Origin of the sequence: Micromonospora gifhornensis (assembly GCF_016863515.1) — a bacterium.
Classification (GTDB): Bacteria; Actinomycetota; Actinomycetes; order Mycobacteriales; family Micromonosporaceae; genus Micromonospora; species Micromonospora gifhornensis.
Genome location: NZ_BOPA01000036.1, coordinates 57,672 through 107,265, shown reverse-complemented (window position 1 = coordinate 107,265; position 49,594 = coordinate 57,672). Strand labels below are relative to the sequence as shown.

Here is a 49,594-nt window from a genome sequence, read left to right as displayed (position 1 = left end):
CGTGACCGCGGCGACGGCCGCGACGATCGGCACCGTCGCCTGACCGCCGCAGGTCACCATGTTGACGTTGCGCTCGCCCAGGTGGGCGTCGAGGTTCACCGGCGGCACCACGTACGGGCCGATCGCGGCCGGGGTCAGGTCCACCACCCGGCGACCGTGGGCGCGCAGCACCGCGTCGTTGTGCCGGTGCGCGCCCGCGCTCGTGGCGTCGAAGACGATCCCGACGTCGGCGAACTCCGGCATCGCGACGAGCCCGTCGACACCTGCGGCGGTGGTGGCCACACCGAGCCGACGGGCCCGGGCCAGACCGTCGGAGTCCGGGTCGATACCGACCATCGCCACCATCCGCAGCGACTCCGACAGCCGCAACACTTTGATCATCAGGTCGGTGCCGATGTTGCCCGATCCGATCACCGCCACGCCGGTGCTCATGACGAGCCACCTTTCGTTCTCGACTGCGGGGCTCGCAAAACCGGCTCACTCCTCGCGCTCACGGAGCCACCTTTCGTTCTCGACTGCGGGGCTCGCAAAACCGGCTCACTCCTCGCGCTCACGAGCCACCTTTCGAGAAGCAGGCCCGGACGCTGCCCAGGCCGGAGATGCGGGCTTCGTACGCCGCGCCCGGGGTCACCGCCACCATCGGGCCGAGCGCGCCGGACAACACGGTGTCCCCGGCCCGCAACGGTCGACCGTTCGCGGCCAGGGTCCCCGCCAGCCAGGCGACGGCGTGCAACGGATTGCCCAGGCACGCCGCCCCGGCCCCGACGGAGACGGGCTCGCCGCCCTGCTCCAGCACGGCACCGCAGAGCCGCAGGTCGACCTCGCCGAGCCGGCGCGGACTGGTGCCGAGCACGTACCTGCCGCTGGAGGCGTTGTCGGCCACGGTGTCCACGATGGAGATGTCCCAGTTCGCGATCCGCGAGTCGACGATCTCGATGGCGGGCAGCAGGTGGTCGGTGGCCCGCACCACGTCGGCGACGGTGACCTGGTCGTAGGGCAGGTCGCGGCCGAGGACGAAGGCGACCTCCGCCTCGACGCGCGGCTGCATCAGGGTCCGCGGGTCGATCTCGGCGCCGTCGGGGACGGCCATGTCGGCGAAGAGGACACCGAAGTCGGGCTGGAAGACGCCGAACGCCTCCTGCACCGCCCGCGAGGTCAGGCCCACCTTCGCCCCGACCAGCCGGCGACCCTCGGCCAGCCAGTCGCTGACCTGGGCCTGCTGCACGGCGTACGCGGCGGTCAGGTCGCCGGCCGGCAGCAGGTCGTCGCGCAGCGGCTGACAGGCCACCCCGGTGGCGTACGCCTGGCGCAGCGCCGCGGCCGCGCCCTTGATGTCGGCGCTCATCCGAGGTCCACGCAGACGTTAGTGAGTTCGGAGTAGAAGTGCAGCGAATGGGTGCCGCCCTCGCGTCCCACGCCGGACGCCTTCACCCCACCGAACGGGGTGCGCAGGTCCCGCAGGAACCACGTGTTCACCCAGACCAGGCCGGCGTCCAGCCGTGCCCCGGCCCGGTGCGCCCGACCCACGTCGCGGGTCCACACGGTGGCGGCCAGGCCGTACTCGCTGTCGTTGGCCTGCGCGAACGCCTCGTCCTCGTCGTCGAACGGCGCGATGTGGCAGACCGGCCCGAAGATCTCCTCCCGCATGGTGCGGGCGTGCCGCCCCAACCCGGTCAGAACGGTGGGCTGCACGTACGAGCCGCCGTCGCGGCCGTCGCCGAACACCGGCACGCCACCGCCGGCCAGCACGGTGGCCCCCTCGGTGCGGGCCAGGTCGTAGTGACCGAGCACCTTCTCCCGGTGCTTGGCCGAGATCAGCGGCATCGTCATCGTCGCCGGCTCGGACGGCCAACCGAACGCCAACTCCTCGGCCCGCTTCGCCAGCCGGGCCGCGAACTCCTCGAAGACCGGCCGCTGCACGTAGATCCGTTCCGTGCACAGGCAGACCTGACCACCGTTGGTGAAGCTGGACCGCACCGAACCTTCGACGGCCGCGTCCAGGTCGGCGTCGGCGAAGACCAACCCGGCGTTCTTGCCGCCCAGCTCGAACGACACCGCCTTCACCCCGTCGGCCGCGGCGCGCATGATGGCCGAGCCGGTGGCGGACTCGCCGGTGAAGGTGATCGCGTCCACCCCGGGATGGCGGGTGAGCGCCTCACCCGCCGAGCCGGGACCGAAACCGTGCACCAGGTTGAACACCCCGTCGGGCACACCGGCGGCGGCCATCACCTCGGCCAGCACGGTCGCCGACGACGGCGTCTCCTCGCTGGGCTTGACGACCACCGCGTTGCCGCACGCCAGGGCCGGTGCCACCTTCCAGGTCAGCAGCAGCAGCGGCAGGTTCCACGGCACGATGATCGCCACCACGCCGACCGGCTTGCGGACCGCGTAGTTCAGCGCCCGCCCACCGCTCGCGGTGACGGTGGTGAACGACTCCGTCGGGGTGGCCGTGATGATGTCGGCGAACGTCCGGAAGTTCGCCGCACCGCGCGGGATGTCCAGGGTGCGGGCCTGGGCCACCGACTTCCCGGTGTCGGCGACCTCGGCGGCGACGAGGTCGTCGAAACGGCGTTCCAACTCGTCGGCGACCCGGCGCAGCACAGCGGCCCGCTCGCCCTCGCCCATGGCACCCCACGGGCCGCGCAGCGCGGCCCGTGCGGCGGTCACCGCGGCGTCCACGGTGGCCTGGTCGGCCTCGGCGACGTGCAGCAGCGTCTCGCCGGTCACCGGCGACACCTTCGCGAACGAGGTGCCGCCGGTGACGAACTCACCGCCGACGTAGTTCGGTAGCAGCAGGTCGCCGCTGCGGCGCCCGTCGATCAGGCCGCTCGGCCAACGGGTGGTACGCCCGGATGTCATGGGCTTGGTTCCCTATCGTTCGGTGGTGGAGTCAGCGACGAGCGCCACGACGGCCGCGTCGGCCGTCGGCTCGCCCGTGGCCGCGGCGGCCGCCTCGTCGGTGGCGACCAGCACGACGGTGCCGACGCCGACGTTGAGCGGGTCGATCGCGACCAGGTCGGGCCCTTCGGTGCGCGGCCGGACCAGCACCAGCCGGCGACCCTGCAACGTCGGCAGGATCTTGTCCGGCCAGACCTTGGCGACGACCTCACCGAGAATCATCAGCCGTCTCCCCGCAGGCTTGCCATGACCTCCCGGATGCGGGCGGCCTCCGGGTCCTCAAGCAGCGCCGCCGTAGTGGGGTGCGGCTTGGGGTACACCTGCGAGCTGCGCAGCTCGCCGTGCTGCCGGATGGCGGCCTCGCCGGAGGCCACGGCCTGCCGGACGGCGGCGAGGGTGCCCTGCACGGCGGCGGCGAGGTAGCCGCTTGTCACCCGCTCCACGGCGATGCAGCGCACGTCCGCGGTCTTGATCATGGCTTCGATCCCGGCGGACAGGGCCACCACGCCCCGGGTCTCGACGATGCCGATGGCGATGTCAGAAGGCATGTGTTGTTCTCCTTACCGGGTCAGTTGCCGACGAGGCGGGGGTCGACGGCGAGCGCCGAGACCGCGTCACAGGGGCTGGCGAAGACGATGGAGCGCACCTTCCGGCTCTTGGCCTTGGCGGTCTCCTCGCCGATGTCGACGGCCTCCTCGACGGTGGCCAGGTCGCCGCGCAGGGCGACGGCGACGATGCCGCCGCCGAGGCGCACGACGCGGGTCACCTCGACCTCGGTGGCCTTCACCATCGCGTCGACCGCGTCGAAGATGGCGGTGTAGCCCTCGGCCTCGACGAAGCCGGCAGCCATGTTCCGCATGGGTTCTCCTTTTCCGATGTTCAGGGCAGGTTCCAGGACAGGACGGCGCCGCCGGTGCCCCAGAGCGGTCCGTATGCGTGCAGCTGCGCCGGACCGGCGGTCGCTCCGGCGCCGGCGGCGAACGCCAGTGCGCGGAACTGGCTGTCGGCCTGCGCCTGCCGGGCGAAGTCCTCGCGGATCTTCAGCACCTCGTCGACCTTGCCGGCGGTGAGCAGGTCCAGCACCCGCCGGTTCCAGCGGTCGTGCCCGGGGTCGCTGACGTGATCGGAGTGCGGCTCGATCCACTGCTGGATCAGGCCGGACGACAGACCGGTGACCACGACGACGGCGGCACGGACGCCGGCCTCGCGGGCCGCGGCGGCACCGGCCGCACCGACGTCGGCGAGGGTCTCCGCGTCGGCGTACAGGTTGCAGGACACCTGCGCCCAGCGCAGCTCGCGGTCCGGGTCGAGCAGCGCCGAGGTGACGATGGTGCCGGTGTCGATCGGGAAGCCGTCGTAGCGGGTACGCCGGGCCTGCATGCCGGCCTTGTTCACGTGATCGGTCCACCGCTCGGTGAACGGCACGTCGAAGCGCAGGTCGTAGCGGAGCTCGCCGTAGTCGTAGGCGTACCAGTTCTCGTCGACGTGCTCGCCGCGCGGGTTCGGGTCGCACTGGAACTGGTGGCCCAGGACGGTGAACCACTGGGTGGACAGCAGCAGCACCACGTCGGGCTTGAGGCGACGCAGCCGATCGCCCACCTCCCGGGCGGCGGCGGCCAGGTCGGCCCAGCACTGCGCGGGTTTCTCGGCCAGCAGGTGCGGCATGCCGGGCAGCAGCGCCCCGGCGACGATGCCGGTGTCAGCCACGGTGTCCTCCTTCGGGCGTCCACTCGACGACCGCGTTGCCGGTGCCGATGATCGTTCCGTAGCCCATGACGTCGCCGGGCACCTGCGGCCAGCCCATCGCGGCCAACATCCAGGTCAGGCTGCCCGCCTTGGTCTCCGACGCGGTCGCCTCGATGTGCTCGGTGATCAGCTCGCGCAGCGGCGCGGTCGGCCCCCGACGGATCGCCTCCAGCAGCTTCATGTCCCAGCGGTACTGGTGGTTGTTGTACGGGTGCTCGCGTTCCATGTCCTCCGGCAGCTCCGGCTCCTCGTGCCAGTGCAGGTGGGACAGGGAGTTCGAGGCCAGCAGCACGGCCCGACGACCGGTCCGCTCGACGGCCCGGCGGGTCGCCTCGCCCAGCACCTCCATCTCCTCAAGCGACGCCTCGGAGTAGAAGTACGGGTTGTTGTTTGCCGACAACGACACCACCGGGATGTCCCAGGCCGGGTTGACCAGGTGCAACGCGCCGATGGTGGCGTAGTCCACCCGTACCCGGGGGTCGTGCAGCTTGCGGGTGACCAGGCCCAGGTCGGTGGCCTCGTCGGCGATGGCCTCGCCCAGCTCCACATCGGTACGGAAGTCGTAGGAGTACCGGAACAGGTGCGGGAAGATCGGCTCGACGGAGACACCGCGCGGGTTGGGCACGCAGTTGACGTGGTGACCGACCATCGTGATCCAGTGCGGGGCGTGCACGATCAGCACGTCGGGGCGGTGCACCTCGCGGATGCGCTTGCGCAGCCGCTCGTACGCCCAGCGCAGCACCTCCCAGCCGCCGGTGGACCGCGGCTCGTTCTGCGGCGGGTTCTCCGCGTAGATCAGGTGCGGCGGGTGCGGGCTCAGCACCCCCGCGACGATGCCGGCGCGGGCGGGCGCCGACTCCGCCGAAGGTCGTTCGGTGGTGTCGTAGCGGCGGACACCACCCGAACGGGCGGGTGCCACGGGCACGCGGAAGACTCTGCTCATGCCGGTCCCTCCCCGGTCGTGCCCCGGTCGGCCAGCACCCGCACGAACGTGCGCTCGTCGGGTTCGGCGCCGAGGATCTGCAGCCCGTCGTCGTCGAGGGCCAGTTGGTCGTCGGTCAGGTCGGGGTCGTGTCGGACCCAGGCCCGCAGGGGCGCGGGGTGCGGGCCGTGGATCTCCACGAGGGCACCCTCGGCCAGGCCGGTGCCCGGGCCCACGTAGGCCAGCCGTCGCCGGCCACGCTCCCCGGTGTACGGCTGCCGGCCGGTGGTGCTGACCCGCAGCCAGGTGCGCTGGCGGCGTAGTTCCTGCCGGGCCGCCGCGGTGGCTGCGGCATCGACCCGGCCGTCGGCGTCGAACCGCAGGCCGTAGCGGTGCTGCGCGTCGTCGGCGTCCAGGTAGCCCTGCGTCACGTCGTCGGCGACGGCGGCGGGTTCACGGTCGAGCGGATCGCCCCAACCGCCGCCACCGGCGGACTCCATGACGAGCACGTCCCCGCTGCGCATCGCGAAGCCGGCCACCTTGCCGGGGGTGTCGAAGTCGACCCGTTCGCCGTCGGCGCGGCGCACGAACGTGACGGTGGGGGCGCCGGGGCCACCCCGGTGCAGACCGTACGGCGGCACGGTGGTGCGGTCGGTCTGCACGGAGTACGCCCCGTTGCTGGCGAGCAGCCGCGTCTCGCGTCGGCTACCCAGCCCGCCCCGGCGTGCCCCGTCGCCGCACGAACCGAGCCGCAGCTCGGAGGCGTCGACGACGATCGGGATCTCCGTCTCCAGCCGCTCGACGGACTGGATGGTGGAGATGTCGCCGAGGTCGACGGGGTTCATCGCGCTCGGACCGTCGGATTCCAGGAAGCCGCCGTTGCCACCTGCGGGGTAGTCGTAGTACAGGTAGGACCGGCCGGTGCGTTGGTCCACGCCGCCGATGAGGTTCTGGAAGGTGGTTCCGAATTGGTCGGCTGCGATGAGGTCGGGTGCGACCTGACTCAGCGTGGCCATGACCGCGGAGATGACCCGCTTGCGTACCTCGCTGTGCGCGTTGGCGGGCGCGGGGTAGGCGACGTGCACGACGGTGCCCGGCTCGGTGTGCACCCGCAGCGGCCGGAAGGCGCCGTGGTTGACCAGGCCGCCGGGGTCCAGCGCGCTCTTGACGGCGATGAAGACGCCGGCGACGGTCATCGCCCGCGAGGAGTTGACCACGGCGGCGACCTGTGTGGAGGAGCCCCGGAAGTCGGCGTCGATCTCGTCGCCGTCGATGGTGAGCACGCAGCGCACCAGCGCGGGGTCGTACCGCCCGTCGGTGTAGAGGTCGAGGTAGTCCTCGTAGCGGTAGACACCGTCGGGCAGTTGCCGGATGCGGTCGCGCAGCCGCTGCTCGGTGCGGTCCATGTTGGCGGCCACGCTGTCGAGCAGCAGTTGCGCGCCGTAGCGGCCGACGAGTTCGCGCAGTCGCCGCTCGGCGGTGAAGCAGGCGGCGATGCAGCTCTCCAGGTCGCCGCGACGCTCGTCGGCCATCCGCACGTTGGCGAAGAGGATGGCGTACGCGGCGGCGTTGGGGCGGCCCTGCTCGATCAGCTTGATCGGCGGGATCCGCAACCCCTCCTGAAGGATCTCGGTGGCCTGTCCGGAGACGCTGCCGGGAGTCATCCCGCCGATGTCGGCCCAGTGCATGCGTACGCAGGGGAAGAGGAACAACTCGCCGTCGACGAAGACCGGGGTGATCAGTGTGACGTCGTTGAGGTGACTGCCGCCCCGGTACGGATCGTTGACGATGTACAGGTCGCCGGGGCGCATCTCGTCGGCGAAGTCGGCGAAGATCTCGGCGACGGAAGCCGGCATGGCGATGACGTGCCCTGGCATGTCCCGGCCCTGGGCCACCATCTGACCCTGCGGGTCGAACAACGCGCAGGAGAAGTCCTGTGCGTCGGCGATGACGGGGGAGTGCGCGGTGCGGAAGATCGTCTGGCGCATCTCGCGCACGATCGAGATGAGACCTTCGGTCACGATCTCGAGGTCGATCGGGTTCAACGTCTTGGTCATGCGACGCCTCATGGGTTCCGACTCGTGATGACGAGTGGTTTGGCTTTGACCTCACACGGACCATGTGGTCCCGTGCATGGACCATAATGTGGTCCGTGGTTTATATTGTGAAACACTAGCAACCGAGAAGGTGGGAAGCAAGATGTCGCAGGTCGCAGGACCGTCCCCAGCTGCGGAGGGACCGGCCGCCCGGGAATCGGGCACCCAGGCGCTCGACCGCGCGCTCAGCGTGCTGCTGGCCTTCCGCAGTGGCGGCGTCGAACGCAAGGTCAGCGACGTCAGTCGCGAGCTGGGACTGCACAAGTCGACCGCCAGCCGGTTGTTCCGGGCGCTCGCCGACACCGGCTTCCTGCAACGCAACGAGGAGACCGGCGCGTACCGGCTCGGGGTCACCGTCTTCGAGCTGGGCGCCTGCTTCCTCGAAGGGCTCGACATGCACGCCCTGGCCCGGCCACTGCTGCACCAGCTCGCCCAGGACGAGGGCGAGTCGGTCAACCTGTCCATCCGCGACGAGCTGGATGCCCTGTCGATCTACATCGAGCGCGGCACCCGCAACGTGCAGCTCGTCTCCCGCCTCGGCCGGCGCATCCCGCTGTGGTGCAGCGCAGCCGGCAAGGCCCTGCTGCACGACCTCGACGACGAGCAGATCCGCGCCATGTTCGCCGACACCGAGTTCACGCCGCTGACCCCGAACACCATCACCGACCTGGACACCTTCGCCAAGCGGATGCACCAGGTCCGCGAGCAGGGATGGGCGCTCAACGACGAGGAGAGCGAAGAGGGCCTGCGGGTCGTCGCCGCGCCGGTACGCGACCGGCTCGGCCAGGTCACCGCCGCGATCAGCATCTCCGGGCCGATCTTCCGCCTCGACGAGACCCGCGTCGCCGAACTGGCCGCCGCCGCCGTACGCACGGCGAACGAGCTGTCGCGTCAGTTGGGTCATGGCGTGGGTGCGGTCTGGGGGGACTGACCGGCTCAGAAGTGTTCCTGCACGGCGTCCGGGTGCACCCGCACGTGCAGCAGGGCGGGGCCGGTGACCGGCAGCACCGCGTCGAACGCGGCGTCGGCACCGGCCTCGTCCGTCACCGTCCAGGCCGGCACACCCAGCGCCCGGGCCACCGCGGCGAGGTCACGTTCGGGGAAGCGGGCCAGCGACGGATCCACCCCACGCGGACGCAACTTGCGCACCTCCGCCCCGTACGCCGAGTCGTCCAGGACGATCAACAGCACCGCCGCGCGGGTACGGGCCAACGTGTCCAGCTCACCGAGCCCGGTCAACAGGCTGCCGTCACCCTCGAACGCGACCACCGGCCGGTCCGGGCGGCCCACCGCGGCACCCACCGCGAACGGCAACCCCACGCCGATGCTGCCGAACTCCCACGGCGCGATGAGCGCCCGGTCCGTCGCCGGTGAATCCAGCAGCAGGTTCGGCCAGCCGCCGAAGTGCCCCACCCCCACCACAGTGGTGCGCTGTGGCGGCAGTCTGCGGGCGCACACCCGGATGAACGCCCTCGGGTCGATCCGGTCCGCCGCCTGCAACGGTTCCAGCCCGGCGAACGCGTCGGCCGCCGCCACCTGCCGGGCCAGCTCCGCCGACCGCCACTGCGGCCGCGAGATCACCGGTAGCGCCGCCGACACCGCCGAAGCGACCATCTCCGCGTCGCCCACCACCGGCACATCCACCGGCCAACGGTCACCCAACGCCGCCGGGTCGATGTCGACGCACACCACCCTGGCCTGGCCGAACAGCCGGCCGTGGTCCGCGGTCCACCGGTTGAGCCCGGCACCGAACGCCACCACCAGGTCCGCCTCGCCCAACACCCGCCGGGTCAGCGGCCGGGCCAGACCGCCCGCCACCCCCAGACAGTACGGATGGCCGGCGAACAGACCCCCGGCCATCAGCGTGGTGGCCAGCACCGCCCCGCTGCGATCCGCCAACTCCCGTACCGCCGCCGCAGCCGTCTCCGCGCCCCGCCCGGCCAGCACCACCGGCCGTTCGGCCTGCTGGAGCAGCGCGGCGAGCATCGCCACGTCGTCCGGGTGCGCCGCCGCCGGCCCCGGCCGGCGGGTAGCCGCCACGGCGACCGGCACGGCGACCGGCGCTGGCACGTCGTCCGCGACGTCCTCGTCCTGCAGATCGATCGGCACGTTCAACACCACCGGCCCAGGAGCCGAGCGGGCCAGCCGGAACGCCGTGGCGACGTCGCGGGCCACGTTCGCCGCGGCCACCACCGGCACCATCTCACCCGCCGTGGCCAACGCGAACGGCTGCTGCGGGAAGCTCTGCACGTGCTGCGGATCGCCGGGCGGGGTGTCACCCGCCACCAGCACCAGCGGCGTACGCGCCTGACGGGCGATGGTCAGCGCGGCACCGGCCACGGCCAACCCCGGGCCCTGCGTCACGGTGGCCACCGGGCACCGACCGGTCGCGCGGGCGTACCCGTCGGCCATCATCACCGCGGCGTTCTCGTTGCGGGCCGCCACGAACCGCACGCCGTGCCGGGCCACCAGGTCGCTGACGAGGAACATGTTCGCGTCGCCGAGCAGACCGAACACCGTGTCGACGCCCTGGGCGACAAGCGCATCCGCCAGCAACTGGTACACCTTCACGGCTTCCCGCCCTTCGGATAGGCGCCCGCCGGCCGCAACGCGACGCTCAACGCCCCCAGATACGAATCGTTGGCGGCGGCCTCGAACCTCGGCCCGGCCAGCCGGGCGGCACGTTTCGTCATCGACCGACCCACCGGCGAGACGGCCAGCAGCCGTTCGATGACCGCGTCACACGCCGCGCCCAGCTCGTCCGCCGGCACCGCCGCGGTGACCAGGTCGTGCCGCAGCATCTCGGCCGGGGTGATCCGATCGCCCAGCAGCAGCCAGCGCTTCGCCCGGTCCGCGCCGACCAGGTCGGCCAGGATCGCCATGCCGCTCCAGGTCAGCGGGATGCCGAAGGTGACCTCGGGGAAGGTGAAGAAGCAGCTGTCGGCGGCCACCCGTAGGTCGGCGGCGAGGCCGAGCACCGCGCCGGAGCCGATCGCCGGGCCGTTGAACACGGTCACCGTGGTCTGCTCCATCCGGTACCAGCGCTCCACCAATTCGGCCGTACGGCGCTGCACGTGCATGGTGGTGGCCGCGTCCAGGGTGGCCAGCTCGTCGAGGTCGGTGCCGGCGCAGAACGCCGACCCGGCGCCGGTGAGCACCAGCACCTCCACCTCGGAGTCGCGGCCCACCTCGTGCAGCACGTCCTCGAACCGGGCCAGCATCGCCAGGTCGAAGCTGTTGCGCCGGTGTGGGCGGTTCAGCGTGATCCGGGCCAGCCGACCGGCCCGCTCCAGCAACACGGACGGTTCGTTCATCAGGGCGACTCCGAGGTGAGCAGGGCGCGGTCCACCAGGGCGGCGGCGTGACCGACGTACGACAGGGGATCGAGCAGTTCGGCGATGTCCCCGCCGGACAGGGCGGCGGCGACCTCCGGGTCGCCGCGCAGCACCTCGGCGAACGGGCGACCCTGTTCCAGGCTGTCGCGCACCACCCGCATCACCAGGTGGTGCGCCTGCTCACGACCCAACGGGCCGGCCAGCCGCAACATCACCGCCTCCGACAGCACCAGCCCGCCGGTGATGTCGAGGTTGGCGCGCATCCGGTCCGGATTCACACCCAGGTCACCGAAGACCTCCACCAGGCGTTCCAGGACACCGCCGATGAGGATGAAGCACTCCGGCAGCAGCTTCCACAGCGTCATGCCGACGCCCATGTCCCGGTCGTCCTGCGCGACCATCGTCTGCAGCGCCAGCGGCACCTGCGCGCGCAGCGTGCTGGCCGCCGCGATCACCGCCTCGCAGCGGATCGGGTTGCGTTTGTGCGGCATGGTGCTGCTGCCCACCTGGGTCGCCCGCTGCGGCTCGTACGCCTCACCGACCTCGGTACGACCCAGGAAGTAGACCTCCCGAGCCAGCTTCTCGCCGCTGGACGCCACCAGACCCAGCACCATCAGACACTCGGCGAACCGGTCGGAGGTGGCATGCCAGGGGGTGTCCGCCACCCCCAGCCCCAACTCCTCGGCGACGGCCCGCTCCAGCGCGAACGCCTGCGGCCCGTACCCGGCCATGGTGCCCGCCGCCCCACCCATGCTCGTCACCAACAGCCGGGCGCGCATCTCCCGCAGCCGGGCACGGTGACGCTGCAACTCGCTCTGCCACACCGCCAGACGCAGCCCGAACGTCGTCGGCAACGCCTGCTGACCGTGGGTGCGCGCCGGCATCGGGGTGCTGCGGTGCCGCAGCGCCAACCGCCGCAACAGCCGCACCAACTCGTCGAGCTGACGGCCGACGATGTCCAGGCCGGCCCGGGCCCGCAGCACGAAGCCGGTGTCCATCACGTCCTGCGTGGTGGCGCCCAGGTGCACGTAACGTCCCGCGTCGCCCGGACAGGCCGCGGTCAGGGCACGCACCAGCGGCACCAGCGGGTGCACGGTGTCCTCGGCATCGGAGGCCAGGGCCGCCGCGTCCAGCTTCTCCAGCCGGGCCGTCGCCGAGATGGCATCCGCGGCAGCCTGCGGGATGATCCCCAGCGACGCCTGCCCGCGCGCCAGCGCGGCCTCCACGTCCAGCCAGGACTGCATCAGCTGCCGGTCGTTGAACACCCCGCGCATCTCGGCGTTGCCGAAGAAGCTGGTGACCGTCAACGAATCGAGAAAACACGACCCCAGCTGCATCAGTTCTCCCCCTCGAACAACGTCAGCGCGGCGCGTCGGTCGACCTTGCCGGACGGCAGCAGCGGCAGGTCGGCGACCACGCGTACCCGGGTGGGCAGCTTGTGCCGGGCCAGTCGCCCGGCCACCGCGGCGAGCACGTCGTCGACGTCCAGCCGTGCGCCGGGCGCGGCGATCAGCAGCGCTCCGACCTCCTCACCCCAGCGCGCCGACGGCACACCGAGCACGCAGGCCTGACCGACGGCGTCGTGCTCGCAGAGCACGGCCTCCACCTCGGCCGGGCTGACGTTCTCGCCGCCACGGATGATGAGTTCCTTGACCCGGCCGGTGAGGGTGAACACCCGCTCGGCGCTGAGCGCGCCGAGGTCGCCGGTGCGCAGCCAACCGTCGGCGGTCAGGGCGGCGGAGGTGGCGGCGGGGTCGTCCAGGTAGCCGGAGGTGACCGACTCGCCGCGTACCAGCAGCTCCCCGGCCTTACCCGACGGCAGGGGCTGCCGGGTGCCGGGTTGCACCACGACCGCGTCGAGGTCGGGCACGATCCGCCCGACGGTCAGCCCGACCGGGGCACAACTGCCGTCGCCCGGGTCGACGCTGATCGTGGGACCTGCCTCGGTCTGGCCGTAGATGACGGCCGCCCGGTCCAGGCCCAGCACGCGTACGGTCCGCTCCCGCAGTGCGGGCGGGCACGGCGCGCCGCCGAGGAAACCGACCCGCAGCGAGGAGATGTCCCACCGCTGCGGCTCGGCCTGCACCCGATCGGCGATCATCGTGGCCATCGTCGGCACGGCCTGCAGCACCGTGCAGCGGTGCCGCTCGATCAGATCCAGCACCGTCTCGGAACGGAACCGGCGAGTCGACACCCACAGCGCCCCGGTGACAAGCGCGAGCACCGCACCGCTGCTCAGCCCGGCGGCGTGCGCCAACGGCAGCGGTGAGGCGAGCACGTCGCCGGAGTGCAGCCCGGCCGCCTGGGCCGTCCACTGCGCGTTGCGCACCAGGTTGCGGCCGCTCAACGTCACCATCTTCGCCGGGCCGGTGGAGCCCGAGGTGAACTGGATGTTCAGCACCGCGTCGGCGGCACCGACCGGTTCCGGCGTCGGGTCGGCCCAGCCGGGCAACGCCGCCAGCGCCTCCCGGCCGCCGTCGTCACCGAGCGGGTGGATGCCGTCCGGCGCGTACGGCGCTCCGGCCAGGGCGGCGACCGCCTCGGCGACGGAGTCCCGGTCGCGGATCCGGCCGGCCACGAACAGTCGGCGCGGACGGGCGCGGGCCACCGCCTCGGCCAGTTCTGCCCCGGTCAGACCGGGGTGCAGGGTGACAAGTGCCGCGCCGCGCCAGGCCGCCGCGGCGAGCAGCGTCAGCCAGGCGAGGCTGTTCTCCGACCACACCGCGATCCGGTCACCGCGACCGATGCCGTGGGCGGCCAGCACGGCGGCGCCCCGGCCGGCCAGCTCGGCGAACTCGGCGTACGTGACCGGGCGGTCCAGCTCCGCGAAGGCGTACAGCGGTCGGTCCGGGTGCCGCGCCGCCGCGTCGAGCAGCACGGCGTCGAGGGCGAGTGTCGCCATGGTCAGTCCCGGGTGAGCAGCAGGTTGCCGTGCTCGTCGGCCGCGCCGCTCCAGCCGGCCCCGACGACTGTGGTGCTGCCGTTCTCCCGCACCACGGCCGGGCCGGTCACCCGGATGCCCGGTCCCAGCTCGCTGCGCCGCCACACGGCGGCGTCCACCCAGCCGTCCGGCCCGTACAGCCGGGTCCGCTCCGGCTGGGCCTCGCCGCCGGAGGGGGCGGCGAAACGCACCACGGGGCTGGGCCCGAAGGCGGTCAGCCGGCAGTTCACGATCTCGGCCGGGTGGTCGGTGCGCACGTAGGCGTACCGCTCGGCGTACGCGGCGTGGAAGGCCGCGACCAGGTCCTCGGCGGTAGCCGGCAGGCCGTCGACGGCGACGGCCAGGTGGTGGCTCTGGCCGCGGAAGCGCATGCCGACCGTCAGCGCGAACGACACCTGGTCGGCCTCGACCCCGTCCTCCGCCTTGAGCTGCGCCCGGGCGGCGTCCTCCAACTCGGCGACGACCGCCTGTGCCGCGGCCAGGCCGGACTCGTCGGCGGCGGCCAGGACGGTACGCACGTAGTCGTGCCGGGCGCGGGCGGTGACGAACCCGAGCGCGGAGAAGTTGCCCGGCACCGGCGGCACCAGCACCCGGCTGATGCCCAGTTCGTCGGCGAGCGCCGTGGCGTGCATCGGACCGGCGCCGCCGAAGGGCATCAGCACGAAGTCGCGGGGGTCGTGGCCGCGGGCCACGGAGATCTCCTTGATCGCGCTCGTCATCTTGATGGTGGCCAGCCGCAGGATGCCGTGCGCCAACTCCATCGCGTCCAGCCCGAGCTGCTCGGCGAGCGCTGCCGCGGCCGCCTGCGCGGGTGCCGGGTCCAGCTGCACCTCGCCGCCCAGACTCTCCTGCGGGTCGAGGTGCCCGACCAGCAGGTGGGCGTCGGTGGTGGTCGGCTCGGTGCCGCCGCGGCCGTAGCAGGCCGGACCGGGCGTGGAGCCGGCGCTGCGGGGACCGATCCGCAACTCGCCGCCGAGGTCACGCCAGGCGATGGAACCACCGCCCGCCCCGATCGTGTTGATCTCCACCTGGAACGTGCGGTTCGGGAAACCGGCGATCGTCCCGTCGCTGGTCATCAGCGGCGCGCCGTCCTTGATCAGGCAGACGTCGGTGCTGGTGCCGCCGATGTCACAGGTGATCACGTTCGAGTAGCCGGCCAGACCGGCGACATAGACGGCAGCGGCGACACCGCCGGCCGGGCCGGAGAGCGCCAGGTTGATGGGCAGCCGGCTGGCCTCGTCGGTGGAGACGACGCCCCCGCTGCTGGTCATGATCGACAGTGGATGCAGGTAGCCGGCACCGGCCAGGGCGGCGCCGAGCCCGCGCAGGTAGTCGGCGACGGTGCCCCGGACGCTGGCGTTGAGCACCGTGGTGGCGAACCGCTCGTACTCGCCCTGCTCCGGCACCACGTCCGAGGAGACCGTGCAGACCAGGTTCGGGTAGCGCTCGGCGAGCCGCTGCGCCGCGGCCCGCTCGTGGGCCGGGTTGCGGTACGAGTGCAGCAGGCAGACCGCGACGGTGCCCGGACCGGCGGCGGCGACCCGGTCCAGGACCTCGTCCAAGTGGTCGGTGTCGAGCGCTTCGATGACCGAGCCGTCGGCGGCGACCCGCTCCCGCAGCGTGTGCCGCAGGGAGCGGGGCACCAACGACGGGCGTGCCGCCTCCTTGACGCTGTAGAGCTGCGGCCGGTGCCCGAGGCCCATCTCCAGCACGTCGCGGAAGCCGTCGGTGGTGACCACGCTGACCGGGTCGCCGGAGCCCTCCAGCAGGGCGTTGGTCACCCGCGTGGTGCCGTGCACGAAGCGGTCCACCGCGTCCAGGGAGACGCCGAGCTTGGCCAGCCCTTCGAAGATCGCCGCCGCGGGATCGTGCGGCGTCGACAGGGTCTTCGCCTCGGCGAGCCGTGCGGTGGCCGGCTCGTAGACGATCACGTCGGTGAACGTGCCGCCGATGTCGACGCCGATGCAGAGCATGCGGAAGTGCCTTTCGTAAAGAGGGGAGACCGACCGTCAGGCGGTGTGCGGTGGCGGCGTCAACAGGTGACGCGGTGGCGGCGTCAGAAGGTGACGCCGTAGCGGCGCAGGGTGGTCCGCGTGACGGTGCGCAAGATCCAGTCGAAGAGGTAGCCGAGCAGTCCGAGGGCGAGGATGCCGACGAAGACCCACTCGGTCTTGGCGTAGTTGCGAGCGGTCCAGATCAGCGAGCCCAGGCCGCTCTGCGCCGCGACGATCTCGGCGGAGACGATCGTCAGGAACGAGTTGCCCATGGCGAGCCGGGCACCGGTGACGACGTGCGGCACCGTGGACGGCAGCACCACCGACACGAGGGTGCGCAGCGGCGAGGCGCCCAGCGCACGGGCCGCCCGCAACCGCAGATCGTCGACGGCCAGCACACCGGCAAGGGTGTTGAGCGCGACGATGAAGACGGTGGTGTAGAAGATCAGCGCGACCTTGGACGCCTCGCCCGGACCGAGCCAGATGATCGCCAGGGTGACGAAGGCGATCGGCGGCACGAACCGGAAGAACTGGATGTACGGGTCGAGCATCAGCCGCAGCCAGGGGATGCATCCCATGAGCAGCCCCACCGGCACACCGATCACCACACCGAGCGCCCAACCGGTCAGGATGCGGGTCGACGAGGCGGTGATCGAGTCCCACAGGGTGCCGTCGCGGATCAGGTCGACGGCGCCCTGCCAGGTCAGCATCGGCGACGGCAGGAAGAACGCGGTGTAGTTGCGGCTGACCAGGTCCCAGACGAGGATGCCGAGGGCCACGGAGAGCACCGACAGCCCGATCCGGGTCAGCCGGGGCTTGGCGCTACGGCGCCGCGTCGGCCGGCGCGGCGCGACCGAGGCCGGCGCCGGGTCGGTGCGTACGTCGACGGTCATCGTCCCGCCCCTTTCTGATCGCCGGTCGACCGGCCGTCGTGCCCGTCGTCGAGCCCCTGGGCCCGCAGGGTCCGGGCCACCTCCTCGCCGATGTCCTCGCGCAGCTGCCGGAACAGGGCGGCGCTGGCCGGGTCGGTGAGGTCACGCGGTCGGGGCAGGTCGCACGGGTAGACGTTCTTGATGGCGGCGGCCGGACCCGCCGTCATGGTGACGATGCGGTCGCTGAGCAGGATCGCCTCGCCGATGTCGTGGGTGACGAACAGGATGGTGGCACCGGTGTCGCGCCAGATCCGGTCCAGCTCGACCTGCATGACCAGCCGGGTCTGCGCGTCCAGGGCCCCGAACGGCTCGTCCATCAGGACGACGGAGGGCTCGTTGGCCAGTACCCGGGCCAGCTGCGCCCGCTGTCGCATGCCGCCGGAGAGCTGGCTGGGGAACTTGTCCGCGCTGTGGCTGAGCCCGACCATCGCCAGGTAACGGTCCTCCACGGCGGCGCGTTGCGCCTTCGGCATGCGCCGCATCCGGGGGCCGAAGCTGACGTTCTGCCGGACGGTCAACCAGGGGAACAGTGCCTCCGCGCTCTGGAAGACCACACCGCGCGACACGTCCGGCCCGGTGACCGGGGCATTGCCGCAGGTGACCTCGCCGCCGGCCGGTGTGACGAACCCGGCGACCGCGTTGAGCAGCGTCGACTTGCCGCAGCCGCTGGGCCCGAGCAGGCAGACGAACTCGCCTGCCGCGATGTCGAGCGTCGCCCCGCGCACCGCGTCGAAGTCGCCGAAGCGGATGTCGACCTCACGCAGGGAGACGGGGGCCCCGCCCCGGCCGGTCGATGACGACCGGCCGGTCGGGGCTGCCGTACGGGTGCCGTGGGGTGTCACACCAGACCCCTGATCATCACCGTCGCAGGGTCGGCCGCCTTTTCCACGATCTTGCTGTCCTGCTGGAACTGGGCGATCTCGGCGTAGCGCTTCAGGTCCTCGTCGGTGAAGTCGCGGACCTTGCACTCCACGCCCTTGAGCAGGGTCTCCGCCTCGGCGGCCGGAACCTTGATCGCCTTCTCGGTGACCGAGCCGGCCTTGGCGGGGTCGGCGGTGAGCTGCTCGCACGCCTTGCCGATGGTGTCGACGACCTTCTTGGCGGCGTCCTTGTTCGCCTCGTACCAGGCACCGTCCACGCCGATCACGAGGTTGTAGACGTAGCCGATGTCGCCGCTGGTGAGCAGGATCTTGCCGCCGTTGGCGACGCCGCGCGACGGCCACGGCTCCCACATGATGTAACCGTCGACGTCGCCGCGCTGCAGCAGCGCCGGCATCTCGGCGGGGGAGGCGTTGACGAACTCGACGGAGTCCCGGCTGATGTTCTTGGCCGCGAGCACCTTGTTGGTGGCGTACTCGTTGACCGTGCCGGGCACGACGCCGTACTTCTTGATGCCTGTCACGTCGGCGATTCCGTCGCGGGCGACGAGCTTGATGAAGCTGGGCGACTGGGAGAAGACGGCCAGGCCCTTGATGTCACCGCGAGTAGCCCGGTTGAGTAGGCTGGACTCGGTGCTGGCGGTGAACTGACCCTGCTTGGCCAGGATCGCGTCGAGGCCGCCGGTGCCCTCCTGGAACTGGGTCACCGTCACGTTGACCCCCGACTCGGCGAACAGCTTTTCCTGGTCGGCGAGGTAGATCGGCGAGTAGGCCGGGTCGACCCCCACACCGAACGTGACGTTGGCGGAGGGTTCGGCGGCGGAGCCACCGGAGCCGTCTGCCGTCTGGTTCTCCGCGCATGCGGCCCCAGCGACCGTAATCAGCAGGGCCGCGGCTGCTACCCGCAACGTGCGCATCTTCATGGCTACCTCAGTCCTTCGACTGGCTCATATGGTGGTCCGTGTTGCTTAATGTGGGACGGTACTGTGCTGCCAACCACAGCGTCAAGAGATTCCCAAGGCGCTGACCAGCACTTTGTTGGCACCGGCCCAGAAACGAGGTCCCATGGCCCTGACTGCCGACCCCGAAGCGCTCGACGACCGCCCGCACCCGGCGTCGCTGCTGCGCTGGCGGTGCACCGTCGAACGGCACTGGGACAGCACCGACTCGCTGCTGTACGCCCTCGGCGTCGGTGCCGGCCAGGACGACCCCACGGCCGAGCTGCGCTTCACCACCGAGAATTCCGCCGGCCACCCGCAGGCCGCGTTGCCGACCTTCGCCGCCCTGCTCGCCGCCGACCCGCCGCCCCTGGGCGACCCGGCGAACGTCCGCCACGCCGAACAGTCCCTGCTGCTGCACCGCGCAGTACCCGTCGCAGGCGTCGCCCGCGTCACCGCCGCCGTCACCGCCGTCCACGACCAGGGCAGCGGCGCCCTGGTCCGGGTTCTCTCCCGGATCAGCGACGGGCACGGTCACCCACTGGCCACCGCCAGGGCGGGCTTCTTCGTCGTCGGCGCGGGCGGCTTCGGTGGCGACCGGGCGTCCGCCCCGGCCCGGCCGACTCCCACCACCGCACCCGACCACGAGATCCACTACCCGGTGCCCCGCGATCAGGCGCTGCTCTACCGGCTCAGCGGCGACCGCAATCCGCTGCACAGCGACCCGACGGTCGCCGTACGCGCCGGCCTGCCGCAGCCGTTGCTGCACGGACTCTGCACCTACGGCTACGCGGGACGTGCCCTGCTGCACACGGTCGCCGGATCGGATCCGGCCCGGCTGCGCGGCCTCGACGCCCGCTTCACCGCACCCGTGTATCCGGGCACCACCCTGACGATCCGGATCTGGCGGCGTCGCCTCGGCGTCGCCTTCCAGGTCGTCGACGCCACCGGCCGGGTCGTGCTCGACCGGGGTACTGCCGGGGTGCGGTAGCCGGCAGGCTGACCTGCCGCCCCGTGCGGCGGCGCACCGGTAGCGGCGACGGGCCACCGAGGCATCGAATATCTGCTATATATGGGAACGCTTCCACGGGCGGCCTGTCCCCGGCACGCTGGGAACCAACTCACGGAGGAACCATGCGTAACCTTCTTGCCGCGTTGACCGCCCTGATGCTCGGCGTCACGGCCGGCAGCGTGCCCACCGACGCCGCGAACGCCGCACATCACGGCTCCTGTCCACGGCACCTGCTCTTCTGCGAGGACTTCGAGGGCTTACGCCCCGGCGGCGCCAGCACCCTGGACTGGGGCATCGACACACGCAACGGCACCCTCACCGTGGAACGCGCCCGCCGCGGCAATCAGGTGCTGCACATCCACACCGCCGACAACGGGCGTGCCTTCCTGCGCGTCGACGACTTCGCCGCACCGGGCAACCGCTTCTACGGCCGGATGCGGCTGCGCGTCGACGCCTTCCCCACCGCCCCCGACTGGGCGCACTTCACACTTGTGGAGGCGACCGGCACCGGCAGTTCGGAGATCGTCCGACCGATCGGCGGCCAGTACGCACCCACGGTCCCCGGCATCTTCTGGGGCGTGGGCGCCGACGGTGGACCGACCGGCGACTGGACCAACTGGCGGGAGTCGGCGCCCGTGGTCGAAGACACCTGGCAGTGCTTCGAGTGGCAACTCGACCCGAAGGACAACCGCGTCGTGGTGTGGATCGACGGCGTGGCGAACCCGGAGCTGACCGCCTCCACCACGCAGCACGGCGGCAACGACGTGCCGTTCATCCTGCCGACGGTGAACACCGTGAAGATCGGCTGGCAGCTCTACCAGGGCGGCACCACCCCGGGCGAGTTCGACCTCTGGATCGACGACATCGCGCTGTCCACCAAGCGCGTCGGCTGCTGACCCGGCAGCGCGGTCCGCAGGAACGACAGGTGCCGACCCGCTCCGCCCGAGGTGCGGGTCGGCACCCTGCCTAGCTCAGCCCGAGCGCCAGCGCGGTGAACAGCGCGGCGAGCCAGCTCCATCCCGGAATGATCACAGCGCGCTGGATGAGACCGATGCGCGGCGACACCCGCTCCCAGGCTCTGCCGAACAGGCCGAGCCCGAGGAACAGGGCCACCGCGACGCAACCCGAGGCGACTCGCCAGGACGTCGCGGACAGGGTGAACGCGCTGATGGTCGCGGCGAGGGGCAGGGACAGGAAGACGACGGCACCGGCGATGTCATGGACCCGGTGCGCGGTGCTGTGCTGCTCGGGTATGCCGATCGGGGCACCCGGCGGGTAGCCGAGCATCGGGTCCATCCGGAACACGCCGGAGGCGACAAGACCGAGCCCGAAGATGCTCAGAACAACACCGAGTAGGACGCTCAGGCCCTCGACGATCACTGCGACCGCCCCTGCCGTGATGGCGGAACCGCAGACCACGAAGTTGGCCGTCTGGATCCAGCCTCGGCTGCCGAGTGCCAGCGCGCTGACCGGATGGCGTGCTGACGCGTAGTGCGGGCGGCTCCCGCCGTCGACGAGGAACACCAGCACGAACAACACCGCACCGGCGGCACCCGCCCACAAGGCCACGTGCGTCCTCTTTCCACTGCGTGCCGGAACCTCCGGCGGTTCCAGTACATCGAGCGAGCTGTCGCGGCCACAGTGCCGATGGTCATGGCATCCACGGCCCGGACAACAGGGGCCGCTCGACGACTACATTCACCGATAGGATCGCAGTGACGGCAAAGCGTGCGGGGAGCGGCTGTGTCGATCCGGCGCGCTGACCGAGGCGATCACCCAGGAAAGGCATGGGTCGGCCTGGGTGTGCACCCACAGGTGGTCAGCTGCGCCTACGTACGCCGCATCGACGGCATCCCCCGGGTCTTCGCCGAATGGGTCGATGGCGGCAGCCGCTGGACTGGGACTACCGGATACGGACGGGCATCACCGGCCCCGGACACCACGCCTGGGCCGGTGATGCCGCGTGGATCAACCGGCGCTGACCGGCTCCATCGGACGGTCCGTCTCATCCTTGTCGACAGGTGCACCGGAGGGTGCGCGTCGCCGGTCCAGGTTCGGCAGCAGCCGGTCCAACCACCCCGGCAGCCACCAGTTGGCCCGACCGAAGAGCATCATGGTCGCCGGCACCAGCACGAGCCGGACGATCGTGGCGTCGAGAGCGACCGCGGTGGCCAGCCCGACACCGATCATCTTCGTGACGATGTCGGCGTTGGTCATGAAGCCCGCGAACACCACCACCATGATCAGTGCTGCCGCGGTGATGGTCCGGGCGGTGGCGGCCAGACCACGCACCACGGACTGGAACGGGTCCCCGGTGGCCAGCCACTCCTCCCTGACCCGGGACAGCAGGAACACCTCGTAGTCCATCGAGAGCCCGAACAGGACGGCGAAGAGCAGCAGCGGAACCCAGGTGGAGACCGGCACCGGATGGTCGACGCCGAGCAGCTGGCTGCCCCAGCCCCACTGGAAGACCGCGGTCAGCACGCCGTACGCGGCGGCGACACTGAGCAGGTTGACCAGCGCGGCCTTGATCGGCACCAGGACGCTGCGGAACATGACGGTCAACAGGATCAGCGACAGCCCGACCACCACGCCGACCACCAGCCACAGCCGCTCGGCCAGCAGGTCGGCGATGTCGACGAAGACCGCCGTGACGCCGGTGATCTCCGCGCCGGCCGGCAACACGTCGGCGCGGAGCTGGTCGACCAGCTCACCGGAGCGCGCGTCCTGCGGGCTGTACTCCAACTGCACGCTCAGCACGGCCGCCGTGGCATCGGGCGACAGCAGCGCCTCGGAAACCGTCGCCACCCCCGGCACCGCCGAGATCTGGTCCCGCAACGCCGGTACGGAATCCTGCGACACCTCGGTCAGGTCCACCGCCACCACGAGCGGGGCGTACGCGCCGGGTCCGAACTCTGCGGCGATGAGGTCGTACGCCCGCCGGACGGTGTTCTCGGTGGGCTGGCTACCGGCGTCCTGCGGCCAGGTCCGCATGGTCAGCGCGGGAGCACCGAGCAGCAGCAGGACCGCGAGGGCGAGCAGGGCCCAACCGGCGGGCCGTCGGCCCACCCGCGCCGCCCAGCGGGCGGTCATCGGCGGCCGCTGCGGCTCGGCGGTGTCTTCGATGCGTCGGCGGCGGACGATCCGCCGACCGGCGATCGTGCACAACGCCGGCACCAGCGTGATGGCGGCCAGCATCACCGTCGCCACCACGATCGCCGTGGCATACCCGTAGGTCCGGTACGCGGCGAGGCCGGAGAAGAGCAACCCGAACAGGGACAGCAGCACCACCGCGCCGGCAACCAGGATCGACCGGCCGGCGGTCGCGGTCGCCCGGGCCGCCGCCGCTCGTGGCGTCAGGCCGGCACGCAGCCCCTCGACGTGTCGGGTCACCAGCAGCAGGGCGTAGTCGATACCGACACCCAGACCGACCATCGCGGCGGCCTGCGGCGCGGTGGTGCCGATGTCGGTGAGCGCGGCCAGCAGCAGGATTCCCGACGAGCCGATGCCGAGCCCGATCAACGCCGCGATGATCGGCAACCCGGCCGCCACCACCGACCCGAAGGCGATGATCAGGATGACGAGCGCGACGAGCACGCCGATCAGCTCGCCCGTGTGGCTCGTCGACTTGTCGCCCTCCGGCACCTGACCGGCGTACTCCACCTGAAGGCCCGCGTCCCGTGCGGGCCCGGTGGCCGCGCGCAGCTGGTCCATCGCGTCGTCGTCCAGGTCGGTCACCGGCACGGTGTAGCGGACGTCGATGATCGCGGTGTCCCCGTCGGTCGAGGGCTGCGCGGGGCCGGCCACGCCCACCTGGTTCACGCCGCGCAGCTCGCCGATCACCCGGTCCAGCAGCGCCGGATCCAGCTGGCCGCCGTCCGGGTCGTGCACGACCACCCGCGCCTCGGTGCCGGACAGGGCGGGGAACCGCTCGCGCAGCAGGTCGGTGCCGGCCTGCGACGAGGTGCCGGGCACGTCGTAGTCGTCGCGGGGCGTGCCGCCGACGGTGGCCGCCAGCCCGAGCGCCAGGACCAGGGTGGCGACCCAGGCGGAAAGGGTCAACCAGGGACGCGCGGCGCAGATCGCGCCGATGCGGTGCAGCGTACGGTTCACCGGCCGGCCCTTTCACGATGCGATGTCAGGGCGGGTGCCGCCGTCAGCACGTCCAACATTGAGCTCAACCTCATGCCAACGACGACGTGCCGAATTCGCGTGCGTTCACGGCCGTTGCACCGAATCAGTGAATTTCACACCGTAATCACGCTCGCTCCGGGAGCCTCCGGCGGCATGGTTTGATGGCCACCTATCGGTGGTGTTCCACCTCGTGCCTGAGCTTGGCAGCGGCGGATGCGGCGTTCGATCGGGGCGTGTCATGGAAGACCTGTTGGACGATCTGTACGGACGGGAAGTGGAGCTCGCCCGCATCGGCCGCTTCCTCGAGTCGGTGCGCTCGACGGGCGACACCCGGCTGGTCCGGGGTGAGCCCGGCGTCGGCAAGTCCGCACTCTTCAACGCCACTGTGGACCTCGCGAACGATGCGGGTCTGCGGGTGTTGCGTGCCACCGGCGCGGAGTTCGAGGTGGACATCAGCTACTCGGTGCTCAACCAACTGCTGTTGCCGCTGCGCGACGAGCTGCACCACCTTCCCGCGGGGCTGCGCGATCCGCTGACGGTCGCCCTCGGCTTCGGCCCCGGCTCGCCGCCCGCCGCCCTGCTGGTCTGCAACGCAGCCCTGTCACTGCTGGCAGCAGCCGCACAACAGAAGCCGATCCTGCTGATGGTGGACGACGTGCAGTGGGTCGACCGTCCCAGTGCGGTGGCGTTGAGTTTCATCGCCCGACGCGTCCAACGTCACCCGATCGGTCTCGTGGTCTCCACCCGCACCGCCACGGAGAACTTCCTCGAGTGGCGGGGCCTCGCCGAGGTCGAGGTGCCCCCGCTCAGCAGGGAGGCATCCGAGCGGCTGGTCGCGGCCCGCTTCCCGCAACTGCCTGCTCGGCTGCGACAGCGCGTGCTCGACCTCGCGGCCGGCAACCCGCTCGCCCTTGTCGAGCTGCCGGCCACGTTCCTGCAGTCGGAGGCCAACAACTGGCAGCCGAACGAGGTAGTGCCGCTGAGCGAACGGCTACAGCAGCTGTTCTCCGCACGGATCTCCGACCTGCCCGAGGCGACCCGACGGCTGCTGCTGATCGCGACGTTCGAAGGTCACGGCGACATCCGTCTCCTTCGTGGCATCTCCGACCTCACCGATCTCGCCCCCGCCGAACGCGCGCAGATCCTGCGGGTGGAGGACGCGAACGGCCGTCTCGTGTTCCGCCACCCGTTGATGAAGTCAGCGATCGTGGCGTCGGCGACGCACGAGGAACGCCGCCTTGCCCACCTGGTCCTCGCCGACGCCCTCGCCGCCGACCAGGAGCGCCGTGCCTGGCATCTGGCAGCGGCCACGGCCGGACCGGACGAGAACGTGGCGACGTTGCTGGACCGGGCGGCCCACAAGATCCTGCAACGCGGCGACCCGCTGGGGGCGATCGCCGCCCTGGTGCGGGCGGCGGACCTGAGCGCCACCACCGCGGAACGGGCCCGACGGCTGGTCCAGGCGGCCTACCTCGGGGCAGAGGCCGGCGGCGTCGGTTACGGCATCGGTGCCCTGCTGGACACCGCGCGGGCGACCAGCCCGGACTCCGTCGCTTCGTTGCCGGCGGCCACCGCGGCGGTGTTGCTGATGCTCGAGAACGACGGTGACGTCCGCACCGCGCTCGGGCTGCTCGCCGGCGCGATCGAGACAGGCGACCACGCCTGGCGCGCCGACGATCCGGCGCTCGAGGAAGCCATGCACCACCTGCTCAACCTCTGCTGGTACCGGTACACCCCGGAGGACTGGGCGACCTTCCTGCGTCTGGTGGACCGACTCGAACCAGCCCCGTCGGATGTGCTGGCCGTGATGAGCAGGACCATCCCCGATCCGGTACGCACCGCCGCCCCCGCCCTTCCCGCGCTCGACGCCCTGCTCGCCACCCTCACCGACGGGGACGACCTCACTCGCATCCAGCGCGTCGGATCGGCTGCGGTGTACGTCGACCGACTCGGTGAGATGCGGAACCTCTCCTGGCGGTTGGTCCGGTACGGCCGCGAGGGCGGCGCGCCCCGCCGGCAACTCGGCGCGCTGATGCACCTGTGCCTGGACGACTATTTCGCCGGCCGCTGGGACGAGGGTGAGGAGCTGGCCGAGGAGGGACAGGACCTCTGCACCACCCGTGGTCTGAAGTTCCTGACCTGGAACTTCCTGTACTGCCGGGCCCTCTTCGCGGCAGGTCGAGGGCGCGTCGGCGAGGCGGTGAAACTGGCCGACGAGCTGACCCTGTGGGGCAGACCGCGCGGCGTCGGCGTCACCGCGACCATCGCCCACCACCCGCGTGCGCTGGCCGCTGCCGCCCAGGGCGACTTCGAGGCGGCCTACCGGCACGTCTGCGCGATCAGCCCCGCCGGCCTGCTGGCACCCTACGTGGGGCCCGCGACCTACGTCATGTTCGACCTGGTCGAAGCGGCGCTGCGGACCGGCCGCACCGCCGAGGCACGGGCACACGCCGACGCCATGCGTGCGGCCGACGTGTCGGCGCTCTCGCCGCGGATGGCGCTCGTTCAACGCGGGGTCGACGCTCTGGTCTCCGACGACGAGGAAGCCGACGGACGGCTGGAGGAAGCCCTGGCGGACTCCGCCGCCGAACGCTGGCTCGTCGACGCATCGCGCATTCGTCTCGCCTTCGGCGAGAAGCTCCGCCGCCGTAAGGCGTTCCCGGCCGCCCGCGTTCACCTGCTCAACGCGCGAACCGGGTTCGCCGCGATGGGTGCCGAACCGTGGCTCACCCGTACCGTGGACGAACTGCGGGCCACCGGTCACCGGCCCGCCGCCGCCCGGAGCACGGCGGCCGCCCTGACCGCCCAGGAACGCGAGATAGCCCACCTGGCTGCCGGCGGGCTGTCCAACAAGCAGATCGCCGAGCGGCTGTTCCTGTCCCATCGCACCGTCGGTGCCCACCTGCACCGGACCTTCCGCAAACTCGGCATCGCCTCACGGGCCGGGCTGCGGGACGCCCTCTCCAGGCGACAGACACCACCCGAGGACGGCACCGGCAACTGAGAGATCCGCTGCGGCGAGTGAACGGGGTGACCGTCGCTGCGTGCCGGCGCTCGGGCTGCGGGGGATGCAGCGTGTCACCGTGCTGCCGGACGTGATCGTCGTTTCGGCGGCCGGCGTCGGCGGCGGGTCACTGATCTACGCCAACACCCTCTACGAGCCGCCGGCCGAGTTCTTCGCGGATCGGCGGTGGTCGGGCATCACCGACTGGCAGCGGGAGTTGGCGCCCTGCTACGCGCAGGCGTCGCGCATGCTGGGCGTGGTCCGGCAGCCGAGCATCACGCCGACGGACCGGGTGATCCGGGACGTCGCCGAGGACATGGGGGTCAGGGACAGCTTCGTACGCGCCCCGGTGGGGGTCTTCTTCGTTACACCAGGCCACCGGGTGCCGGACCCCTACTTCGGCGGAGCCGGTCCGGACCGGAGCGGCTGCACGCAGTGCGGTGACTGCCTGATCGGATGCCGGATCGGCGCGAAGAACCGGCTGGACCTCAACTATCTGCACCTGGCCGAGCAGGCCGGCGCGACGGTCCATCCGGAGACGGAGGTGACCGCGCTACGGCCGACCGGCGGTGGGCGGCGGTGGGAGGTGTCCGCCGGATCGCAGCTCTTCCGCTGCGACCAGGTGGTGTTGGCCGCGGGCGTGCCGGCCCGACCAGCAACGCCGGTGGTCTCCTGACGACGCTGCTGGTCGACGGCGGTGGGCGGGTACCACGGCTGCTGAAGTTCATCGGCGTCGCCCTGCGCCATCCGGTGGCCCTGCTTCGCAGCATGCACAAACGGCGCTGGAGCGACCGGACGGTGATGCTGCTGGTGATGCAGCGGCTGGACAACTCGCTCACGATCAGGCGGACCCGGCGCGGCCGGCTCGTCACCGCCCCGACGAAGGAGCCCCCGGTCCCCGGTGGATCCCGATCGGACACGAGGTGGCCCGACGCGTCGCCGCGAAGATCCAGGGGCAGCCGGCCGGGTCCGTCGGCGACATCTTCGACAAGCCGACCACGGCGCACATCCTCGGTGGAGCGACGATCGGTGACTCGCCGGCGACCGGCGTGGTCGACGCCTACCAGAGGGTGTACGGCTGTGAAGGTCTGCACATCTTCGACGCGTCGGTGATTCCGGCGAACCTCGGTGTCAACCCGGCCCTGACGATCACCGCGCTCGCCGAGCGGGCCGCCGCGTTCTGGCCCAACGCAGGAGACCCTGATCCCCGTCCCCCGGTCGGCGAGGCGTACCTGCCGGTCGAACCGGTCGCCCCTCGGCAGCCGGCCGTCCCGGTGCATTCTCCCGCCGCGCTGCGGCTGGCGCACTGAGCGGCGCACAGCGCTGCGGTCAGGGCGTCAGGCCACGGGCGGACAGCGCATCGCGCAGGCCGGCCCGGGAGGAGATGCCGAGTTTCGGGAAGATCCGGTACAGGTGGGCGCCGACGGTGCGATGGGACAGGAACAGCCGCTCGGCGATCTGCTTGTTGCTCAGGCCGCTCGCGGCCAGCCGGGCGATCTCCAGCTCCTGAGTGGTCAGCGCGGCGAGGCCCGGCCCGTCGGCGATGGCCGGTCGGTAACCGGTGGCCCGCAACTCCTGCACGGTGCGGGCCAGCCACGGCTCGGCACCCATGGCGGTGAAACCGGTCTGCGCGCTGAGTAGATGCTCACGGGCGCGGGCGAAGGCTTTGCCCCGGCGCAGCTTCTCGGCGTAGGCCAGCCGGATGCGGGACGCCTCGAAGAGCCAACGTTCGGCAGCGGGGGAGCGGAGCATCTCTTCGAGGCGGTTACCGGACTCCTCGTCGTCCCCGACGAGCGCGTCGATGCCGCACTGGATCAGCGCCATCCGGGGTGAGATCGCGGCCACGTCCGCCGTACGGATCGCTTCGGCGTGCGCCTGGGCCTCGGCCGTCCGGCCGGTACGCAGCGCGGCTTCGACGAGGTCGAGCATCGCCCACATGGCGATCGGCACGTACGGTGCCAGTACACCGGCGGGGCTGATGGCGGTGGCGTGCAGATAGGCGGACTGGTAGTCGCCGTCGGCCGCGGCGGCGAGCGTACGTGGATAGTGCGCGATGGCCACGGCTCCGGCGACTCCCCTCGGCAGTGCCCAGCGGGTGATCTCGTCGGCCAGCGCGTACGCCTCGTTGGTCAGGCCACGGCCGGCCGCGATGTTCGCGCGGTTGAAGAGGAAATACCAGGTGAGGAAGGGTAGGCCAGCCTCGCCGCAGACCTTCTGGGCCTCTTTGGCCAGCTCATCGGCTTCGTCCCAGCGGCCAGTGAGATAGCCGTCGAGGCACAGGTGCATGAGCGCACCGAGTTGACGGCGGGGTGCGGCGCCGTCACGGCCCTGCCGGACCAGATGCCAGGCCGAGTCCCGGAACTCGGCGAGCCGGTCGACGTAGACCGAGGCGGTGCCGATCCGCTGGACCCGGGTGAGGTCGTCCTCGTCGGTGAGGGTGGCGAACAGCGCGTCGAGTGCGGGTTTCGCGGCGGCGCCGGTGCGTACCGGGTCGGGGAAGGTCTTGCTCATCACCGCGAGAATGTCCGACGGCCCGGGGGTGAGCCGGTCCAGGGCCCGGTGAAAAACGGCCCAGTGCTCAGGGGTGCCCGCATACCAGGAGAGCAGGAGCAGCGTGTGCAGGGCCTCGTCGAGCGCCGGGTCGTCGCCGCGCCACCCGTGCCGTCCGGTCTCGATCGCCCCGGCGAGCAGCCGGTGGGCGGTCTGCACGTCGCCGTCGCCGTTGATCATCAACAGCGCCGCCGCGTTGGCCGCGTGCAGTGCGCCGGAGGGGCCCAGGTTCGTCGTATGCGCGTTGGCCAGCAGCGTACTGAGGTCGGCACCCGCGCCGCCGCCCTCCGCGCCCAGGTAGGCCGCCTCGGCGAGGCGTCGTGCGCGGCTCTCCGCGGACGCGCTCAGTTCTGCGGCACGGACCAGGGCCGAAACCGCGCCGAGCACGTCACCACGCTGCATGACACGCCGGGCCGCCTCGTCGAGCATGGCCGCGATCGATTCGTCGGGGTCGGCCGCCGCTGCGGCCAGGTGCCAGGCGCGGCGTTCCCAGTCACCGGGGAGCGCGGCGGCGATGTCGAGGTGGGCCTCGCGCCTTTCCGCATGGGTGGACATGGCGACCAGTGCCGACTGGATCAGTGGGTGGCGGAAGACGAGCCGGCCGGTGGCGTCGTCGACCTGGACAAGTTGGGCGCGTTCGGCGGGGGCCAGGTCGGCGAGACCGGCTATCCCGCGCAGAACCCGGATTTCGCCGCTGCCCTCGAACGTCGCCAGCAGCAGTAGTCGCCGGGTGGCGTCGGGCAGTCCGCCGACCCGCGCGGCGAACACCGCCTGCAACCGATCGTTGAGCGCGACGACGTCGGAACCGGGTGTGGCCGTGTCTGTCAGGGTGGTGGGCAGCTCGACGAGGGCGAGCGGGTTGCCCTGCGCGAGGTCGAGTAGCCGCTGGCGGACCTGCGGCGGCATCATCGGGTAACGCGCGTCGACGAATCGCGCCGCTGCCTCCCGTTCGAGGGGCTGCACGACGATCTCGGTGAGGCCACGGCGGTCGAAAAAGCTCTCCGTGCCCGTGCGCGACGAAGCCACGACCCCGATCGGATTGCCCTGGACCCGTCGGGCAATGAAACCGAGCACGACCGCGCTCGGCCGGTCGACCCACTGCACATCGTCGACGAGCACGAGAACAGGCTTCTTGCGCGCCACGGCAGACAGCAGCGACAGGGCGGCGTTGCACACCAGCAGCACCGCTGGTGGCGCGCCGGGACCGAAACCCAGCGCGACGTTCAGCGCGTCACGCAGCCCTGGCGGCTGCCGCTGGATCTCGCGGTAGAGGGGCAGCAGGAGCTGGTTGAGCACCGAGTAGCTGATGTCAGCCTCGAACTCCGAGCCGGAGGCCCGCAGGACGCGCATGCCGGCCTCGGCCGCGAGATTCGCGGCGGCGTTGGAGAGTGCGGACTTCCCGATACCCGGCTCGCCGCGGAGCATCCGCACATCGCCGCCGTCGCGTACCGACTCGAGGAAATGGGTGATCCGCGCCAGCTCTGCCTCTCGTCCGAACAGTTCCAAGGTGGAGACCTCCGGTCAGGTCGGGTGCTGCCGCCGGATGACCCGGCAGCTGCAGCCGCGCGTGGTGCGCGGCTGAGGCCCAGCGGTCGTGCGAGGTCAATGCCTGTCGGGAAGCCGGCATGTCATCGACGATCGCTTGAGGATGCGCGTGTTGGATCCCGGTTCGTAGCGACGAGCGAGCTAGCAGTAGTCAACCCGATTACAGTATATTGCACTTGGCATTTCGGCCGGTGTCAACGTGACATGGGCCGATAAGTCGGCTAGTTGTCATCACCGTGCCGGTCCAGTCAGCGCCGCCATGTGCCGCTTGAACCTTGGCCGCGAACGCGCGTCTTTACAGGAGCGGAACCCATCTTCCCGTTGGAGGTTGCTGGTCGTGGCGGAGACGCGTGTTCTGGTGCAGGCGACCGACCCGCTGCTGACCGTCGGGCTGTCCAGCTACCTGGCTATGCATCCCGACATCACAGTGGTGGAGGCGGATGACCCGGACTTGTTCGACGTCGCCGTCGTGGCGGCCGAGCGGCTCACCGCCGCGACTATCAGGATGCTTCGCTTGACGGCCGCGACCGCGCCGCGGCCCGTGGTGCTCGTTATTCCCGACATCGACGATCTGCAACTGATCATGGCGGTCGAGTGCGGGGTGGTTGCCATCCTTCCCCGTGGTTCGGTCAACCCGGAACGCCTTGTCCAGAGCGTTCAGGCCGCCGAGGCTGGCGGTGGGATCATGCCGCCGCACCTCATCGGTAGCCTGCTCGAGCACTTCCGGCGGCTACAGCGGGAGGTACTGCTGCCCAACGGTCTAACCCTCGCCGGGCTGACCTCGCGCGAGATCGAGGTGCTGCGGCTGATGGCCGACGGATTGGACACCACCGAGATCGCCGAGGAGATTCGGTACTCCGTACGGACAGTGAAGACGATCATCTACGGGGTGATGGACCGGTACCAGCTCCGTAGCCGGTCACATGCGGTCGCGTACGCGGTGCGCGCCGGTCTGATCTGAGAGTCCGCACATGAAACTGGTGCGGATCCTGGTCGTGCTGTGCGCCGCCCTACTGTTCGGGCAGGGTCAGCCGGTACTGCCCGCATCGGCGGCCCCGGCCAGCCCGGCACCGGTGCGGTACTGGGTGGTGGGGGAGCCCCGGGACGGGCAGCGTGAGTACCTGTACCAGATAGCTATGCTGACGCTTGCCGATGGCAACCGTTACCTGGAGATCCTGGATCTCAACCGGGACCGGCTCCAGCCGGACGGCGGACGGCTCACCGACGCGCTCACCCCTCTGCGGCCCGGTTGGATCCTGGAACTCCCGCCGGACGCCCAAGGGCCAGGGGTACGCACCGGCGTCCCACCAGTACCGCAACGCAGTCGGCCGAAGACCTCCACCGGTGGCGGCGTTCTCACCTACCTGCTGCCGGCCGTCGGCGTGTCCGTCGCGGTGCTCGTGCTCGGCCTGCTGCGCCGCGCCCGCCGGGTCACCCCGGCGTCGACACCACCGATGGCGTCCGTGCCGGCGACGGCGGGGGAGCCGCCGTCCGGGTCGATCCAGCTCATCACGGACCTTGAGCCGATGACGGGGGAGCCAGGACACCGTCTCGGCGTCCGCCTGCTCGGCGCGGACCACGACGCGGGAGCGAGGCAGTACGCATGGCTGGAGCACGACGCCGCGCCGCAGGCACAACTTCCGGTCGTGCTCGGTCACCTGGCCGGCCGACGACTGATGCTGGACCTGGCCGCCGTGCCGGACATCCTTACGATCACCGGGCGGGCGGTGCCGGCCCGGTCGCTGGCGATCGACCTGATCGATCAACTGAACCGGGCCGGCGTCACGGTGGTCGTGGTCGGCGACGTGCTGGCCGGCGAGGCACCCGCCGGCACCACCCCGGTGCCGGACTTCCCAGCAGCCAACACGGTCGTCGACCAGCTTCCCGGCCCGGTCGTGGTCGTCTGCGGAGGCCTGCGGGGCGCACAACTGGCCATGGCCCGCAGCCTGGCGACTCGGACCCGGCACCGGGCGGTACCGATGCTGGTCGGCGAGGTGATCCGTGCCCGCTGGTCGGTGACGGTCAACCGGGTCAGATCGGTCACGACATGAAAGGGTCCGCGGTGACGACCAGGCGTACGGTCCGTGCCATCTACCTCACCTTTCTCACTCTCCTCCTTGGCCTGCTGGCCGGCACGGCCCCGGCGACAGCGGCTGACGACCAGGTGAAGTACTACGAGGTGACGGCCGCCGACCAGTCCCCGGACGGACTGGCACGGATCGCCGAGCGGCTGCTCGGCGAACCAGCCCGGGCGGAGGAGATCTACCGGCTCAATGCGGGACGACGGCAGCGCGACGGGCTCGCGCTGTTGGACACCCGGCGACTACGGGCGCAGTGGCTGCTCGTCCTGCCCTGGGACGCCGCCGGTGACGGTGTGCGAATGGGCCCCCTGCCCGCGGGATCGGCCGGATCGTGTCCACCCACCGGGGGTGGTCCGGGCTGCGTCTCACCGCTGCCAGCGCCCAGGCCCCGCTCCGACTGGGCGGGTGAGCGGATCACCACCGCCGAGGCGTGGGCGAGGACGCAGGGCGAAGGCGTCATGGTCGCGGTCGTCGACTCCGGTGTGGACGCCGCATCGCCGCAACTGCGGGGACGGGTCGCGCTCGGCGCCGACGTCACATCGGGGACGGCCCCCGGCAACCTCGACCGCCTCGGCTCCGGCACCGGCATGGCCGGCATCATCGCCGGCGCCGGAGGCACGCCGGGAATCGCGCCCGCGGCAACCATCCTTCCCCTGCGGGTGGCCGGGGACGTGCCGCAGGCCGACCCCGCCCAGGTCGCCATCGCCATCGAGATCGCGGTGACCGCCGGCGCCCGGGTCATCGCACTCGGTGCCTTCGCCGACCCGTCGAACACCCTGGTGGCAGCCGCAGCCCGCGCGGCCACGGCTCATGACGTCGTCGTGGTCGTGCCGGCAGCGAATGCCGGCGCTGGTGCGACCACGCTGACCGATGGTCTGCTCCGGGTGGGCGGTGCCGGACCGGAAGGGCAGCGGGTGGCCGAATACCAACCGGAGGCCGTGGACGTGACGGCACCAGGCATCGACGTGATGGTCCTGACGCCCGCCGGTGCCGAGCCGCGCTCCAGGAGCGGTTCGGAGTACGCCGTCGCGTTCGTCGCCGGCACGGCTGCGCTGGTCCGCGCCGCCTACCCCGACCTCGACGCGGCGGCGGTGACACACCGCATCAAGGTCACCGCGGACGGCGCCTCGGCGGGCGTACCCGATCGCGATCGTGGTTGGGGAACGATCGACCCGGATGCCGCGGTGGGTGCCGTCGTCCCCGGCGAACAGCCGACGCGACCGGCGGCGAAGACCGGCGGGACCGGGCGGCTCGCGCTGTCAGCGACCGCAGGTGTCGTCACCGCCGCGCTCGCCGGGTCGGTGTTCCTGATCCGCCGCCGGCTGCGCAACCGCACGTGAAACCGAGTTCCTTGGGAAGGACGGCTGCCATGCCGATCAGCAGGTACCTGCCACGCGTCGCGGCGGCAGCCGTCACGCTCCTGGTGGCGACGGCCGCGGCGGTCCTGGTCGCGGTGGTGACCGGGCCGGCGTCCGGAGAGCAGGGCCGGCGCGGGACGGGCGTGCCGGCCAGCCTGGTCACGACGATCTCCACCGCCGCACTGTCCTGCCCGATCCTGACGCCGGCCCGGCTCGCGGCCCAACTGGAGGTCGCTTCCCAGGTCAACCCGCAGGCTCCGCGCGGCGTCGCCGCCCTGTCCGACCAGGTCTGGGCGACCTGGCGGCCGTCTGTCTCCACCAGCCGCACCGACCCGGAGGCGGGCGTCACCGCGTTGGCCCGGCACATGTGCGACCTGTCCGGACAGCTCCGCCGAGCGGGCATCGGCGACGGCCGGTGGGAGTTCGCGTTGGCGGCGTACGAAGTCGGGCTCGAAGCGGTGCAATCTGCCGGCGGTATTCCCGACGCGGCGGTCGGATATGTGGAACTGGTGTCGGAGTACGCGCAGTGGTACTCCCACCAGCCGGACCTGGCCCCGCTGCGGCCGACGCTCTCCGGTGCGATCGGCGGGACCGAACCCGGCGCGGACACCCCGCCCGTACCGGTGCCCGACGAATACGTCCCGGCCATCCTGGCCGCAGGCCGCCGCTGCGGCCAGGTCACCCCCGCGCGGATCGCCGGCCACCTCATGGCGGCCTCGGCGTTCAACCCGAATCTGTCCGGCACCGACGGTGGTCAGGGCATCGCGCAGTTCGCACCAGTGGTCTGGGAACGGTACGCCCCCGCTGCCCGTGCCGCGTCCCCCTGGGAACCTCTGCCCGCCATCAACGCCCTGGGCGTGGTCATGTGCACGTTCGTGACGCAGCAGGCCCGGCCCGGCGCTGAGGCGTACGACTTGGCACTGGCTGCGTTCCGTTGGGGGCCGGACGCGGTGCAACGGGCCGGGAAGATGCCGGACTCGACGGCGCTGCGCGGGTTCGTCGCGCTGGTCCACCGGTACGCCCAGAGCTATGAGGCCGACCCCCGGTTCGGCGGTGGCAAGTCACCGGGTGGCAAGTCGCCTGACGCGCCCACGGCGGTGACGCAGTCGGCCGGCCGACCCACCGCTGGCGGCACGTCTGCCACGCCGTCGCGGATTGACCCGCCGCAGGTCGCCGCACCGGCACGCCCGTCCACCACCCCGAGCAGGTCCCCGCAGCCTGTCACCACCGCACCACGTGCTCCGGAGCCACGGCCGGTGGGCGCGGCCAAGCAGATCATCGGGCATGGCAGCGGCCGGTGCATCGACGTCACCGACGGGGCCTATCTGAGCAGACCGCAACTGCAGATCTGGACCTGCGACGGCGGCGGCCCCATCCAGGCCTGGACCGTCTACAACGACGGTACGATTCGCGCCTTCAAGCGTTGCATGACGGTGTCCGGCTCCGTCCGCAACGGCGCGCCGATCACGCTGGAAACCTGCACCGGCAGCGCCAACCAGCGGTTCATCCTCAACAAGGCGCACGACCTGGTGAACGCGGGCAGGTGCGTCGACGTGAAAGACCACGGCACCGGCGACGGCGTCAGGTTGCAACTGTGGGAGTGCTGGGGCACCGACAACCAGAAGTGGAGCTGGCGGGGGTGAGCCCCGGCCCGGTCAGCGGGCCGGGGCGGGGCGGCCGTCCTCGGTGAAACCGGTGGCAAGCACCAGGGTGTGCCCGGCCGGGGTCCGCCAGACCGCGCCGGCTGGGACATCTGGCAGGTCCCGGGCCGGCCGGCCCGGCTCGCAGAGAACCCATGTCGCCGACTGAGGGCTCTCTGTGCCCAGCGCGGGCACCGGCACGACGACATTCTGACCGATCCAGTCGGCCAGCTCCTGCGCGCGATCGACCACCGATGCCGTCGCTGCGTAGTCGCCGAGCGCGACGAGCGTGACACCTCCCGCGCTGCCGCCCAGGTGCTCGGTCAGGACGGCGGGAAGCCAGTCGAAGAGATCGGCGCGCCTGGTGACCTCCGGGGTGCTCAGCACCGCGGTGCGTCCCGGATGGCCGAGCAGCGCCTCGGCCGTGATTCGCGCCGACACACGGCTGTCGCCGCCGGAGCGCAGGACCAGCGCCTCGCCCGCCGTCTCGATGGTGAGGCCAATCTCGGTCACCGCACCTGCCTCTCGGTGGTCGGGCTATACGTTGCTGCTCGTGCCCGGCTTCCACCAGGGGCGCCGTGCGGGCCCTGGTTCACCTGGTCGAACCTCGTCGAAGAACGGCGAGAACCTCTGCTGTACGGCCGGCGTGCGATAGCCGTCTGCGAGCAGCGCTTCCCAACCCCGGTGCGGAGTCCATGGTCAGGCACCCTTGCCTGGTATCGCGGGGACATCACCGTCCGCGGCAGGATCGGCGCGCGCCTCCATGGCCGCCAGCAGGTCACTGCTGGACGCAACCAGCGAGACATCGGTGTTCGGGTTGAGCCACAGCGCGGTGTTGGGCGGCAGCTGCCGCACCAGATCGGCGAACTCGACCGGCAGCAGCTGGGCAACCGTTGCCGTGGCCTGCCGAGGGTCGGTGAAGACGGCCACATACTCGCCGTTGGCGTCCTGGTAGGCGACCAGCTCACCGTCCAGACCCACCGGGAGGTACACAGTGCTGACAATCAGCGTGTCGAAGAGGTCTGCGCCGGAGCCGCGTCCGGTGGCTGCGGTCTGCATCGCCAAATCCACCGGGTCGGTCGGCTCGGCTGGCGGCCGGAAGTGCGGGTTGCCCTGGAAGCCGACGACCGCGCCGTGCTCGTCCACTTCCCAGGCACCGGCAATGGCATAGGGCGGGACGGCGCCGTCGGCGTCGAACCGTGGGTCGATCGCATAGATCCATGTGCCGGGCACCTGGCGAGCTCGTTGCCTGATCTCTTCCGGGACCTGAGTCTGGCCCTTCATCGCGGTCCTTCCTGGTCAGACGGACGGAGCGGGCGGCGGCGGAGGCAACGGGGCCGAGGGAGCCAGCTTGGGAGGCGGCGGCCGTCGACGTAGACGTCGAACCACGACCGGCGCGGTCAGCGGACCGCCCGGTGAGGGTGGCAGCGCGCCACCCGATGGGAGTGGCAGCGGGATGATCGGTGGCTGGCTACCGCCCGGCACGGTCGCAGCGGTCGTCGACGGAGCGGGAAAGTGCGGGTTGGGCGCGCCCGGATTGAAATTGGGATTGGGGAGGAACGGGCCGAGCGTCACCGGCATGAAAGGGGCGCCGCCGTCGGTGACACGCCGCGCTCCCCGGATGTTCTCCGTCCGGATGCCGCCAGGGAACGCGACCTCCAACTGGTTTCGATGAAGCGGATCGATGCGGTCGCCCAGGCTCGCGTTCACGTCCACACCACCAGGAGCATGGATCTCGAAGCGGAAGATGTATGGCCCGTGCGGGCCGGACGGGCCGCCGAGAAAGTTGAGGTTCTCCAGCCGCGAGGTCGACACGAACGCGCCTCGGTTGCCATCAACGAAGCTCGCCAGATCGGTGTTGCTGACGTCTTGCGGTTGGAAGCCGGTGTTGAAGATCCCGGGCTGGGTCGGCGGGAACTCACTGCTTCCGGTCGGGTTCGCGAAAGGCATCGGGCCACGGGTGTCCCACCGGAAGACCGGGTTCTGGTCGGTCCGGTACTGGGGCTGGCCGCTCGGGTTGCCGGGGTTAGCGACCAGACCGGCGATATTGGTCGGGTCCACTGCCGGGTTCAATTGGGCGCTGGGAAGGCCGGTCGGTGGTGTGGGTCCGGTGCTGGCCGGCCCTGGCGTGAAGTCCAGGCTGGCGGGTGGCGGATCCGTCGGCAGCACATCGATAGGCGTCGGCGGCCGCGGCGTGCCGCCGGCGGTATACCCGGGCGGCTGGGTGAACCGCAGCAACGGGCCCCGCGGTGCCGGCTCGTGCGACAGGGCCGACTGCAGGGCGGGCTGCGGCAGCGTGCCCTCCACGATCGGCGACTGCGCGACCGGGGGTCCGGCCGGTGGTGCCGAGTCGGGCGGGCTCGTCGTGAGGGTGAGGTGGTCGGGTAGTAGAGGCGGCGCCGTCGCGACCTGCCTCGCGGCCCGATCTGATGGAGTCGTTGAGGATGCCGGCGGGTCGAGTTCCGCATCCAGTTGCAGCGAGGCGCGTTCTTGCCAGAGAGCGGGGCTACCGGTCACGTCGCGCGCCCATCGCGCGGCCGACCTCGGACGGGTAGGGGAAGCTTCCGCGGGCGGCGATGCCTGACTGGCGGGAATTCCGGGCGCGACGCCGACTTCGTTGGCGGTGAGCATCCGGCCGCCCACCGGCATCGACATGCTGTGGGTGAGTGGCAGAACGGCGAGGGCGGTGGTGGTGGCAGGCAGAGCCGCCAGTCCCCCGTTCTGTGGGTCGAGGTAGGTCACGCCGAGGTGGTCGACGACTCCCACGAACACGTGGTTGAGGTGCCCGTTGTCGCCCCGGTCGGCGAGGAACACCTGCGTGCCCACGCCGGCAGCCAGCAGGGCATCGGTGAGCGCTTCGACGCTAGGCGTGAGCCAGACCCGGTGCTCGTCGTCGCGCAGGCCGAGGCGCTGTCGCTGGAAGTTGATCAGATCGGCACCGGGCAGCTCGATCGCGCCGGAGGCTTCCACGACCGTGCCCTCGTCCACCGAGAGGATGTAGGAGATCGCGGTGATCACGCAGTTGGTGCGGGTCTCGGTGCCGGAGTCGCGGTCGGGGTTGACCCCGCGCAGGAACGGGAATCGCTGATGGACCTGCTCCGGGGTGTGTGCCGACGGCAGGGGTGTCGTGTCGGTGCCGGGTGGGAATCCACTGAATCCCGTGGCAGCGAACGACCAACTGCCAATGGAGAACTGGCTGGTACGTGCGGCGACGGTGGTGTTGCGTGGCTCGACGCGGGCAACGGCATTCTGCACGATGGTGCGGAGCTCTTGGTACTGGGGAAGGATCTGGTGGGGGTGGATCAACCGGGCCGTGTCATTGCGGATCTCGAACAGCAGCAGTCCACGGCCGGACGGCCGCGCCCGGTCAAGATCGTTGTGGATGGTGCGGACGCCGAACGCCTCGTGCTGATTCAGCTGCGGTGCGTTGTCGAGCAGCATCGTGTGCAGGTACTCGCGGACGCTCACCGTAGGTCTCTGATGCCTTTCGAACAGCCGGGCGTACCGCACGGCGTCCAACGGTCGGACCTCTGTTCCCGTCGGCAGCAGGGTCGGCGCTTGGTGGTACTGCGGCGACGCCGCGTGCTGTCGGGCGGCGTTGTTGTGGTTCTCGACGTAGAGTCTGCTGTAGTCGTAGCGGCGTTTGTTGTCGTCGCGTTCCTCGGTCAGCAGGGTCGCCTCGAAGGTCACCTCGATCAATCGGCTGTTTTCCTGCAGGAAGCGTTGTGTCTCCGGGGTCAGCTCGTTGCGCATCGCGCGCAGGCTCTGCCGCATGGCGATCGGGCTGAGGTGTTTGCCGCGTAGGCCGCCGGTCAGCGCCGCCATCGCCAGGCCAGCCACGTGGTCGTAGGTGACCCACATGGCCCCTTCGAGCTCGTTGAGCTCGTCCTCAGTCGGCCGTCCGAGCGGGCGTTGGCGACCGTCGTTGAACCGAGGGCTGTACCACGTTTGATACGCGTTTCGGATACTCGCCGCGAAGCTTCCCCCCGATAGGTGCCTACGTTGCAGAGCGCGGTCCCAGATCCGTGGGGTGAGGTTGGCGAGGAACTCCTTGACCGCCCCGATCGGTACGCCCTTGGTGTGATGCATGGAGATCGCCGGCTGACCGTGGGTGATCACGGGCACGAAGCGCACCGGGCGTGCGTCCGGATGCAGATCCCAGCCTTCGGCGGGGTCGAAGATCTGGTCGAGGGTGTAGCCCAGACCTCGGAATCCCGACCGTAGGGCCTTGTCTCCGCGCCGACCGAGCAACTTGCACATGTCTTCCTGCGCACGGATCGCGGAGGTGTTGTCGCTCCCCGGGTCGCCCGGGAGTTCGGCCAGCGGCCGGTCCGTGACGAACTCGATGATCGGCTCGACGTGAAGGTCGTCTTCCGGTACCCCCGGCGGCGCAACGCTGGTGACTCCTTCCCGCGTCATGAAGGTGCCCGAGTCGATGACGGCCCGGAGCCCCACGCGGTGATTGATCGCCAGGTACTCGATCTGCCGGAAATGGCCGGCGAGCGGGGTGCCCGAATCGTCCTCCCATTCTGCGGGATAATCCAGATATCCGCCGTGGTACTCGGCCTCCGTGCCGCCTCGGCCGTAGCGGTGGTCCGCGGCGGGGTCGATGAGGGCGTCGACGGTGCGGCTGTCGGTGGGTCCGCTCGGGGGTATCTCCACGCCGTTGGCGTCCAGGACGACTGCCGACGCGCGGGCGGAACTCAGTTTCGGCGGTTGTCCGGGTGGGAGCACGCGGTCGCGCGGGTCGCGGTGCAGATCGACGTAGACGATCTCGCCGGTCGGCAGCCGGTGGGCCATGATCGCGTGGCCGACATCCTTGCTTCGTTCGATGAGTACGAGTGCGGTGCTGGTCTGCTTTTCTCCGGCTGCCTCTACCAGCCTGGACTCCAGGTCGTTCCAGCTGCCGAACGTGGCCAGTTGGGCTCCGCCGACGAGCCGGCTGGTCTGCCGGCCGTTCAGGACGGTGTCGTCGACCGTTCGGGCAGCGGCCGGGATCGGCGCGATCCGGTCGGGATGCAGGCGACCGAACGCCTTTGCCAGCAGCGCCACACATGAGGCCGGGTCGGTGAGGGGATCGTCGGCCGGCACCACCCGGGTTCCACCCGCGATCTCATCGGCCAGCTTGGACAGGTCCTCGATCGTTCGGATGCCGTCTTGATCGCTGGGGTGAAAGGGCGAGCCGGGCACATCTACGGAGATGTCGCCGATGGGGATGTGAATGACGTGTTGTGGGTTCGCCGGCAGGGAGGAGGGTTGTCCGGTCGCGCTGTCGATGAACAGAACACCCTCGGGGGTACCCACCACGTTGTGGACGTGGGGGTCCCGGCCGGCTTCCACGACGATGACAAATCCGTGTACGGCAGGGTCGGTCGCGCCCTGCTCGCGGTAGGCGGTGGCGATGCTGTCGTAGCCGGACACCTTGCGCAGGACCCGGGTGTTCTCCGCGCCTGAGGAGAAGTTCGCGTAGTTGATCGCGTATGCCCATGGGGCGGTTCCGCCGGGGTCTGCAGCCGACCAGAGCTGATCGCCGTCCCACGACTGGTGCAGAGCGATCGCGGCATAGAAGCAGTTGACCAATTCGTCGTCGGACACGGCCGACCTGTTGTCGGCGTTGATCTCCGGGACCCACGGGTAGCGGGTGCGAAACAGTTCCGCGGTGTCCGACAAGGAGTCGTTGACAGGGTGCCACCAGGACAGTCCTGAGACGTCGTCAGCAGCCGGAACCCGGCCGGTGCCGAGACCTCCGGGCTGGTTCGCCGATCGCCGGAAGACGCGCCATTCACCGTCCCAGATGATCGTGGCACCGGTGGGCTCCAGCGAGACCACGGTAGTCGCTGCGATGACCGGAGCGTCGAAGCCGGCGTCGCTCAATGTCCGCTGGAAGTCCGCCGCGGTGCTGCGTCCGGTTGTGTTCGGGCGGGCGGTGCTGCAAGCCACGAGGACGTAGGACGTAGGTCCCTGGTTGGTTGCCTGCGCCTGAAGGAAGGCCGGCGTACGCATGAGGGCGGCGGCGAGCGCGGTCCCGCTGGTGCGGCCGAGGTTGCCGTTCAGCCAGACCGCGGCGTTGTGACCCACCACGAAGAAGGGTCTCGGGCCGGCCACCTGCCTGGACCACGGCCTGATGCGCTGGTCCGGTTCGACCGGCTGCACCGGGGCGGTGACCACCGGCTCCTCGGCATCGCTGTCGGGCGTCAACGACCGCCCGAACGGTCTGGGCCGGAGAAGAGCCGTTCGATATCCATCGTTGCTCGCCCAGTGTGATGCCACGTTCAGAAGCTCGGGCTGGACCCCCAGCGCAACGCCCACCAGGGTGCCGCTACTGCCGATGAGCGCCGGATGGTCGTGGCCTGCCAGTTCGATCAGGCGCGGTCGCTCGTTCGGGTTGGGCACGATGTCGCCGTCGTCACCCACCTGCGCGTCCGGGTACATGATGACCTTGATCGGTGTGTCTTCCGACGACGGGACGACGGCTGACGACCGGCCGTTCGTCCACTGCCGCCAGCCGCCGTCCGGGGAGACCAGCAACACAGGTATGTCGAAGCCCCGGTCGTCGGCGAGGTACAGGGTTGCGTTGCCGTCGAAGGTGAAGAGACCGCCGCCAGGCAGGATGCGGCCGAAGCCGGCCGGGCCCTCGTCGTCGGACAGGTGGTCGTCGCGCTCCCGACCGGCGATCAGGACGACCGGGGGGCCGCCCGGCTGCGTCCGTGCCGCTGCCTGGTAGGCCGTGGAGTCGCGCACCGCGACGGCCAGCTCGTCGCCGCTGACCCTGTGCACGTCACCGTCGTCACCGACCACCGGGTAGACGCCATCGGCAACGTCGTCGGGAGTGCGGGCCCCCACCACGACGAAGAACGGCCGGCGATCACCCCAGGGTGGCGGATGCGCGCTGAAAGCCAGGCCGGACAGGACATCATCGGGGTCGTCCGTGGCGCGGTCGGCGACGAGCACGTGGTCGGTTCCTGCACCCAGCAGGTCGAGCAGCCGATCCGGTTCGTCCGCGCGACGACTGCGTGAGGTGAGGGACATGCCGATCGGCGGTCCGGTGTCCGCGACAAGAGGCCGGTGCCGTAGCGACATCGCGAACGTGACAACGGCCTTCTGCCGTTCCTCCGGCGTCAGTCCCGGTTGCCACGAGCCCGCCACCGGCTCGATCTGGATGCGATCCCGCGTTGGTTGATCGAGATCGCGTAGCGCTGTGCCCAGTTCGCGAGCGACAGCTTCGGCACGTTGCCGACCTGTCCGTCCGGCTGTCCAGCGGCGGATGGTGTCGAAGTACCGCACCCGCGTGCCGTTGCCGTACCCGGTGATGATCACCCTCAGTGTCGATGATGGCGCGTCGTGAACGCGCTTGGTCACCTCCGCGGCCAACGCCCGAACCCGATGGGCGTCACCGGCGTCCAGCACCTGCGTCTTGGTGCGAAACCGGAACGATCGTACTGGTCGGGCGCGTGGGACGGAACGGGCCCGTCCCCCTTCCGGCTCGATCACCTGTCTGGAGGAGTCCGCAGGGGCCGGGCCGGACGCGGCGTCCTGCCGGGCCGCGGGTGGTCGTGCCGTCGGCGCCGACTCACCTCGGCGTCCACTGCTGAGCATGCCCGGAAGCGAGGAACTGGGAGGGTCGAGCAGGGCATGCAGCGTACGGTCGGTGGATGCCGTCGTGGGGCGGCGGTCACCGGGGCCGGGGTTGAGGGTGGCGACCGCGCCGGTGGCGGTGACCGGTACGCGGAGGGGGCCGGCCAGCGCCGATGGAAGATCGCGGAAGGTGGGATCGACGCGGGCGTACCGTCGGGATCCGGTTTGTTGGGTTTCGATGAGGATCAGCTCACCGGTGGTGCGGCGCTCGACCAGGACCATGTGCATGGGATCGTTGGGGATGGCGGTCAAGACGGCGGTGACGTCACCGGGTTGCAGGTTGGTCAGTGTGGTGACGGCGACGGGCTGGTATCGGGTGGCGCCGAGGGTGGCGAGGACCCGCTGCGGGTGATTGCGCGACGGCGAGTCGTCCCGGGTGTGGTTGTGGCCGGCGAAACGGGTCAGCACGTCGTCGACGCGGAGCACGCAGTCTGCAGTGCCGTCCCACGTCGGCAGTGTGTCGACGGCGGCGGCCAGCGCAGGAGATGCGCTCACCTGCTCGACTGTCCGGGACCCGGCCGGCCGCGACTGGTCGTCGTGCGGCCGGTCAGCGGCAGGCGCGGTCGGCACAAAGCTGTAGTGCAGGTACTCCAGCACGACCCGGATCTTCGGGTGGTGCTCCTCGCCGATCGAGGTGGGCTGATGCGGTTGCGGTCGCTGGATCGTGATCCGCAGACCCAACGCGTCGGCCAGCAGGGGAAGGAAAGTCTCGCCCTCGTCGCGAAGCCAGTAGCCCTGCCAGTTCGTCGCCGCGTTCCGCATGGTGTCGAACTCGGTTGGCGTCACCGGCCCGGAGTACAGGGCGTAGTGCATGTTCAGCATGCCGCGCAGGACCGTCGTCGGCACCTCGGAGACGGTCAGGGGCCCGTCCCGCTCCACCAGGTATTCGAGCATCTGTCGCATCTTGCGGGTGGCGTTGTCGGCGAGCCGGGGATTCACGTCGGGCCGGCCGAGATCCGTGAGGGGCACTTCACGCTCGGCGGCTTCCCGGGCCTGCGACTGTGAGCCCGCCGACGAGACGAGGTCGGAGGTGCGCCGCGCGATGAACCGGTCGCGGAGCCAGTCGAGCGGCAACAGGTCGGCGTCGGTCACGGTGGTGAGTCCGAGCGAGCCGAGCCGACCGAGCAGCAAGGCACGATCGTCGGCGCTGTCCGGAAGGAGCCTATCGTCGCCGGCCCGGTACTGCTGAACGACCCAGATCGGGATGTCACCGGGACGACCCGCGTAGGAATCAAGGTGCCGAACGACGAGTTCGCGTAGCGCGTCCGCTGCCTGCGACAGCGGCGAGTCGTCCGGGACCGGGATCCCGTCGTTGGACAGCGATCTGGCGTGGCGCTGAAGGTCGCCTCGAACCTGCTCAGGATCGTTCAGCCACCGCCGTACCTCCGCCGAACCCAGGCTGTGCGCCGCGAGCGCCCGGCGTACGTGCTGCGGATCTGCTCCGATCACACTGTAGAGCTGGCAGTTGCCGTCGGCCGGCACCTCACCGGTCGGGACGGTCGTTGACGACGTGATCTGCGTTGCGCCCACCGGGCTCGGCGTCCGCCGCGTGTCCTGGACAGAGCGACCGGAGTCGCCCGGAACGGCAGCAGCCGGCGGTACCGGCAGAGGGCGGATGGCCCTGGGCCGTGCCGCGCCATCGTCTTGTGTCGACTGTGCCGAGTGCGTCTGCTGGGTCGGGGCGGGTGGCGTGGGCTCCATGGTCTCCGGTGACGCCTCGGTCGCCTGGTTGGTCGGCGGCTCGGGCTGCGTCGCGGACCGGAACCGGGCCCGTCGTTCGCGGGCGATGCTGCCACCGGCCGCCATCGTGCGCAGGTCGGCGCCCCGGGTGGCGATGTTCACCCCGACCCGGATGATCATCTCCTCAGGGACGGACGACCCGATCCACTCCGGCGGGTCGGCGGCGAGCACTGCGTCCAGCTGCGTGCTGACATCCTCGGCGGACATCGCGAGACCGTTGTCGGCCAGAAACTCGATGACGCCGTCGAGCAGCTGGGCCCGGCGGGCGTCTTCGTTGACCTGCTCGTCCGATTCCTGGACGACCTCCTGGGCCACCATGTCGATCGTGGCCGGATTCCCGGCGAGCCGGCTCAGCCGGCGGGCTGCGGTGATGCTGACTCGTCTGCTCAACCGGCGATCCAGGTCGGCCGGCACCTCGCGGCCGCCGGCCCGGAGACGATCCGCTACCCGGTCGGGGAGGGAGACGGCGGGTTCCTCGCCGGGAAGGCCGCGAACAGTCGGCAGGGACAGGCCCGGCACGCTGATGTCGATCTGGGCCAGCCGCCCGTCGGCGGTCAGCAGCAGTTGCCCGCCGTCCTGGCCCAGAACGGCCGGGTCGATCGACTCGCCGTCGAGGGTGAGCAGCACCGGTCGGTGCGGGTCTTCGACGCCGACAGCCATCAGTACGCCGGCTCGGCGCGTGCGTACCAGCGTGACCGCGCCCGCGCCGAGCCGCTCGACGGAACGCGGCTCGGCATCGCGGAACCGGGCACCGAGTTGATCGGCCCAGGCCGTGAGGGAAGGTACGCCGGCCGTTGGTCGTACGCCGCCGAGCATCCCGAAGAGGCGCGCCGCCCGCTGCTCCGGGTGATCGGCGGGCCGCCGGGCGCGCATGCCGGTGAGGTAACTGCGCACAACCTCGACACCCCGCTCAGCGGTGACCGCGGCCGGTACGGTCACCAGGCCGTCCGCGCCGAGCACGGCGCGGGCATCGGTCAAAGCGGTCAGATCGACGATCGGCCGGGGGTAACCGCGATCCGCGACCCGCGCGATGTAACGAGACGGCACCTCGATCCGGATGTTCACCTGCCCGTCTATCGGCCCGCGGCGCAGCGGAAGCAGACCAGCGGGGTAGTGCTCCAACAGACGTGAGATCGGCCCGGTGGTGCCGGACCCGGGCGGGAGAGTGAGCCAGCCCCGGACGGTGCCGCTGTTGTTGAGCTCGGCCGCCGCCATCGCCCGCCGGATGACCACGGCGGAGGGTGCGTCCGGTGTACGGACTTCTCCGCGGAGAAGGTTGTGCACGGCTTGCGCGGACGGGACGAGCGCGTTGCCGGCCCAACGCCGCAGTGCCTGACCCAGTTCCCTCCCCGTGGTGGACGGGATGACCTCGACCAGTTCACCGTCACGGAACATCCGCCACTCGCGCGTGCCGTTCTGAACCCGTTGCACCAGCACCCATCCGGCGTGCGACAGCGCCTTGGCGAACGGCAGGCCGTCATCGCCGTGCATGGGCGCCTGAAGGACGACGATGGGTTCGTCGGCGTCCTCTGGAAGCCGGCCGGCGTACTCGGCGGCGTCGATCGGCCGTGTCTCTCCGACATCGATCGTGCCGTTCTCGATCCGGCCCGGCTCGATGGTCAACCGCGTCAAGAACGAGGGCGGCAGCGTGTCGAGCACCGACCAGTCCACGTGCGTGCCGGGCAGCACCGCAGTCAACGTGACGGGGCCGGCGGGTCCTGGCAAGGGTTCGTGCCGGTTGACCCAGACCCGGTACCGGACCCGGTCCCTGGGTTCAGCCGGCCGGACGACCGAGGCCCAGGTGTCCGGCTCGGTCGCCGTGGCCGGCAGGCGCAGGACGTGCGCTCGCAGGTCCGGCGCGATGCGGACGAGCCCGACCGTGCCGTCGTCACCGCGCGGCACCACCTCGCGAACAGCCTCCGGGTCCAGCCAGAGCCGGGCGGTCTCCATCGCCTCGGCAGGGGTGGCACCGGGTCGGACCGGCACCCGCAGCACTTTCTCGGTGAAGGAATCAGGCGAATCTGTGGCCCGCTCGGAGTAGGTCGGCAGGTCACTGGCGCCCTGGAGCATCAACTGAGCGCACTCGACCGTGGTCAGCCCGGGATGGGTGGTGTGGCCGTTGACGCGCGCACGGAGTTCCTGTGCCGGGTCGAGCTGCAGCGACGGTACGCTGCGAACCACGGCCAACGCCTCGTCGAGCGATTCTGCCGCCTGCAGCGACTGGCTTCCTGGGATGACGGCCTGCCACGACCACCGATCGGCAGCCGGGTCGTGCACGCCGACCACGACACCGCGCGGGCCGGTGCCGCGAAGCAGCGTGTCCCGGTCGATGAGGATCTGGGTCTGCCGTGCGATCGTCTCCGCTGCCCGCTGGTCATCGAGCAGACGTAGCACGAGCACCGAGTGCTCGCGACCGCCCTGAGCGGCCTGGGCGACGAACGGTTCGTTGACCAGCAGCTCCGGGATGATGCCGCCGGTCCCGTCGGTGATCGATACCTCGCTGCCGGTACCTCTGGCGATGCCGGTGACCGTCAGCGTGCCCGGCGCAGTGGTGATCCGTTCGGCGAGGTCGAGCACGTCGAATGCCCGGGCCACATCGTCCCCGTCGGGCAGGTACGCCCAGACTCCGTTCGGCATCCGGCGCGGCGACTCGACGCGCCCATAGGTTTCCGGCACCGGCGCTGCCACCGGGTCCGCGTCGCCCTTGCGTCGGAGGTTGCGTCGCCCCCGCAGGTCGCTGCGGTTTCGTTCGGCCAGGTCCTGCGCCCGCCGCGAGTGCGGACCGTACTGTTCGGCGACGCGGAAGAGCAGAGCCTCGTCCGGCATTCCCAGCGGCGTTCGCTGCGGGTTCCCGCGCAGCAACTCCACCTCGATCGCGGCTGCTGTGGCGCCCCGGCTGGCGACCGGGCCGCGCGGCACTGGTGGATCGAGCACCAGGTCGGCGGCGTCGATCGATCGGCCGAGGTGCTCGCTGAGCTGCCGGGCGAGTTGCTCGCGGAACACGCCGTCGTTGGCTCGCAGGAAGGCGCCGGCGCCCTGGGTGGTGGCCGCGCCTGGAGTCGTCGGATCGAAGCCCTGCGGTACCGGGTCGAGCTGGTCGATGACCTCGGATATCGGCAGCAACGACCGCATAGGTAACGGCGCGAAGGTTCCCTCGGCCGCAGCCACGGCCTGAAGGAAGATGAGATTCGCCAGGCCTTGCACGGCGGCGACGGACTCGATGGACAGGAAGTCGGTCACGTCGCCGGGCGCGACCGGCCGACCTGCCACCTGCCCGGCCAGGTCGGCGGCGAACTGCTGACCGAAGGCGGTGGCGGCACGACGCAGCCGCAGCCCTTGACCTTCGGTCGCCCAGCCGGGTGCCCAGGAGGGCCGATGTTCGAGAAGCAGGTGCAGGTTGGTGAGCGAGAGGGTGACGGGCGCGCTGTCGTCGGCGGCCGGGACCGGCGATGAGACCGGGGCTGAGGTCGCTGCTGCCGGCGGCACAGGCAAGGGTCGCGGCCGGCGGGAATGGCTCGCCCGGTGTGCGCGCAGTTCCCGCAGGAGATGGTCGTTGCTGGGGTCCAGGCCGCGCTCGCGAAGGTCGCGTTCCCGCTCGCTGATGGTCCGGTCCAGGCCCCGAATCATCGAGTCGGTGGTGTCGGCCATGAATACCTGCGTAGGCGCACCGGGTCCGGACGTCCCGGATTGAGCGCTCGCGGTCACCGGCCCCACCGGGGACGCTGACGTAGGTCGCGCCGGGCGGACCAGCTCGCCTCGCAGCCAGTTGCCCGGTGGATCGCCGGCGCCTGGCTCGTCGGTCAGACCGAGCCGCCGGCGTACGGGGTCTGGAAGAGGCAGCACCTTCGTGTCGACGCTGCCGTTGTTCGCCGAGGACGGAACCAGCACACGATCGGTGACTGTCCGGATCAGGGGACCGAAATCCGGATGCCCGGCGATGAACTCGACCACTGCGGTCCACGCGGCAGCCGGCTCAGGTAGTCCGTTCACCACCGGAGCGACAGCGGTCAGGTGCAGATCACCGTCGCGGTTGTAGAGGTCGCGGATCAACGTCGCGGCGACCCGGCTGAGAACCGGGATCTCGTCCTGGAACTGGCGACGCGGCGCGAAGGGCTCAGATCCTGCCTTCCAGGAGCCCGCGTCGCCCATCTCGATGGTGTCGAGCGTCGGCAATGGCGGACCCTGCTTGACGATCCCGACCATGGTGGAGGCGCG

Annotated in this window: 32 protein-coding genes and 1 pseudogene (1 of these 33 running past the window's edge); 10 read left to right on the top strand and 23 right to left on the bottom strand. The window is 71.0% G+C overall.

What is annotated here, in order from left to right; translation table 11 throughout:
* From Vgi01_RS24070 to Vgi01_RS24030, 9 genes and pseudogenes are all read right to left on the bottom strand, one after another.
* Window positions 1-432 (bottom strand): annotated as a pseudogene (locus Vgi01_RS24070) (acetaldehyde dehydrogenase (acetylating)); the annotation flags it as partial.
* A 118-nt stretch (window positions 433-550) separates the two neighbouring features.
* Window positions 551-1,345 (bottom strand): 2-keto-4-pentenoate hydratase, encoded by a 795-nt coding sequence (locus Vgi01_RS24065; protein ID WP_204292527.1) that lies wholly within the window; start codon window positions 1,343-1,345, stop codon window positions 551-553.
* Window positions 1,342-2,859, bottom strand: a complete 1,518-nt coding sequence (locus Vgi01_RS24060; RefSeq protein WP_239089131.1) for a 2-hydroxymuconic semialdehyde dehydrogenase — start codon at window positions 2,857-2,859, stop codon at window positions 1,342-1,344. Before Vgi01_RS24060 ends, Vgi01_RS24065 begins: the two co-directional genes overlap by 4 nt.
* A 12-nt stretch (window positions 2,860-2,871) precedes the next feature.
* Complete coding sequence (locus Vgi01_RS24055) at window positions 2,872-3,120, bottom strand: EutN/CcmL family microcompartment protein (RefSeq protein ID WP_102658970.1); 249 nt, start codon at window positions 3,118-3,120, stop codon at window positions 2,872-2,874.
* Window positions 3,120-3,446: a BMC domain-containing protein gene (locus Vgi01_RS24050; protein ID WP_102658969.1), complete on the bottom strand. Its 327-nt coding sequence runs from the start codon at window positions 3,444-3,446 to the stop codon at window positions 3,120-3,122. Before Vgi01_RS24050 ends, Vgi01_RS24055 begins: the two co-directional genes overlap by 1 nt.
* 20 nt (window positions 3,447-3,466) lie before the next feature.
* On the bottom strand, window positions 3,467-3,757 hold the full coding sequence (locus Vgi01_RS24045; protein ID WP_013733320.1) for a BMC domain-containing protein: 291 nt from the start codon (window positions 3,755-3,757) through the stop codon (window positions 3,467-3,469).
* A gap of 20 nt (window positions 3,758-3,777) precedes the next feature.
* Window positions 3,778-4,605, bottom strand: coding sequence for a DODA-type extradiol aromatic ring-opening family dioxygenase (locus tag Vgi01_RS24040; protein ID WP_204292526.1), 828 nt, complete (start codon window positions 4,603-4,605; stop codon window positions 3,778-3,780).
* Complete coding sequence (locus tag Vgi01_RS24035) at window positions 4,598-5,587, bottom strand: DODA-type extradiol aromatic ring-opening family dioxygenase (RefSeq protein ID WP_102658967.1); 990 nt, start codon at window positions 5,585-5,587, stop codon at window positions 4,598-4,600. The genes Vgi01_RS24040 and Vgi01_RS24035 overlap by 8 nt, the downstream gene beginning before the upstream one ends.
* Entirely contained in the window at window positions 5,584-7,623 is a 2,040-nt protein-coding gene (locus Vgi01_RS24030) for a hydantoinase B/oxoprolinase family protein (protein ID WP_102658966.1), read from the bottom strand. The genes Vgi01_RS24035 and Vgi01_RS24030 overlap by 4 nt, the downstream gene beginning before the upstream one ends.
* Before the next feature lie 142 nt (window positions 7,624-7,765).
* On the opposite strand from Vgi01_RS24030, the gene Vgi01_RS24025 reads away from it, so the two are divergent.
* The gene (locus Vgi01_RS24025; protein ID WP_204292524.1) at window positions 7,766-8,593 is read left to right on the top strand and encodes an IclR family transcriptional regulator; all 828 of its coding nucleotides are present in this window, start codon (window positions 7,766-7,768) and stop codon (window positions 8,591-8,593) included.
* A 5-nt stretch (window positions 8,594-8,598) separates the two neighbouring features.
* On the opposite strand, the gene Vgi01_RS24020 is transcribed toward Vgi01_RS24025, so the two are convergent.
* The 8 genes from Vgi01_RS24020 to Vgi01_RS23985 all read right to left on the bottom strand — a co-directional run bounded on the left by Vgi01_RS24020 (window position 8,599) and on the right by Vgi01_RS23985 (window position 18,665).
* Window positions 8,599-10,233, bottom strand: a complete 1,635-nt coding sequence (locus Vgi01_RS24020; RefSeq protein WP_204292522.1) for a thiamine pyrophosphate-binding protein — start codon at window positions 10,231-10,233, stop codon at window positions 8,599-8,601.
* Window positions 10,230-10,976 (bottom strand): enoyl-CoA hydratase/isomerase family protein, encoded by a 747-nt coding sequence (locus Vgi01_RS24015; RefSeq protein WP_204292520.1) that lies wholly within the window; start codon window positions 10,974-10,976, stop codon window positions 10,230-10,232. The genes Vgi01_RS24020 and Vgi01_RS24015 overlap by 4 nt, the downstream gene beginning before the upstream one ends.
* Window positions 10,976-12,334 (bottom strand): adenylosuccinate lyase, encoded by a 1,359-nt coding sequence (gene purB / locus Vgi01_RS24010; protein WP_102658962.1) that lies wholly within the window; start codon window positions 12,332-12,334, stop codon window positions 10,976-10,978. The genes Vgi01_RS24015 and purB overlap by 1 nt, the downstream gene beginning before the upstream one ends.
* Window positions 12,334-13,899 carry a class I adenylate-forming enzyme family protein gene (locus Vgi01_RS24005; RefSeq protein ID WP_204292519.1) on the bottom strand — a complete coding sequence of 522 codons (1,566 nt, stop codon included), beginning with the start codon at window positions 13,897-13,899 and terminating at the stop codon, window positions 12,334-12,336. Before Vgi01_RS24005 ends, purB begins: the two co-directional genes overlap by 1 nt.
* A 2-nt stretch (window positions 13,900-13,901) precedes the next feature.
* Window positions 13,902-15,911 carry a hydantoinase/oxoprolinase family protein gene (locus Vgi01_RS24000; RefSeq protein ID WP_204292518.1) on the bottom strand — a complete coding sequence of 670 codons (2,010 nt, stop codon included), beginning with the start codon at window positions 15,909-15,911 and terminating at the stop codon, window positions 13,902-13,904.
* A gap of 83 nt (window positions 15,912-15,994) precedes the next feature.
* The gene (locus tag Vgi01_RS23995) at window positions 15,995-16,825 is read right to left on the bottom strand and encodes an ABC transporter permease (RefSeq protein WP_102658959.1); all 831 of its coding nucleotides are present in this window, start codon (window positions 16,823-16,825) and stop codon (window positions 15,995-15,997) included.
* A complete protein-coding gene (locus tag Vgi01_RS23990; protein WP_204292517.1) occupies window positions 16,822-17,706 on the bottom strand; it encodes an ABC transporter ATP-binding protein in 885 nt (294 codons plus the stop codon). The genes Vgi01_RS23995 and Vgi01_RS23990 overlap by 4 nt, the downstream gene beginning before the upstream one ends.
* Window positions 17,703-18,665 (bottom strand): ABC transporter substrate-binding protein, encoded by a 963-nt coding sequence (locus tag Vgi01_RS23985; protein WP_204292516.1) that lies wholly within the window; start codon window positions 18,663-18,665, stop codon window positions 17,703-17,705. Before Vgi01_RS23985 ends, Vgi01_RS23990 begins: the two co-directional genes overlap by 4 nt.
* Window positions 18,666-18,807: 142 nt before the next feature.
* Between Vgi01_RS23985 and Vgi01_RS23980 the strand changes: the two genes are divergently transcribed.
* Window positions 18,808-19,671 (top strand): MaoC family dehydratase, encoded by an 864-nt coding sequence (locus Vgi01_RS23980; protein WP_204292515.1) that lies wholly within the window; start codon window positions 18,808-18,810, stop codon window positions 19,669-19,671.
* A 143-nt stretch (window positions 19,672-19,814) separates the two neighbouring features.
* On the top strand, window positions 19,815-20,588 hold the full coding sequence (locus tag Vgi01_RS23975) for a hypothetical protein (protein WP_204292514.1): 774 nt from the start codon (window positions 19,815-19,817) through the stop codon (window positions 20,586-20,588).
* Between the two features lie 70 nt (window positions 20,589-20,658).
* On the opposite strand, the gene Vgi01_RS23970 is transcribed toward Vgi01_RS23975, so the two are convergent.
* Window positions 20,659-21,261 (bottom strand): DUF998 domain-containing protein, encoded by a 603-nt coding sequence (locus Vgi01_RS23970; protein ID WP_204292512.1) that lies wholly within the window; start codon window positions 21,259-21,261, stop codon window positions 20,659-20,661.
* Window positions 21,262-21,660: 399 nt separating this feature from the next.
* Complete coding sequence (locus tag Vgi01_RS23965) at window positions 21,661-23,805, bottom strand: MMPL family transporter (RefSeq protein WP_204292510.1); 2,145 nt, start codon at window positions 23,803-23,805, stop codon at window positions 21,661-21,663.
* Between the two features lie 259 nt (window positions 23,806-24,064).
* On the opposite strand from Vgi01_RS23965, the gene Vgi01_RS23960 reads away from it, so the two are divergent.
* From Vgi01_RS23960 to Vgi01_RS30845, 3 genes are all read left to right on the top strand, one after another.
* Window positions 24,065-26,830, top strand: a complete 2,766-nt coding sequence (locus Vgi01_RS23960) for an ATP-binding protein (RefSeq protein ID WP_204292508.1) — start codon at window positions 24,065-24,067, stop codon at window positions 26,828-26,830.
* A 40-nt stretch (window positions 26,831-26,870) separates the two neighbouring features.
* A complete protein-coding gene (locus Vgi01_RS30850; protein WP_239089130.1) occupies window positions 26,871-27,506 on the top strand; it encodes an FAD-dependent oxidoreductase in 636 nt (211 codons plus the stop codon).
* A gap of 247 nt (window positions 27,507-27,753) precedes the next feature.
* Complete coding sequence (locus tag Vgi01_RS30845; RefSeq protein WP_239089129.1) at window positions 27,754-28,140, top strand: GMC family oxidoreductase; 387 nt, start codon at window positions 27,754-27,756, stop codon at window positions 28,138-28,140.
* Window positions 28,141-28,159: 19 nt separating this feature from the next.
* On the opposite strand, the gene Vgi01_RS23950 is transcribed toward Vgi01_RS30845, so the two are convergent.
* Complete coding sequence (locus tag Vgi01_RS23950; RefSeq protein WP_204292506.1) at window positions 28,160-30,886, bottom strand: ATP-binding protein; 2,727 nt, start codon at window positions 30,884-30,886, stop codon at window positions 28,160-28,162.
* Between the two features lie 376 nt (window positions 30,887-31,262).
* Here Vgi01_RS23950 and Vgi01_RS23945 point away from each other — a divergent pair, with 376 nt between their 5' ends.
* From Vgi01_RS23945 to Vgi01_RS23930, 4 genes are read left to right on the top strand one after another with little or no spacing between them, the layout of a single operon-like run.
* Window positions 31,263-31,886: a response regulator transcription factor gene (locus tag Vgi01_RS23945; protein WP_204292503.1), complete on the top strand. Its 624-nt coding sequence runs from the start codon at window positions 31,263-31,265 to the stop codon at window positions 31,884-31,886.
* A 10-nt stretch (window positions 31,887-31,896) separates the two neighbouring features.
* Complete coding sequence (locus Vgi01_RS23940; RefSeq protein ID WP_204292501.1) at window positions 31,897-32,976, top strand: hypothetical protein; 1,080 nt, start codon at window positions 31,897-31,899, stop codon at window positions 32,974-32,976.
* A gap of 11 nt (window positions 32,977-32,987) precedes the next feature.
* Entirely contained in the window at window positions 32,988-34,346 is a 1,359-nt protein-coding gene (locus tag Vgi01_RS23935) for a S8 family serine peptidase (protein ID WP_204292500.1), read from the top strand.
* A gap of 29 nt (window positions 34,347-34,375) precedes the next feature.
* Window positions 34,376-36,007, top strand: a complete 1,632-nt coding sequence (locus Vgi01_RS23930) for a ricin-type beta-trefoil lectin domain protein (protein ID WP_204292499.1) — start codon at window positions 34,376-34,378, stop codon at window positions 36,005-36,007.
* 12 nt (window positions 36,008-36,019) lie between these two features.
* Here Vgi01_RS23930 and Vgi01_RS23925 read toward each other — a convergent pair whose 3' ends face one another.
* The 3 genes from Vgi01_RS23925 to Vgi01_RS23915 form a co-directional block, all read right to left on the bottom strand.
* Complete coding sequence (locus Vgi01_RS23925; protein WP_204292498.1) at window positions 36,020-36,517, bottom strand: hypothetical protein; 498 nt, start codon at window positions 36,515-36,517, stop codon at window positions 36,020-36,022.
* A gap of 186 nt (window positions 36,518-36,703) precedes the next feature.
* Window positions 36,704-37,288 carry a type VII secretion system-associated protein gene (locus Vgi01_RS23920; RefSeq protein ID WP_204292497.1) on the bottom strand — a complete coding sequence of 195 codons (585 nt, stop codon included), beginning with the start codon at window positions 37,286-37,288 and terminating at the stop codon, window positions 36,704-36,706.
* Between the two features lie 15 nt (window positions 37,289-37,303).
* On the bottom strand, window positions 37,304-49,594 hold the 3' portion of the coding sequence (locus Vgi01_RS23915) for a scabin-related ADP-ribosyltransferase (protein WP_204292496.1). 1,332 nt of this gene lie beyond the right edge of the window; 12,291 of the gene's 13,623 nt are visible here — the last part of the coding sequence; the start codon falls outside the window, past its right edge; it ends in the stop codon at window positions 37,304-37,306.

Bases quoted from the DNA above. Each gene is read 5' to 3' on its own strand.
- Vgi01_RS24065 (WP_204292527.1), bottom strand. From the start codon at position 1,345: ATGAGCGCCGACATCAAGGGCGCGGCCGCGGCGCTGCGCCAGGCGTAC.
- Vgi01_RS24060 (WP_239089131.1), bottom strand. From the start codon at position 2,859: ATGACATCCGGGCGTACCACCCGTTGGCCGAGCGGCCTGATCGACGGG.
- Vgi01_RS24055 (WP_102658970.1), bottom strand. From the start codon at position 3,120: ATGATTCTCGGTGAGGTCGTCGCCAAGGTCTGGCCGGACAAGATCCTG.
- Vgi01_RS24050 (WP_102658969.1), bottom strand. From the start codon at position 3,446: ATGCCTTCTGACATCGCCATCGGCATCGTCGAGACCCGGGGCGTGGTG.
- Vgi01_RS24045 (WP_013733320.1), bottom strand. From the start codon at position 3,757: ATGCGGAACATGGCTGCCGGCTTCGTCGAGGCCGAGGGCTACACCGCC.
- Vgi01_RS24035 (WP_102658967.1), bottom strand. From the start codon at position 5,587: ATGAGCAGAGTCTTCCGCGTGCCCGTGGCACCCGCCCGTTCGGGTGGT.
- Vgi01_RS24030 (WP_102658966.1), bottom strand. From the start codon at position 7,623: ATGACCAAGACGTTGAACCCGATCGACCTCGAGATCGTGACCGAAGGT.
- Vgi01_RS24025 (WP_204292524.1), top strand. From the start codon at position 7,766: ATGTCGCAGGTCGCAGGACCGTCCCCAGCTGCGGAGGGACCGGCCGCC.
- Vgi01_RS24015 (WP_204292520.1), bottom strand. From the start codon at position 10,976: ATGAACGAACCGTCCGTGTTGCTGGAGCGGGCCGGTCGGCTGGCCCGG.
- purB (WP_102658962.1), bottom strand. From the start codon at position 12,334: ATGCAGCTGGGGTCGTGTTTTCTCGATTCGTTGACGGTCACCAGCTTC.
- Vgi01_RS24005 (WP_204292519.1), bottom strand. From the start codon at position 13,899: ATGGCGACACTCGCCCTCGACGCCGTGCTGCTCGACGCGGCGGCGCGG.
- Vgi01_RS24000 (WP_204292518.1), bottom strand. From the start codon at position 15,911: ATGCTCTGCATCGGCGTCGACATCGGCGGCACGTTCACCGACGTGATC.
- Vgi01_RS23995 (WP_102658959.1), bottom strand. From the start codon at position 16,825: ATGACCGTCGACGTACGCACCGACCCGGCGCCGGCCTCGGTCGCGCCG.
- Vgi01_RS23985 (WP_204292516.1), bottom strand. From the start codon at position 18,665: ATGAAGATGCGCACGTTGCGGGTAGCAGCCGCGGCCCTGCTGATTACG.
- Vgi01_RS23980 (WP_204292515.1), top strand. From the start codon at position 18,808: ATGGCCCTGACTGCCGACCCCGAAGCGCTCGACGACCGCCCGCACCCG.
- Vgi01_RS23975 (WP_204292514.1), top strand. From the start codon at position 19,815: ATGCGTAACCTTCTTGCCGCGTTGACCGCCCTGATGCTCGGCGTCACG.
- Vgi01_RS23960 (WP_204292508.1), top strand. From the start codon at position 24,065: ATGGAAGACCTGTTGGACGATCTGTACGGACGGGAAGTGGAGCTCGCC.
- Vgi01_RS23940 (WP_204292501.1), top strand. From the start codon at position 31,897: ATGAAACTGGTGCGGATCCTGGTCGTGCTGTGCGCCGCCCTACTGTTC.
- Vgi01_RS23930 (WP_204292499.1), top strand. From the start codon at position 34,376: ATGCCGATCAGCAGGTACCTGCCACGCGTCGCGGCGGCAGCCGTCACG.
- Vgi01_RS23920 (WP_204292497.1), bottom strand. From the start codon at position 37,288: ATGAAGGGCCAGACTCAGGTCCCGGAAGAGATCAGGCAACGAGCTCGC.